General features: G+C 62.5%; 34 protein-coding genes and 1 rRNA gene (1 of these 35 cut by a window edge). 12 read left to right on the forward strand and 23 right to left on the reverse strand.

Going from position 1 to position 42,544, the window contains the following annotated elements; translation table 11 throughout:
- On the forward strand, positions 1 to 432 hold the 3' end of the coding sequence (locus tag BM216_RS24560) for a bifunctional folylpolyglutamate synthase/dihydrofolate synthase (RefSeq protein ID WP_244530304.1). Its footprint begins 921 nt before the window's first position; the window shows 432 of its 1,353 coding nt (coding positions 922–1,353); its start codon lies off the left edge, out of view; the stop codon is at positions 430 to 432.
- Positions 433 to 1,366: 934 nt separating this feature from the next.
- Here BM216_RS24560 and trxA read toward each other — a convergent pair.
- From trxA to BM216_RS24620, 12 genes are all read right to left on the reverse strand, one after another.
- Positions 1,367 to 1,687: a thioredoxin gene (trxA, locus tag BM216_RS24565; RefSeq protein WP_093001855.1), complete on the reverse strand. Its 321-nt coding sequence runs from the start codon at positions 1,685 to 1,687 to the stop codon at positions 1,367 to 1,369.
- Positions 1,688 to 1,759: 72 nt separating this feature from the next.
- Entirely contained in the window at positions 1,760 to 5,335 is a 3,576-nt protein-coding gene (gene addA, locus BM216_RS24570) for a double-strand break repair helicase AddA (protein WP_093001856.1), read from the reverse strand.
- Complete coding sequence (gene addB, locus BM216_RS24575; protein WP_093001857.1) at positions 5,328 to 8,531, reverse strand: double-strand break repair protein AddB; 3,204 nt, start codon at positions 8,529 to 8,531, stop codon at positions 5,328 to 5,330. Before addB ends, addA begins: the two co-directional genes overlap by 8 nt.
- 3 nt (positions 8,532 to 8,534) lie before the next feature.
- A complete protein-coding gene (locus tag BM216_RS24580) occupies positions 8,535 to 9,275 on the reverse strand; it encodes a nucleotidyltransferase family protein (RefSeq protein ID WP_093001858.1) in 741 nt (246 codons plus the stop codon).
- 12 nt (positions 9,276 to 9,287) lie between these two features.
- The gene (gene tsaE / locus BM216_RS24585) at positions 9,288 to 10,799 is read right to left on the reverse strand and encodes a tRNA (adenosine(37)-N6)-threonylcarbamoyltransferase complex ATPase subunit type 1 TsaE (protein WP_093001859.1); all 1,512 of its coding nucleotides are present in this window, start codon (positions 10,797 to 10,799) and stop codon (positions 9,288 to 9,290) included.
- Positions 10,796 to 13,255, reverse strand: a complete 2,460-nt coding sequence (locus BM216_RS24590; RefSeq protein ID WP_244530305.1) for a sensor histidine kinase — start codon at positions 13,253 to 13,255, stop codon at positions 10,796 to 10,798. Before BM216_RS24590 ends, tsaE begins: the two co-directional genes overlap by 4 nt.
- A 311-nt stretch (positions 13,256 to 13,566) precedes the next feature.
- Positions 13,567 to 14,967, reverse strand: a complete 1,401-nt coding sequence (gene ahcY, locus BM216_RS24595; protein ID WP_093001861.1) for an adenosylhomocysteinase — start codon at positions 14,965 to 14,967, stop codon at positions 13,567 to 13,569.
- Between the two features lie 149 nt (positions 14,968 to 15,116).
- Positions 15,117 to 15,392, reverse strand: a complete 276-nt coding sequence (locus tag BM216_RS24600) for an HPr family phosphocarrier protein (protein ID WP_093001862.1) — start codon at positions 15,390 to 15,392, stop codon at positions 15,117 to 15,119.
- Positions 15,393 to 15,405: 13 nt separating this feature from the next.
- Positions 15,406 to 15,807 carry a PTS sugar transporter subunit IIA gene (locus BM216_RS24605; protein ID WP_093001863.1) on the reverse strand — a complete coding sequence of 134 codons (402 nt, stop codon included), beginning with the start codon at positions 15,805 to 15,807 and terminating at the stop codon, positions 15,406 to 15,408.
- A 124-nt stretch (positions 15,808 to 15,931) separates the two neighbouring features.
- Positions 15,932 to 16,399, reverse strand: a complete 468-nt coding sequence (locus BM216_RS24610) for an HPr kinase/phosphorylase (RefSeq protein WP_093001864.1) — start codon at positions 16,397 to 16,399, stop codon at positions 15,932 to 15,934.
- Positions 16,396 to 18,147 (reverse strand): sensor histidine kinase, encoded by a 1,752-nt coding sequence (locus tag BM216_RS24615; protein WP_244530310.1) that lies wholly within the window; start codon positions 18,145 to 18,147, stop codon positions 16,396 to 16,398. Before BM216_RS24615 ends, BM216_RS24610 begins: the two co-directional genes overlap by 4 nt.
- 108 nt (positions 18,148 to 18,255) lie before the next feature.
- Entirely contained in the window at positions 18,256 to 18,975 is a 720-nt protein-coding gene (locus tag BM216_RS24620) for a response regulator transcription factor (RefSeq protein WP_093001900.1), read from the reverse strand.
- Positions 18,976 to 19,325: 350 nt separating this feature from the next.
- Here BM216_RS24620 and BM216_RS24625 point away from each other — a divergent pair, with 350 nt between their 5' ends.
- The 3 genes from BM216_RS24625 (at position 19,326) to BM216_RS24635 (ending at position 22,113) form a co-directional block, all read left to right on the forward strand.
- Complete coding sequence (locus BM216_RS24625) at positions 19,326 to 20,936, forward strand: phosphoenolpyruvate carboxykinase (protein WP_093001865.1); 1,611 nt, start codon at positions 19,326 to 19,328, stop codon at positions 20,934 to 20,936.
- 115 nt (positions 20,937 to 21,051) lie between these two features.
- Complete coding sequence (gene arfB / locus BM216_RS24630) at positions 21,052 to 21,486, forward strand: alternative ribosome rescue aminoacyl-tRNA hydrolase ArfB (RefSeq protein WP_093001901.1); 435 nt, start codon at positions 21,052 to 21,054, stop codon at positions 21,484 to 21,486.
- A 15-nt stretch (positions 21,487 to 21,501) separates the two neighbouring features.
- Positions 21,502 to 22,113 carry an alpha-ketoglutarate-dependent dioxygenase AlkB family protein gene (locus BM216_RS24635; RefSeq protein WP_093001866.1) on the forward strand — a complete coding sequence of 204 codons (612 nt, stop codon included), beginning with the start codon at positions 21,502 to 21,504 and terminating at the stop codon, positions 22,111 to 22,113.
- Positions 22,114 to 22,129: 16 nt separating this feature from the next.
- Here the strand turns inward: BM216_RS24635 and coaA are convergent, their stop codons facing one another.
- From coaA to hisB, 7 genes are read right to left on the reverse strand one after another with little or no spacing between them, the layout of a single operon-like run.
- Positions 22,130 to 23,119 (reverse strand): type I pantothenate kinase, encoded by a 990-nt coding sequence (gene coaA, locus BM216_RS24640; RefSeq protein WP_093001867.1) that lies wholly within the window; start codon positions 23,117 to 23,119, stop codon positions 22,130 to 22,132.
- Positions 23,116 to 23,439 (reverse strand): phosphoribosyl-ATP diphosphatase, encoded by a 324-nt coding sequence (locus BM216_RS24645; RefSeq protein ID WP_093001868.1) that lies wholly within the window; start codon positions 23,437 to 23,439, stop codon positions 23,116 to 23,118. The genes coaA and BM216_RS24645 overlap by 4 nt, the downstream gene beginning before the upstream one ends.
- A 40-nt stretch (positions 23,440 to 23,479) precedes the next feature.
- The gene (hisF, locus tag BM216_RS24650; protein WP_093001869.1) at positions 23,480 to 24,268 is read right to left on the reverse strand and encodes an imidazole glycerol phosphate synthase subunit HisF; all 789 of its coding nucleotides are present in this window, start codon (positions 24,266 to 24,268) and stop codon (positions 23,480 to 23,482) included.
- On the reverse strand, positions 24,265 to 25,008 hold the full coding sequence (gene hisA / locus BM216_RS24655) for a 1-(5-phosphoribosyl)-5-[(5-phosphoribosylamino)methylideneamino]imidazole-4-carboxamide isomerase (protein WP_093001870.1): 744 nt from the start codon (positions 25,006 to 25,008) through the stop codon (positions 24,265 to 24,267). The genes hisF and hisA overlap by 4 nt, the downstream gene beginning before the upstream one ends.
- Before the next feature lie 30 nt (positions 25,009 to 25,038).
- Positions 25,039 to 25,689 carry an imidazole glycerol phosphate synthase subunit HisH gene (hisH, locus tag BM216_RS24660; protein ID WP_093001871.1) on the reverse strand — a complete coding sequence of 217 codons (651 nt, stop codon included), beginning with the start codon at positions 25,687 to 25,689 and terminating at the stop codon, positions 25,039 to 25,041.
- Positions 25,689 to 26,171, reverse strand: a complete 483-nt coding sequence (locus BM216_RS24665; protein WP_177230896.1) for a DUF2628 domain-containing protein — start codon at positions 26,169 to 26,171, stop codon at positions 25,689 to 25,691. Before BM216_RS24665 ends, hisH begins: the two co-directional genes overlap by 1 nt.
- A gap of 19 nt (positions 26,172 to 26,190) precedes the next feature.
- Positions 26,191 to 26,799: an imidazoleglycerol-phosphate dehydratase HisB gene (gene hisB, locus BM216_RS24670; protein WP_093001902.1), complete on the reverse strand. Its 609-nt coding sequence runs from the start codon at positions 26,797 to 26,799 to the stop codon at positions 26,191 to 26,193.
- A gap of 226 nt (positions 26,800 to 27,025) precedes the next feature.
- Here hisB and hslV point away from each other — a divergent pair, with 226 nt between their 5' ends.
- The 6 genes from hslV (at position 27,026) to BM216_RS24700 (ending at position 35,879) form a co-directional block, all read left to right on the forward strand.
- Positions 27,026 to 27,553: an ATP-dependent protease subunit HslV gene (gene hslV, locus BM216_RS24675; RefSeq protein WP_093001873.1), complete on the forward strand. Its 528-nt coding sequence runs from the start codon at positions 27,026 to 27,028 to the stop codon at positions 27,551 to 27,553.
- A gap of 75 nt (positions 27,554 to 27,628) precedes the next feature.
- The gene (gene hslU, locus BM216_RS24680; RefSeq protein WP_093001874.1) at positions 27,629 to 28,936 is read left to right on the forward strand and encodes an ATP-dependent protease ATPase subunit HslU; all 1,308 of its coding nucleotides are present in this window, start codon (positions 27,629 to 27,631) and stop codon (positions 28,934 to 28,936) included.
- Between the two features lie 204 nt (positions 28,937 to 29,140).
- Positions 29,141 to 30,076, forward strand: coding sequence for a DUF1402 family protein (locus BM216_RS24685; protein WP_177230897.1), 936 nt, complete (start codon positions 29,141 to 29,143; stop codon positions 30,074 to 30,076).
- 44 nt (positions 30,077 to 30,120) lie between these two features.
- A complete protein-coding gene (locus BM216_RS24690; protein WP_093001875.1) occupies positions 30,121 to 31,539 on the forward strand; it encodes a cytochrome P450 in 1,419 nt (472 codons plus the stop codon).
- A 53-nt stretch (positions 31,540 to 31,592) separates the two neighbouring features.
- Positions 31,593 to 33,593, forward strand: a complete 2,001-nt coding sequence (locus tag BM216_RS24695; RefSeq protein ID WP_093001904.1) for a hydantoinase/oxoprolinase N-terminal domain-containing protein — start codon at positions 31,593 to 31,595, stop codon at positions 33,591 to 33,593.
- A 108-nt stretch (positions 33,594 to 33,701) separates the two neighbouring features.
- Positions 33,702 to 35,879, forward strand: coding sequence for a malate synthase G (locus BM216_RS24700; protein ID WP_093001876.1), 2,178 nt, complete (start codon positions 33,702 to 33,704; stop codon positions 35,877 to 35,879).
- A 75-nt stretch (positions 35,880 to 35,954) separates the two neighbouring features.
- On the opposite strand, the gene BM216_RS24705 is transcribed toward BM216_RS24700, so the two are convergent.
- Positions 35,955 to 36,626, reverse strand: coding sequence for a L,D-transpeptidase (locus BM216_RS24705; protein ID WP_093001877.1), 672 nt, complete (start codon positions 36,624 to 36,626; stop codon positions 35,955 to 35,957).
- Between the two features lie 172 nt (positions 36,627 to 36,798).
- On the opposite strand from BM216_RS24705, the gene BM216_RS24710 reads away from it, so the two are divergent.
- Positions 36,799 to 37,287 carry an MmcB family DNA repair protein gene (locus tag BM216_RS24710; RefSeq protein WP_093001905.1) on the forward strand — a complete coding sequence of 163 codons (489 nt, stop codon included), beginning with the start codon at positions 36,799 to 36,801 and terminating at the stop codon, positions 37,285 to 37,287.
- A gap of 3 nt (positions 37,288 to 37,290) precedes the next feature.
- On the opposite strand, the gene BM216_RS24715 is transcribed toward BM216_RS24710, so the two are convergent.
- The 3 genes from BM216_RS24715 to hrpB all read right to left on the reverse strand — a co-directional run bounded on the left by BM216_RS24715 (position 37,291) and on the right by hrpB (position 41,748).
- Complete coding sequence (locus BM216_RS24715) at positions 37,291 to 37,866, reverse strand: ActR/PrrA/RegA family redox response regulator transcription factor (protein ID WP_093001878.1); 576 nt, start codon at positions 37,864 to 37,866, stop codon at positions 37,291 to 37,293.
- A gap of 63 nt (positions 37,867 to 37,929) precedes the next feature.
- A complete protein-coding gene (locus tag BM216_RS24720; RefSeq protein WP_093001879.1) occupies positions 37,930 to 39,249 on the reverse strand; it encodes an ActS/PrrB/RegB family redox-sensitive histidine kinase in 1,320 nt (439 codons plus the stop codon).
- A gap of 69 nt (positions 39,250 to 39,318) precedes the next feature.
- Positions 39,319 to 41,748, reverse strand: a complete 2,430-nt coding sequence (gene hrpB, locus BM216_RS24725) for an ATP-dependent helicase HrpB (RefSeq protein ID WP_244530311.1) — start codon at positions 41,746 to 41,748, stop codon at positions 39,319 to 39,321.
- Between the two features lie 674 nt (positions 41,749 to 42,422).
- On the opposite strand from hrpB, the gene BM216_RS24730 reads away from it, so the two are divergent.
- Positions 42,423 to 42,544 (forward strand): 16S ribosomal RNA (locus BM216_RS24730); the annotation flags it as partial.

Genomic DNA, 42,544 nt, shown 5'->3' on the forward strand with positions numbered 1-42,544 from the left:
GGCAATCTCGTCGACATTGCGCCTGCCGGTGCCGAAATCTGGCTCGACGGCGGCCACAATCCGGCCGGCGGAGAAGTGATAGCCGAGGCCATGGCTGCCTTTGAGGAACGCCAGCCGCGGCCGCTCTATCTCATCACCGGCATGATCAACACCAAGGACCCCGTGGGCTATTTCCGCGCCTTTACGGATCTTGCCGAACACGTCTTCACTGTCCGCATCCGCGACAGTGAGGCCGGTCTCGATCCGGTCGTCCTAGCCAACGCCGCCTATGACGCCGGCCTGGTGGCGGAACCGTCGGCCTCGACAGAGGACGCATTGAAGGAAATCGCGGCCCGCCAGGTCCCCGGCGGCCCACCGCCGCGCATCCTCATTGGTGGTTCCCTCTATTTCGCCGGCAACGTGCTGTCCGACAACGGCACCCCGCCGACGTGATTGCTCGGCGGAACACGCACGTCGGATAAGTTCGTTTGGCGTCGAATGCCCCCTCACCAACAAAATCTGAGACTTGGCTTTCAGCTGAAATCTTGATTTTGTAACCTCTCCCTCCAAGGGAGAGGTAGGCCGCCGAGAGCGCGGCACCTGTATCTCTCCCTTGGTGGGGGAGAAAGCGATTTCAACATCTTAGCGTCAGCTAAGTGTTAGAAATTCCAAGTGAGGGGGTCGCCGCCACCGGGGACGGTCCGGCACTCAATTTCAACAAAATCAATCCCTTACAACAAATTTCATCCCCACCCTAAAAACCTCCGCCTACAATCCCCTCGTCCCGTCGCGGATACACCGGAAGGCGTTCCGGCGAGGCGGGGCCGGCATCGGTGGTGAAGGGACGACGTGAACCGTCATCATCGGGGTCCGTTGAGAAAATGGTTGCCCTCCGACGACCGGGAGGCGCGGGATGAAAGTCGGACCGACATCCCGCATCACCTCCCTGATGGAGCGTCGGGCGTGCCTGTGAGGTACAAAGGGTGGCGGGACGGCGCCATGGGGCGTTCGCGGATGTCTTCGGACATTCGGAAACCATGGCGCAGGTGGATGACGTGGCCCAAGGTCGTCATGGCCCGGGTCGGGTTCCGTAAAAGGGCGTGCATGACACTCGATAATGAGACACGCCCCCGTGCCCACCGTCCCGTCCACCGCAGAGCAACCGGAGTTCACGGATAGAAACTGCCGAACGGGGCGCTGAGAGGTGTCACTTTAAACTAACTTTACGAGGCAGCTTTCAGCGCCCCGGCCGACTTGAAAATGCCAGAGATCGCCAAGGGCGCACTCCGTCCTCTGATCAGAGACCCGCAGGCAAAGTTAAACACCGGGCAAACAAAAACCCGGCTGATCGCTCAACCGGGCTTTTGGATTCACGTGAAACAATCAATCAGGCGGCGCTGGAGATCCAGGCCGACAGCGCGGTCTTCGGTGCTGCACCGACCTTGATGTCGGCCACTTCGCCGCCCTTGAACATGGCGAGCGTCGGGATCGAGCGGACGCCGAACTGGGCGGCCAGTTCCGGATTCTCGTCGATGTTGAGCTTGGCGACCTTCACCTTGCCGGCGAGTTCCGTGGCGATTTCCTCGAGGCTCGGAGCGATCATCTTGCAGGGGCCGCACCATTCGGCCCAGAAATCCACGACGACCGGCTCGGCGGAGTTCAGCACTTCGGCCTGGAAATTATTGTTGTCGACTTTCACGGTAGCCATGAGGCTCTCCTTCACGATTCGTGTTGTTGCAAATGTGAGATCGTTGCTCGCGCTTTTCAAGCACCCGTCATGTCACTTTGTCTGGAGCTCTGCAAGCGAACGCGCCATCAGTTCGGGGGATAGCGAAACCACGTTTGCCGTCTCGGTATAGGCAAGCACGCAGTCGATCCGCTTGCCCGGATAAAGCGGTGCCAGGATCTGCCGGTAGATGGCAAGCTGCGCCCGATGCTGCAGCGGAACATCCTCAGCGGCAGCCGGCGGCATGCGGTTGGTCTTGTAGTCGAGGATGATGACGCGGTCCTCCGTTTCGACCAGCCGGTCGATGCGGCCGGAAATCGCATAGTCCCGGCCCTCCAGCGTCAGCGTTCCCATGATCGACACTTCCGACTGGCTGCGGGCGGAAAACACCGGCGCCAGATCCCCATGCGACAAGACCGAGATGACGCTCGCGACCAGCTTCTCCCGCTCCGCATGCGGCCAGAAGCGTGCGGCGCGCTCGGCATAACGGCGGGCCGCAGCCTGACGCTCCGGTTCGGCAAACTCCGTCAGCATCTGCAGCATGCGGTGGACCAGCTTGCCCTTCTGCAGCGCCAGGCTGCCGGAAGCCTTGTTCCCGAACAGCGGCGAGGTGACGATCAGGTCGTCGGCATCGTCGTCGACCATCGTCCCGGCACCGGAGGGGCTCAAGGGCCGCGGCAGCACCTTTTGAGGCGGCAGGGGGCGGGAGAGGGCCGGCGGCAGAGAGGCAGACAGCGGAGCCTTCCCGTTGGGGCTGGCCACTGCGTGAGCCGCCCTCGGCACCGGCTTGCCGGCGGCCTGCGGCAGTCGCCAGGAAAGCCCGTTCCACTCGCCGTCCGGACCATGGAACGTCGCCGGCCTGCAATGAGCCTCGTCGGCTGAAAGCGCCCGCCCGATCATCGCCTGCCAGCTTTCGGGATTGTCGCGGGCACCACGATAACCGCAGATCACCAGCCGGTCGGCGGCCCGCGTCATGCCGACATAGAGCAGCCTGCGATATTCTTCTTCCGCCCCCGTCTTCAGCCGTGCATCGTCGGCTGTCGTCAGCGCATTGGACAGGGCCTTGCCCGGAACCCACACCGGAACATTCTCCGCCCCCACCTGCAGCAGCCGGAATTTCGGCACATGCGAGGAAATGAAGGCTTTCGAATTGCTGTCGACGAGAAACACGACCGGCGCTTCCAGACCCTTGGAGGCATGCACGGTCATGATCCGCACCTCGTTGCGTCCGCCATCCTGCTCGCGCTTCACCTCCGGGCTCTCGATCTCCAGCGTCGAGACGAAGGCCTGCAGGCCGGGCAGGCCGGAGGTCTCGTGATCGAGCGCGAAGGTGAGGAATTCGTCGAGGATATCGCCCGCCTCGCTGCCGAGCCTTCCGAGAAACTTTCGTCGCCCACCATGCTGGCCGAGAATGCGGGCAAAGAGATCATGCGGGCTGAGCAGCCGCGACAGGGCCAGAAGATGCTCCAGCCGGTCGGCGGCGTCGCGGAACCGCAGCGGCTGGTCGTCAGAAAGCCGTTTCAGCTGGCTCCAGGCGCTCTCATTGTCGCCCCGCAGCGCCGCCACCTCGAACATATCCTCTTCCGAGAGATCGAAAAGCGGGCTCTTCAAAAGCGCCGCCAGCGACAGGTCGTCCTGCGGCAACAGCAGGAAACGCCCAAGCGCCAGCAAATCCTGCACGGCGATATGGCTGGTCAGCCTCAACCGGTCGGCACCGGCGACGGGAATGTTGTCGCGGCGCTTCAAGGCTCTGGTCAGCGCGTTGACGAAGGCATCGCGCTTGCGCACCAGAACCAGAATGTCGCCCGGCTCGATGAACCGTTCCTCAGGTCCATTAGGCCCTTTCTCGATCACCGTCTCCCGCCCGATCATCTCACCGATCAGGTTGGCGATGCGCGACGCGAGGATCGCCGAAGGCGCCTTGTCCGGCGTCGCATCGAAGGGGGCGGTCCAATCCTCTTCCTGCACCGCGACATCCGGCGCGACGACATCCCAGAGATCGACTTCGCCGGCATGGCCCATGCGGTTGGAACGGTGCTGGACCGGATCGCCGGTGGCCGACAGGCCCCGGGCATTGTCTTCCAGCGCAAACACCTGGTCGACCGCGGACAGCACGTCGGCCGTGGAGCGGAAGGAGAGGGGCAGGCGGATGGCGTGGAATGGCTGTCCGCTCCCGGCCACCTGTCGCTGCGTCGCCAGCCGCTCTTCGGCAAATCGCTCCGGCCGCGCACCCTGGAAGGAATAGATCGACTGTTTCTCGTCACCGACTGCAAACATCGTGCGGCGCGTCTCCCGAGCACTGGCACCGGAATAGAAATCCTCGGCCAGCGATTTGATCACCGTCCACTGGATCGGGCTCGTATCCTGCGCCTCGTCGACGAGAATGTGGTCGATACCCTGGTCAAGCTTGTAATGCACCCAGGCCCCGACGCCGTCGCGGGTGAGAAGGTCTGCGGTGCGGGCGATCAGATCCTCGAAGTCGAGCAGGCTGCGCTTTTTCTTCAGGTCCTCGTAATCGTCGTTCAGCCGCGCCGCCAGCGTCAGCGCCGCCTTGGTGGCGGCAAACATGCGGATCAGCCGCAACCGGTCGCGAGAGGTCGCAACATGCTCTCGGGCAGCATCGACTGCGCCCGCCAATTCCGGCGCCGGCTTCAGCATCGCCTTGGCGACGAGCGAGGAATCCGCCTTCGGCTTGCCGGTGCCGGTCATGAAGATCTGGTCGAGCAGCTCGGCGCGCTTGAAGACATCGGTCTCCTTCATCGCCAACCGCAGTCCATAGGCGACCTCGGTCACCTTGGCGCCACCGGCTTGGTCGGCAAGCGACAGATAGAGATCAAGCGTGATGCCGGCGAGCCCGGGCAGCGGCCAATAGCTGGCTGCAATGCTCTCTTCGGTATGGGCCGAATCGAGCCCCAGCGCCTTCTTCAGCGCCGGGCCGATGCCGCCATTGCGTTCAGCCTGCGCCGTGAACCGGCGGATCGCCGTGCGGTTGGCGATGATGTCGGACAGCAGCGCTTCGAGACCGAACTCGTCACCGAGATCCAGCACATGCGCAAAAGCCTCGGCGAGATCAGGATCGTCCTCGGCCGAGGTCGCGGTCAGCAGCGAACGGCGCGCTTCGGCGAGCAAGGCGGAGGCGGCGCGATCGTCGAGCACGGAAAAATGTCCGGCGACATTGGCTTCCAGCGGAAATTGGTGCAGCAGCGCCTCGCAAAAGGCATGGATCGTCTGGATCTTCAGTCCGCCCGGCGTTTCCAGCGCCTTGGCGAACAGGCGGCGCGCCTCGGCAAGCTTGAAGGAATCCGGCTCAGCACCCTCGATGCCGGCAATTCTCTTGGACAGCTCCTCGTCGGACAACACCGTCCATTCGGCCAGTCGCTGGAAGACGCGGTTCGACATTTCCGACGCCGCAGCCTTGGTATAGGTAAGGCAGAGAATGGCCGACGGGCGACAACCGGCCAGCAGCAGCCGGATCACCCGCTGGGTCAGCACATGGGTCTTGCCGGAGCCGGCATTGGCCGACACCCAGGCCGAGCTTGCCGGATCGGACGCGCGCGATTGCTGCACCGTCGTCCAGTCGATCCATGTGATCGGGTCGTCGCCCTCGGGCAGGTCGAGATGGTCACTCATCGGCTTCCGCCTCCCCATCGTCATCGGCCGTCGACCATTCGGCGACGCGGGCAAGGTGGTCGTATTCGCCGCCGAAATCGCCCTGGGCGAAAGGCACCAGCCTTGAGGCGAACCCCGCTTCCCCCTTGCGCAGCGTCAGCACGAAACGGGTGAGCTGTTCCAGCGCTTCCTCGGCGAGATCGATCGCCGATTTGGAATCCGGCTTGCCACCCGCCTCGTTGTTGACACGCTCTGATTTGAACCGGTCGCCGGGGCGCAGCCGCACATAGAGAAGATCGTCCGGCTTGCCGCTGATCTCCTTGAACCCGCCATGGATCAACGCCGCCGCTTCCAGCGACAATTGCGGATCGAGCAGAGTGCGTGCCTGTTTTGTAGAGGGCGATAGGCCGGTCTTGTAGTCGACGATATCGATCCGGCCGTTACCCTTGAGATCGATCCGGTCGGCAATGCCGGTCACGCGGATGCCGGCACCGACCACCTCCCAGCCACCCCGCACTTCGGTGAACGTAGACCGGAGATCATGGGCGCGATCCGCCTCCCAGTCGAGAAAGGCGCGGGAGACCTCGACGAAGCGCGGCCGCCAGACCCGGTCGATATGCGGCGGCAATTGTTCCGCGTCGAAAAGCTCTTCCGTGATCTGCCGCATGGTTTCACGGGACGCCGGCGTGCCCGGCTTGAAGCCCTGTTTGATACTCTCTCTCGTGTAGCGGTCGATGATCGCGTGATAGAGCGTGCCCCGCTCTGAAGCGCCGGGATCCTGATTGAACGGATCGAGCGGATCGAGCTTGAGCACCCGTCGGGCATAGACGGAGTAGGGGTCGCGGCGCAGGCGCCCGACCTCGCTGAAGGAATAGCGTGTCGGCTGCAGCTCGGCCGGCGGTTTCGGGGCAGGGCGCTTGGCCGGTTGCTGGTTGTCGCCCTCATCGATCTTCGCCGCCCAATGGCGAAAATTCTCGCCGCGCGCCTTCAGCTCCTCGGCAAAGGCCTTGCCGCCCAGCGCCAGCAGGCGTTGCAGCCAGCGGGAAGCGACCGTCGGCGTCGAGCCCTGCCGCATCGAACGGGTGAGGATGAGATTGCGCGTGCCGCACGCCATCTGGAAATCATGTGCCAGCTGCCCGATCCGCCGTTCCGGCGGTTCCAGCCCCATATCGGTCTTCATCGTGCGGGAAAGAAACGGATTGTTGACCGTCTGGCCCGGCCACGAGCCTTCGTTCAGCCCGCCGAGGATCATCGTATCGACCGTCTGCAGCCGCGCTTCCAGCGTGCCGAAGATGAAGACGCGCGGGTTGGCGAGCGAGCGCGGCTTCACCGCGCCGCCGGTGGTCAGCGCCATGACGATGTCGATCCATTGCGGACCGTCCGCCTCCATCTGGCCCTCGGTCTCGATCACCTCCGCCAGAAGATCGGCCAGCTGTTCGCCGGCCTCGCCGGACCAGAGGGCTGCCAGATCCCCGCGCTCATCGATGCACAGCGCCTCAAGAGCACGGCCGGTTCGTGCTGCCCAGTCCGAAAGCTGCAGGCGGGATGTCAGGCCGCGTCCGTCCAGACGGCGGCGCAGGAAGGCGCCGACCAGGGGTTCGACCGCGGCGGTGATCTTCCCGGCGATAGCGCGCGCCTGCTCGACTGCGCCTTCCGGCAGCGAGGCACGCCAATGCGGCATGTGCGGATCGTCCAGGATTGCCGCAAGCTGCGTCTCCAGAAGCGGTTGGAGCGTGGAAATATCCATTTCGCCGACACCGCCGCGCAGGGCCAGCACTTCCAGCGCATCGACCGCCGCTCGCAGATCCGCAGCCGGCAGGCCGAGGCGCACCAGCGGATGCTTGATCAGCCCGACGATCGCCACCGGATCGCCCGGTCGAAGCGTCGCCTCGAGCAGAAGCTGGGCGAGCGTCCCCTGCGGCGTGCCGGAAAGCGCCGAACCGGCCGAATCGTCAGCCAGGATTCCGAAACGCGCAAGCTCGGCCGTCACGCGCCGGCCGAGCGCGCGGTCCGGAGTGATCAGCGCGGCCACCGCCTCGCCACCATTGCGGCCTGGCTTTTCCAGCGCCAGGCGCAAGGCGATGGCGATTGCCACCGCTTCCTCGCGCTCGTTGCCGGCCTCGATCAGGGTGACGTCCTGGAAAGCATCGATGAGAGCCTGCGGATCGGCCTCGTTGCGCCAGCGGCTCCAGTGGTCGGTCGCCTTGGCCGGCACCAGAGCCTGCGAGATCGCCTCGGCGCGAAACGCCAGGTCAGGCCCGATTTCGCCCAGCGTTTCCACATCCCGGCGTGTGGCGCCGATCTTCTTCAACAGCCGGGAAAGTCCGAATTGCGGATGGCTGCGGCTCGCCGGCTCCGGCCGACCGTCTGCCAGATCCTCGCCGACCATCGCCCATTGGTCTTCCGGCATGGTCATGTCGAGCCCGGGCAAGACGACGGTGCCGTTCGGAAGGCGCGAGATCGCGGCGATCAGCTCGGCCGCTGCCGGCACCGAGCCGGTCGAGCCGGCGACGATCACCGGTCCTTTGTGCTCTCTTTCGCCGATGCGCTGCGCTTCGCCGCGCAGAATGGCGGCGCGATGTTTTGCCGGCGAAGAGCGCTTCAGCTCCTCCAGCCGTGCCGGCCAGAAGGCGCTGGCGATCGACAGGAATTCGGCGGTCAGCTGCCACCACAGCGCATGCTCGCCGGTCTGCAGGTTTTTCAGGTCGCTCCAGTCCCGCTCCTCGGTCTCGATCGCATCGATCAACTCAGCAAGCGCCCGGGCAAGCCAGATCGCATCTGCCGGGCTCGCCGGTGCGACGAGCGGCGATTCCGAATGCAGGTCGAGCACGATCTTCGGCAACTGGTTGCGCCAGGCGAGGATCAGTCGGCCGAGTTCGAGCAGCCGTGCCGTGCCGCCGATCGGTAGCGCAAGGTCCATCTCTTCCGGTGCCACGAGATCGAAGAAGCCGCTGTCGTCGTCGGTTTCACCGAGCGGCCGGACGACCGGCAGGATGGCGGCGCGGCCACCGAGCAGGTCGACAAATTCGGAGCGCAGCACACGGGCGGAACGCCGCGTCGGGACGTAGATCGTCACATCGGCCAGCGAAAGCGGATCGTTGGGGTCATACTGGAACGTCTCGTTCAGCCGGCCGTCACACAGCGCCGTGGCCAGCGTCTTCAGGAAAGGCGCTGCGGGCGGGATGGTGAACAGGCGGCTCGACCGGTCAGCCGGCATGGGTCAGGCCTTTTCGGTGTGGCGGGCGATCACCGCCTCGGCTGCGGGAAGTGCATCGGGCGTACCGACCGTGATCCACTCGCCGTCCATCACCAGCCCGTAGAGCCGGCCTTTTTCGATCGCCTTGTCGAAATAGATATTGAGGTTGAAGGCGTCATCGGGTGCGTCGAGGAGCAGCGAGGACTGCATCACGATCGCGCCGGCATAGACGACGGGATTGTCGCCATCGACATAGCGTGACAGCCGTCCATTGGAATCGAGCTGAAAATCCTTCTTGCCGTTATGCCCGGTGGTGTGCTCCAGCTGCACGCAGAGCAGCGCCATGTCCATTGCCGCGGGATCGAAGAATCCGGCTAAGCGCTGAAGGTTGGTGGATTTTCCCGGCGTCTCGCCGATCCAGAAGAGATCGGCATTCATGACGAAGACGATGCCGGCAGAAAGCAGGGAAAGGCCCTTTTTCAGGCCGCCGCCGGAATTCATCAGCTGATCTCGCTCGTCGGACACGACGATGTCGAGGCGGGGGTAGGCGGCAAGATGAGCCTCCATCCGGTCGGCGAAATGATGAACGTTGACCACGGCGCGGGTTACGCCGGCATCGGCCAGCGCGTCGAGGCCGTAATCAATCATCGGCTTGCCGGCGACGGGCACCAGCGGCTTCGGCATCGTGTCAGTAATGGGCCTGAGACGGGTACCAAGCCCCGCGGCAAGCACCATCGCCTGGGTGATGGGGGCTTTCGTCGTCATGTCAGGCCTAATTTATGATTCGGGGAGTTCTATTCCAGCCCGCCGGCACCAATCGCGCAAGGGGGCGAGCGTTTCATGGGCAAGTGCCGTGGACAGATGCCTCAAAGTGCGGGGCATGTGCTTCATATATTGCGGCTTGCCGTCGCGCTCTTTCAGCCGGACCCACAGGCCGGCCAGCTTGCAATTGCGCTGCGCCGCCATGATCGCCCAGGCTTTCAGGAAGCCGGCTTCGTTGAAGTTCCCCTGGGCATGGCGAAGCGCCAGATAGTCGATCATCATCCGGTCGGCCAGCGGCTTCGGGATGTCGATGCGGGCATCCTGTACCAGTGAGGCGACGTCGTAGGCTGTCGGCCCGATCATTGCATCCTGGAAATCGATCAGGCCGACGCGGCGGACACCGATCTCTTCCGGCTGCCAGATGATGTTCGGCGAGTGCATGTCGCGCAGCAGAAGGTTCTTCTCGGCATCGCCGAGCTGGCCGATCAGCTCGTCCCAGATCGCCAGATAGTCCTGCCGCTCCGCATCGCACGGCTGCTCGCCGCGCTTCCAGGGCAGGTACCAGTCGAGGATCAGCCGTGCTTCCATCTTCATCGCGACCGGATCGAAATCCGGGATGTGGTGCACATGGCCGTCCGCCATGGCGAGATCCTGCCGGGCGGGATGGGCGTGCAGGGCGGCAAGGCAGGCGACGCTTTCCCGGTAGCGATCCTCGATCGGCTGTCCGTCTTCGGAGAGCACGCCATCACTGCCGAGATTTTCGATCAGCAGGATGCCTTGCTCGTAATCAACCGCCAGCACTTCCGGCGCCACGAGCCCGATCTCGCGCAAATAGTCGGAGATCGCCACGAAAGGATAGGCGTCCTCGGCGATATGGGCGACCTTCGGATAGGGTTTTCCGTCCAGAACCGGCGGTCCATCCGGCCGTTTCGGCCAGTCCATCAGGATAATCGTTTCGCCGGCTTCCGTGCTGATGCTCTCATAGGCCCGCATTGAGGCATCGCCCGTCAGAAAGCGGCGACGGGCATTGGAGTGGCCCTGGCTCGCCAGAAATTCACGGATGGCGATGACGCGGCGGATGCGGGCAAGTGCACCGTCTGGCCCCGCGATCGTCGCCTTGCGGCCTTGGCCGTCATGCTCCAGCGTCAGACGGATTCGATCGGCCGGCAGCAGGTTTTCAGCCATTTCCGGCCATTCAACCAGGCAGATGCCGGAGGAAAGCGCCTCGTCGAAGCCTAACTCGTCCAGCTCGGACGCGTCGCCCAGCCGGTAGAGATCGAAATGCGCAACAGGAATGCGGAGGTCATAGGATTGAACCAGCGTGAAGGTCGGGCTCGGGACTTCCAGCTCGTCATCGTCTGCAACTGCCCGCAGAAAGGCGCGGGCCAATGTCGATTTTCCGGCGCCGAGATCGCCGGACAGCGCCAGGCAATCGCCGGGCTTCAAAGCAAGCGCCAGATCCTCGCCGAGGAGTATCGTGTCGCGCTCGCCCGAAAGCGTCAGCGTGACGGCGGCGCCATTGCTCATTCGGCCGCGACCGAATGGGCCGGCGAACGGGCCGGGATGCGGCAGGTGACGGTTGTGCCTTCTCCCGCGCGGCTGTCGATGCTGACATCGCCGTTATGCAGGTGGACGAAGCTCTCGACGATGGAGAGGCCGAGGCCCGCGCCGCTGCGCTTGCCGTCCTTGGCCTGCGCCTTGAACCGGTCGAAGACGGTGCGCAGCATGTCGGGCGGTATGCCCGGGCCGCGGTCGCGCACGGAGAAGAAGACGTTACCCGGATCGCGCCAGCAGTTCAGCGTGATGGTCGAGTTTTCCGGCGCGAAATTCGTCGCATTGGTCAGGAGCTTGAGCAGGATCTGCTTCAGCCGCTGCTGGTCGGCAGTGATCGTGCCCATGCCGGTCGGCGCAACGATCTCCAGCGTCATGTTGTTTTCCTGCAGCCGATCGGCGACCTGCATCGCGACGTCGTCCAGCAGGTCCTCGATCGCCAGTTCCGAATAGTTCAGCTCCATGATCCCGGCATCGAGGGTGGCCAGATCCAGGATGTCGTTGACGATGGTCAAGAGAACCGAGGAGGACGTCGAGATATGGTCGATATACTCGGCCTGACGCTCGCTGAGCGGTCCGACGCCCGGTGTCTTCAGGAGGTCGGTGAAGCCGATTATGTTGGTCAGCGGAGAGCGCAGCTCGTAGGAGACGTGCTGGACGAAGTCGTTCTTCAGCTCGTCGGCCTTGCGCAGCGCCTCGTTCTTTTCCTTCAGCGCCTTTTCCGCCCTGGCACTCGCCGTCATGTCGACGAAGGTCAGCATGGTCTGGGCATTCGGCAGCGGTGTGACGGCGTAGTCGAGGATCAGGCCCGAATAGAGTTCGAACGTGCCGTCCAGCGATTGCCGTTCGTCATCGAAATTGGTGAGCGCCTGGGCGAACCGGCGCCAGCCGTCCGGTTCTTCGTAGGAGGCTGCACAGGCGGCCTCGATCGTCTTGATATGCGTGCCGGGCTGCGCCTGTTCGGCCGTGATGCCCCAGAGCGCGCGGAAGGCGGGGTTGGAGAGGCGGATGCGTCCGTCCGGACCGAACACCGCGACACCTTCGGTCAGGTGATCGATGGTTTCACCCTGAACCTGGACCAGCGTGTTGTAACGGGCCTCGAGGTCTACCTGCTCGGTGAGATTCTCGAACACCCAGGTCGCGCCGCCTTGGGGGTGAGCCGTGGCGATGACGCGTAGCGTCTGCCCGTTCGGCAGGTGCCAGGTATCGGTCTTGGTGTCGAGCGACTGGTAGACGGCAAGCGCCATGTCCTTCCAGTTGCGCCAGTTCAGGGGCTCGGGCAGCTTGCCGTTGGTGCGAAGCCTGTCCAGAAGCTCACTATTGTCGGGCTTCGATTCAAGGAAGGGCAGGTCCAGGCCCCAAAGCTGTATGAAAGCCTGGTTGTAGAACTGCAGCCGCCGCTGGCTGTCGAAGATCGCGACCGGCGTCGCGAGATGGTCGAGCGTCTCGGCATGGCTCTTCAGCGTGCGCTTCAGTTCCTCGCGCACCGTCTCGGCCTCGGATACATCGATCGCCATGCCGGCCGACCCATCGGTCGACACCACGTCGGTGACGTCGAGTACCGCCCGGTTGCCATGGACCACTGTCGAAAGGCGGTCGTGGAACGGAGAAAGCGTAGTTGCCGTCGCCTTGATCATTTCCCGGCTGATCGTGCCGAGCAGCTCGCGCCCTTCGGTCACGGCTTGGGCGGGGCTCGTCGCATCGACGGCGTCGCCATAGGCGTGGTTGACCCAGGCGAGCTTGCCTTGGGTGTCCCGACGCCAGACCGGCTGTTCGATCGTGTCGAGCAGTGACTGGAAAACGGAAATCGAGTTGGTCAGGCGCTCGCGCTCGATCTTGAGCTCGGCGAGTTCCGCCCGAAGATTGTTCAGCGCCAGGAAGCGGACGAAGGCCTTGCCGCCGGAGACGCGGCCCTGGACTTCCAGCACCTCGTCGCGATTGGTCTCGACGACCATGTCGAAGCTGCGGGCCTGGCTGCGAAGCAGGTCGATCGCCTTGTCCAGTTCCGCGGCTGAATTGCTGCGCAGCCAGCGGCCGAAGGCGAGAAAGTCGCGATCCGCCTGCGGTGCGCCGGTTTCAACGGGCAGCTGTCCGAGAAGTTCGGCCTTGGAAGGACCTTCCCAGACAACGATGCGACGGTTCTTGTCGGCGATCAGCGCTTCGTATTTGGAAATCCGCTGCTGCGCGTCGGAAAGCGCGCTGCGCATTTCTTCCGTCTCGGCTTCCATATTGCCGCGCTGGCGAACCAGCCACAGGGCGGAGAGAAGGGCGGCGCCAAGCGCGCCCAGCACGAGCGAGGAAACGACGACTTCGGCGGAGGTGAACAGACGGCTTACGCCGGCCTCCTGCGCGAAGGCAGCCGTCGGAAACGCGATCAGCGCGGTCCCCGAAAGAAGCGAACGGCCAAATCGGGCGAGCCGCATAAGGCTCATGCCGCCGCGTTTGCCTGTTGCAAAGCAGGGTCGGGAGCCAGAGCGCATGCCTGGGCCAGAATCTGGATCGGTCCGCTTAAGCAGACTCGTTTTTTTTACCGCCATAACGGGTCTGTCTCCGTCCAATTGCCGCTCATCGACAAGACATACCACTTCGACCTTGCCCCAAGCCGATGGCTCGGCGGAGTTCGAATCAAGTCCGAAAACAATACTTGCTCAGGCAAAGACCGGGAAGGGACGGGGGCAAAAAAGAAGCCGCAGCCTTTGTCAAGGCTGCGGCCACAAGATGTTGTGGATTAACCGGCTAGCGATTAGTAGCGGTAGTGTTCTGCCTTGAACGGGCCCTGGGCCGACACACCGATATAGGCTGCCTGTTCCGCAGAAAGTTCGGAAAGCTTCACACCGAGCTTGGCCAGATGCAGGCGCGCGACCTTCTCGTCGAGCTGCTTCGGCAGGATGTAGACGTCGTTCTTGTACTCGCCCTGCTTGGTGAAGAGTTCGATCTGGGCCAGCGTCTGGTTGGTGAACGACGCGGACATGACGAAGGACGGGTGGCCGGTGGCGTTGCCGAGGTTCAGGAGGCGGCCTTCCGACAGAAGGATCATGCGGTTGCCCTTCGGGAACTCGATCATGTCGACCTGCGGCTTGACGTTGGTCCACTTGAGGTTCTTCAGCGCTGCGACCTGAATTTCGTTGTCGAAATGGCCGATATTGCCGACGATCGCCATGTCCTTCATCTCGCGCATATGCTCGATGCGGATGACGTCCTTGTTGCCGGTCGTGGTGATGAAGATGTCGGCGGTCGCGACGACGTCTTCGAGCTGCACGACTTCGAAACCGTCCATGGCGGCCTGCAGGGCGCAGATCGGATCGATTTCGGTAACCTTGACGCGGGCGCCGGCGCCGGCGAGCGAAGCAGCGGAACCCTTGCCGACGTCGCCGTAACCGCAGACGACGGCAACCTTGCCGGCCATCATCACATCGGTGCCGCGGCGAATGCCGTCGACCAGCGATTCCTTGCAGCCATACTTGTTGTCGAACTTGGACTTGGTGACCGAGTCGTTGACGTTGATGGCCGGGAAGGGCAGCAGGCCCTTCTTGGACAGATCGTAGAGGCGGTGAACGCCCGTGGTGGTCTCTTCGGTGACGCCCTTGATGGCGTCGCGCTGCTTGGTGAACCAGCCGGGCGTTGCTGCGAGGCGCTTCTTGATCTGCGCGAACAGGATCTCTTCTTCTTCCGAACCCGGGTTCGACAGCACGTCTTCGCCGGCTTCCGCACGGGCGCCGAGCAGGATGTACATGGTGGCGTCGCCGCCATCATCGAGGATCATGTTGGAGAATCCGCCATCGGCCCACTGGAAGATCTGGTCGGTATATTCCCAGTATTCGGTCAGCGATTCACCCTTGACGGCGAAAACCGGGATGCCGGCAACGGCGATTGCGGCCGCAGCATGGTCCTGGGTCGAGAAGATGTTGCAGGATGCCCAGCGGATGTCCGCGCCGAGTTCCTTCAGGGTCTCGATCAGGACCGCGGTCTGGATCGTCATGTGCAGCGAGCCGGAAATGCGTGCGCCCTTCAGCGGCTTGGAAGTGCCGAATTCTTCGCGGCAGGACATCAGGCCCGGCATTTCGGTCTCAGCGATGTCCAGTTCCTTGCGGCCGTAGGCGGCAAGGTTGATGTCCGCGACGACGTAATCTTTTTCGGCGCTCATGAATCTCTCCAGATCTCGTTGCTCGAATAAGCCGCCGGTCGTGCGAAGTCTGGCACCGGCAGCACAAAAACTCGCTGGCGGTTTAGCAGGCTTTCCGGCTTGTTGCAACGGTCATATAAAGAGGTCTTTATATGTTTATGTCTGCTGGATCAGGCTTCCTCGCCGAACTTATTTGCGATCAGGCCCTGGAGTGCGTCGAGCGCTTCCGTCGCCTGCGGGCCTTCCGCGACGACGTCGATGCAACAGCCAGTGCTGGCGGCCAGCATCATCAAGCCCATGATCGAGGTGCCGCCGACGCTCGAGCCGTCCTTGGAGACGGTGATCGTGGCATCGAAGTTTTCCACCATCTGGACAAACTTTGCCGATGCCCGGGCATGCAGCCCGCGCTTGTTGACGATCTGAAACTGGCGGGAGAGGGGGGACATTCTTGTTCTTGTCTCACTTGCCGCTGAGAACGCGGCTGGCCACGTTGATATATTTGCGACCGGCATCGGAGGCCTCGGCCAAGGCTCTTTCCATGTCGTTCTCGCCGCGCACCCCGGCAAGCTTGATCAGCATGGGCAGGTTCATGCCCGCGATTACTTCGGTCGTACCGCTGTCCATCACGGAGATGGACAGGTTGGAGGGCGTTCCGCCGAACATGTCGGTCAGGATGATGACGCCGTTGCCGGCATTCGCCCGCCCCACTGCGTCGAGAATATCCTGCCGTCTCTGATCCATGTCGTCTTCGGGACCAATACACACGGTCTCTATGAATTTCTGAGGTCCAACGACATGCTCCACGGCGTGTCGGAATTCCTCAGCCAGCTTGCCATGAGTGACAAGCACCAGTCCGATCATGAAAATACGCCCCCTGATTTCAAAACTCGCGGCCCTTATCGCAACGCAATAGTGCCGTCCAGCGGCGGGATGCCATCTTCGCCAACTAGAGTTGAAGTTCAAGTCAAAAAATCGGGCGCACAAATCACCAGAACGGCGCTTCGCTTCGCCAGCCGGGCACAAGGGCTCCGATGACGGCCAGCGGATCCATTGCAGTGTTTGCTATCCGCACCAGCGGCAGCGCCCCGATATTCTCCAGTTGGAACTCTTCACTTTCTGGCGGCAGGCGCTCGCAATCGGCGAGCGAAATCACCCGTATGGCAAGGTCGATCGGGGCAGCGGCGATATTGTCGATTGCAACGATCCCGCTGCCGCGCAGCTCCATCATTCCGGCAATGGCCGGTGGGCAGGTTGCAACGATCCTGTCTCCGTCGCGGTTGATGAAGACCTGATCGTCTGCAATCAGAAGCGAGCGGACGTTTTCGCGGCGGGCGACGGCAAGGCACGTGAACGCCATCATCGACTTGCCGATGCCGGGCGGCCCGACAAATAAAAGTCCGCGATTGCCGATGACGATCGCCGTGGCGTGGATATTGCGAGGCGCGGGCGTCACGCCGTGCCGCCGGCCGGAAGCGACAGCGTGAAGCGCGCACCGGTGACTTCCTGCTCCCTGCCGTGCTGGTTTTCGGCCTTCAGCGATCCGCCATGCGCCTCCGCGATCTGACGGCTGATGGAGAGGCCGAGGCCGGAATTCTGGCCAAAGCTCTCGCCGTCGGGCCTGTCGGTGTAGAAACGCTCGAAGATGCGGTCGATGTTCTCCGCCTGGATGCCCGGACCATTGTCGTCGACCGTGATGACGACTTTTTCCCGGATGCGGGAGAGGCGAATGGTCAGCTTTCCACCTTTCTCGGGCACGAAGGACCGGGCGTTTTCGATCAGGTTCGTGATGATCTGGCCGAGACGCAGGTCGTGGCCGTTGACCATATAGGCATGGCGGTCGGCGCCCTTGCCGTCGACAGTGAGGTCGATCTCGACGGGCTTGCGTCCGCTGCGGATCTGCCGGGAGATATCCACAAGGTTGGTCAGCAGCGTTTCCATGTCGATAGGCGCGGAATCGGTGCGGGCAAGCTCGGCGTCGAGGCGCGAGGCATCGGAAATGTCGCTGATCAACCGGTCCAGGCGGCGCACGTCATGGAAGATGATCTCCGTCAGCCGCTGCTTGGATTCTTCAGACTTGGCGAGCGGCAGGGTTTCCACCGCGCTGCGCAGCGAGGTCAGCGGGTTTTTCAGCTCGTGGCTGACATCTGCCGCGAAACTCTCGATCGCATCGATACGGTCGTAAAGCGCATTCGTCATGTCGCGCACCGCGATCGACAGGTTGCCGATCTCGTCCTGGCGATAGGAGAAGTCCGGTATTTCCTCGCGCTGCTTGGCGCCCCTGCGCACCCGGATCGCGGCAGCAGACAGGCGGCGCAGCGGATTGGCGATGGTCGACGACAGAAGCAGCGACAGCACGATATTGACGAGCGTCGCCACGCCGAAGACGCGCATGATGGCCAGGCGCTCCGCATGAACGATCTTGTCGATATCGCCGGCCTGGGTCGAGAGCAGCAGCACGCCAAGCACGGCGCGATAGCGCTGCACCGGCACGGCCACCGAGACGATCAGTTCGCCCCGGTCGGTGATACGCACGAGCGCGCCGCGGACGCCGGTCAGCGCGTTCATCACCTCCGGATAGATCGAGCCGTCGCCGCCCGGCGCTTCCTTGTAGATCGGCAGGTTGCCCGGCTGCAGCAGCCGGTTGAACATGCCGGACATCCATTCGCTCCAGGTCTGCGTCTCGTTTTCGACCGGTGGGAGGTCGTAGCGCAGGACCTGGCCGCGGGAATAGAGATGGCGGCTGTCGAGCAGCAGGTTCGCATCGGCATCGAACAGGCGGGCGCGCGTCCTTGTCGGCGAGATCAGCCGACGCAGGACGGGAGCGACGCGCTCGGGATCGATCGGAAAATCGAGGTCCTCGTCATTCGGAACCGGCGTGATGCTCTGGCCGGCCTGCAGCTCCAGCAGCTTTTCGGGATCGATGGTGATCGAATTGGTATCGACCGAAGCCGATGCCGAGACCGCGGCCGAAATGATTTCGCCCTGGGTCAGCAGGCTTTCGACACGCGCGTCGATCAGCCCTTCGCGGAACTGGTTGAGGTAGAGAATGCCGGCGACGAGGACGACAGTGGCCGCGATGTTGAAGAACAGGATGCGGCGTGTCAGGCTGGAAAACACCGCATGCCCGAACAGCCGTCGGATCAGCGTGAACGACCGCGGCCACAGCCGACGGCCGCTGCGCCTCGCCGGTGCGGTCTCGATCGCAGGATTTTCAAGCAGTCTGTCTGCCACGTTCAGTCCTTCCACCGGGCCAGTCTATCGCTGACCCGGTCGTGGCTTCAAGTTAAGCGGTGGTAATCTTGATCCGCCTCAGGCCGCTTCGCGGAAGCGGTAACCGACGCCGTAGAGGGTTTCGATCATGTCGAAATCCGTGTCAACCATCTTGAACTTCTTGCGAAGGCGCTTGATGTGGCTGTCGATGGTGCGGTCGTCGACATAGACCTGTTCGTCATAGGCCGCGTCCATCAGCGCATCGCGGCTCTTCACGACGCCAGGGCGCTGCGCCAGGGAGTGAAGGATGAGGAATTCCGTGACGGTCAGCGTCACCGGTTCGCCCTTCCAGGTGCAGGTATGACGTTCCTGGTCCATCAGCAGCTGGCCGCGCTCCAGTGTGCGCGCCGCCTGCTGGTCAGGCGTAGGCTTCGCACCCGTTGCCTGCAGCTCGCGATTGCCGGCGCGGCGCAGGATCGCCTTGACCCGCTCCACCAGAAGGCGCTGCGAGAACGGCTTGGTGATGAAGTCGTCCGCGCCCATCTTGAGACCGAACAATTCGTCGATCTCCTCATCCTTGGACGTCAGGAAGATGACCGGCAGGTCCGATTTCTGGCGCAGACGGCGTAGCAGTTCCATGCCGTCCATGCGGGGCATCTTGATGTCGAAGATGGCGAGCTGCGGCGGGCGGGCAACGAGACCGTCCAGAGCCGAAGCGCCGTCCGTATAAGTCTCGACCTTGTAACCCTCCGCCTCGAGCGCGATCGACACCGAGGTCAAAATATTCCGGTCGTCGTCTACGAGCGCGATAGTCTGCATGCCGTCCGTCTCCATTGCCATTTTCTGCGCATCTCCTGGAATGACTGTTAGACAGTTCCCAGCCCTCGCCATGCGCTTCATGAGTAGAAAGGTGGAACAAATTGTGGCAAAGTCAAAGTGCTTGCAATCCGGATGGTTGTGGCTCCCTGTCGTTTTCCGCCTCAATCACGACGTTTTTGCAGCGCACTAAAACGCTCAATAAAACGATTTAAAACGAAATAAATTTCTTTAAATCGATTAATTTATTGATTTCGTTGAGTTATTCAGAAATCCCGGCTTGCCGTTTTAAAAAACAGCAACTAGTTTCCTCGCCACGGCCAATCGTAAAACGTAGACGGAGGTAGGCGCGTATGCAGCAGCTTGGACAATTTAACCCGGCAAATGGTGTGGCGGCGATCGGCCTCGAGAAGGTCTCGCGCGTCAGCTACAATTTGTCCGAGGTCGAGCTTTATGAAGAAGCCCTGCGCAAGGGCGAGGCTGATCTGACCATCGACGGCGCACTGCGCGCCGTGACTGGTCAGCACACGGGTCGCTCCCCGAAGGACAAGTTCGTGGTGCGCGACGCGACCACCGAAGACAAGATCTGGTGGGACAACAACAAGCCGATGTCTCCCGAGCATTTCGCCGTGCTGAAGGCCGACATGCTGGCCCATGCCGCCGGCCGGGAACTCTATGTGCAGGATCTGGTTGGTGGCGCCGACCAGGATAATGCCCTGCCGACCCGCGTTGTCACTGAGCTTGCTTGGCATGCCCTGTTCATCCGCAATCTTCTGATCCGTCCCAAGCGCGACACGCTCACGACGTTCGAGCAGAAGCTGACCATCATCAACCTTCCGAGCTTCAAGGCCGATCCCGAGCGTCACGGCTGCCGTTCGGAAACAGTGATTGCCTGCGATCTCGCCAACGGTCTCGTCCTGATCGGCGGCACGTCCTATGCCGGTGAAAACAAGAAGTCCGTCTTTACCGTCCTGAACTATCTCCTGCCGGCCACCGGCGTCATGCCGATGCATTGCTCCGCCAATGTCGGCAAGGATGGCGATACGGCCGTCTTCTTCGGCCTTTCCGGCACCGGCAAGACCACGCTGTCGGCCGACCCGGCCCGCACGCTGATCGGTGACGACGAGCATGGCTGGGGCGAAAACGGCGTCTTCAACTTCGAAGGCGGCTGCTACGCCAAGGCGATCAAGCTTTCCGCCGAAGCCGAGCCGGAAATCTACTCCGCGACCCGCCGTTTTGGCACGGTGCTGGAAAATGTCGTGCTGGACGAGAACCGCGTTCCGGATTTCGACGATAATTCGCTGACGGAAAACACCCGTAGCGCCTATCCGCTGCATTTCATCCCGAACGCCTCGGAGACCGGCCTTGCGCCGCATCCGAAGACGATCATCATGCTGACCGCCGATGCCTTCGGCGTCATGCCACCGATCGCCAAGCTGACGCCTGAACAGGCCATGTACCACTTCCTGTCCGGCTACACCGCCAAGGTTGCCGGAACGGAAAAGGGCGTGACCGAGCCGGAAGCGACCTTCTCGACCTGCTTCGGCGCGCCGTTCATGCCGCGTCACCCGGCGGAATACGGCAACCTGCTCAAGGAACTGATCGCCAAGCACGGCGTCGATTGCTGGCTGGTCAACACCGGCTGGACCGGCGGCGCCTACGGCACCGGCCGCCGCATGCCGATCAAGGCGACCCGCGCGCTTCTGACCTCTGCGCTTAACGGCAGCCTGAAGAATGCCGAGTTCCGCACCGACGCCAATTTCGGCTTCGCCGTGCCGGTCTCGGTCGACGGCGTCGAGAACGCGATCCTCGATCCGCGCTCGACCTGGGCCGATGGGCTTGCCTATGACAACCAGGCGGCCAAGCTTGTCTCGATGTTCATCAAGAACTTCGAGAAGTTCGAGGCCCATGTCGACGCCAAGGTCAAGGATGCAGCACCTGGATTGCTGATCGCAGCCGAGTAATCGCAAGACGTGTGATTCACGTGGAACCGTCGGCCTGGACTTACCTCCGGCCGGCGGTTTTCTTTTGTCCGGCTTTGTGGGAAAGATGCGGGCCAACAGCGACAATCAGACGGTCATGGCCAGCAATCCCCTCGTCATCAACAGCCGAATCACCATCGCAGCATGGGAACTGACGGAACAGTTCGTTCTCGCGGGCGGACCCGGTGGGCAGAACGTCAACAAGGTTTCGACCGCCGTCCAGCTGTTCTTCGACATCGTCAATTCGCCGTCGCTTCCCGAACGCGTCAAGGCGAACGCCTTGAAGCTCGCGGGGAGGCGGGTATCGAAAGACGGCGTGCTGATGATCGAGGCCAGCAAGTCCCGCAGCCAGGAGCGAAATCGCGAAGAGGCGCGCGAGCGGCTGAAGGAACTGGTTCTGGAGGCAGCCAAGCCGCCGCCGCCGGTCCGGAAGGCCACCAAGCCTACCAAAGGTTCGGTCGAACGGCGGCTCAAGGCGAAATCAGGTCGATCGGACGTAAAGAAGATGCGCGGCAAGCCGACCGGGGACTGAGCGGGGAGAGTGGACATGGCGACATTGCCGAACGGAATTCGCCACCTACCGGGCTTTCTCGATCGTGCGGCGCAGGAACATCTGGTGGAAGCCATCCGCCGGATCGTCGCCGAGGCGCCGCTTTACGTTCCCGCCATGCCCGGCACCGGAAAGCCGATGTCGGTCCGGATGACCAATTGCGGTCCTCTCGGCTGGGTGACGGACAAGGAACGGGGCTATCGCTATCAGCCGACCCACCCGGCGACCGGAAAGCCGTGGCCGGCCATGCCGCCGGAACTGGTCGAGATGTGGGAGCAACTGGCAGGCTATCCGAAGCCGCCGGAAGCCTGCCTGGTGAACTTCTATTCCGACAACGCGAAGATGGGCCTGCATCAGGATAGGGACGAGGTGGAATTTTCCGCGCCGGTCCTGTCGATCTCGCTCGGCAATACCTGTCTGTTCCGCGTCGGTGGTCTCGACCGCAAGGATCCGACGGGATCCTTCAAGCTGTCGAGCGGTGACATTGTGCTGCTCGGCGGGGAGGGACGTCTCGCCTTCCATGGGGTCGACCGGATCTATCCCGGCACGTCGACGCTTCTGAAAAACGGCGGTCGCATCAATCTCACCCTGCGTCGGGTCAACCCGTAACGCAGGGATGTGTCGCTCAAAGCTTTCTGAGCGACACCGTCTCGATAAAGTGGTCACGGCCCTTGCGCAGGATGATGTCGGCGCGGGGACGTGTCGGCAGGATGTTCTGGCGCAGGTTCTTCAGGTTGATGTTTTCCCAGAGACCTTCGGCAACGGCCATGGCGGCATCGGTATCGATGGCGGCATATTTCTTGAAGAACGATGTCGGGTCGCGGAAGGCGGTTTCGCGCAGCTTCATGAAGCGCTGCACATACCATTGATGGATCTGTTCCTCCTCCGCGTCGATATAGATCGAGAAGTCGAAGAAGTCGGAAACGATGGGCACGATCTTGCCGTCCGAGGGCAGGGCGCGCGATTGCAGCACGTTGATGCCCTCGAAGATCAGGATGTCCGGGCGGTCGACGAGGGTGAATTCGTCAGGCAGCACGTCATAGGTCAGGTGCGAGTAGCGCGGCGCCTTGACGTTGAGCTCGCCGGCCTTGATGGCGGAGAGAAAGCGCAGGATCTGGCCGATATCGTAGCTTTCCGGAAAGCCCTTGCGCTCCATCAGGTTTTCACGGCTGAGCACCGCGTTCGGATAAAGGAAGCCGTCGGTGGTGATCAGGTCCACTTTCGGGCTCGATGGCCAGCGGGCCAAAAGCTCTTTCAGCACGCGGGCCGTCGTCGACTTGCCCACCGCGACCGAGCCGGCAATGCCGATGATAAAGGGCGTCTTTGAAGCGTCCGGCAGGCTCAGGAACCGGTTGCGCTGACGAAACAGCCGCTGTGATGCCTCGACATGGGTCGAAAGCAGGCGCGACAGCGACAGGTAGATCCGCCGCACCTCGTCGATATTGATCGGGTCGTCCAGCGAACGCAGGCGGGAGATCTCGTCCGCTTTCAGCGTCAGCGGCGTATCGGCGCGGAATTTTGCCCATTCTTCGGCACTGAAGTGATGGTAGGGCGAGTAATATTCCGTGCTCATGCCGCTATCCATGGGTTCGGCAGGCTGGGGAACGATGTTCATGACGCGGGCCGGCTCGCCTTTTCCTGCAGGCCGGACTGACCGGTCCTGCGGTGAAGTTCATCGACCACATCCTGCAACGGGATGCCTGCAATCTTCAATACGACCAACAGATGATAGACGAGGTCGGCGCTTTCCGACACAAGCTCCTTGCGGTCCTGCGCGACGGCCGCAATCACGGTCTCGACCGCTTCCTCGCCAAGCTTTTTGGCGGCCTTGGTCTGGCCGGCAGCCACGAGTTTAGCCGTCCAGGATTCCTCCGGCGATGCTGCGGCACGCTGCGCGACGATCTTTTCCAGATCGCTCAGGGTGAATTCACTCAAAACTGTCTCCTCCAGTCCCGCTCATCATCTCTTAAAAAGATCAGTCGAGCCGCATGGCAATGCCATGATCGGACATATAGCGCTTCGCCTCACCGATCGAATAGGTGCCGAAGTGGAAAATCGATGCGGCCAGGACCGCCGTCGCGTGGCCTTCCTTGACGCCTGCCACGAGGTCGTCGAGGTTGCCGACGCCTCCGGAGGCGATGACCGGAACGCGCACCGAGTCGGCAATCGTCCGCGTCAGTTCCAGATCGTAGCCGATCTTGGTTCCATCGCGGTCCATCGAGGTGACGAGCAACTCGCCGGCACCACGCTCGACCATCTTCTGCGCGAACTCGATCGCATCGATCCCGGTCGCGGTACGGCCGCCATGGGTGTAGATTTCCCATTCCGAGCGATTGTCGCCGCCGACCTTCTGCGTTAGCCGGCGCTTGGCGTCGATCGACACGACGATGCACTGGTTGCCGAACTTGTCGGCTGCCTCGGCGACGAAATCCGGATTGTTCACGGCCGCCGAATTGATCGAGACCTTGTCGGCGCCGGCCAGCAGCAGCTTGCGGATATCGGCCACCTGCCGCACGCCGCCACCGACGGTGAGCGGCATGAAGCAATGCTCGGCAGTGCGCGCCACCACGTCGAAGATCGTCTCGCGGTTGTCGGAAGACGCGGTGATGTCGAGGAAGCAGAGCTCGTCGGCACCGGCGGCATCATAGGCCTTGGCGGCCTCGACCGGATCACCGGCATCGATCAGGTCGACGAAGTTGACGCCCTTGACGACGCGGCCGTCTTTCACGTCGAGGCAGGGGATGACGCGGGCCTTAAGGGTCATGCTGCACGCCCTTTCTCGGCACGGATCAGCGCCAGCGCTTCCGCCGGATCGATGCGGCCGTCATAAAGCGCCCGGCCTGAAATCGCACCTTCGAGGCGGCTGGCGTCGGGCTGCAGCATCCGGCGGATGTCGTCCATCGAGGCAAGCCCGCCCGAGGCGATGACTGGTATCGAAACGGCGTCCGCCAGTTCCAGTGTAGAGGTCCAATTGATGCCGGCCAGAATGCCATCGCGGTCGATGTCGGTGTAGATGATCGCCGAGACGCCTGCGCCCTCGAATTTCTTCGCAAGCTCGATCACGCCGAGTTCGGACGCTTCCGCCCAGCCTTCGACCGCCACCTTGCCGCCCTTGGCGTCGATGCCGACCGCGACCTTGCCCGGAAACTGCTTGCAGGCCTCGATGACCAGCGCCGGATCACGAACCGCGACGGTGCCGAGGATCACGCGCGCCAGTCCGCGGGAAAGCCAGCTCTCGATATGCTCGAGCGTGCGGATGCCACCACCGAGCTGAACCGGGTTCTTCGTCGCCTTCAGGATCGCGTCGACGGCTGCGCCATTGACGCTCCCGCCGGCGAATGCCCCGTTGAGGTCAACGACGTGAAGCCATTCGAAACCCTGGTGCTCGAAGGCCTTGGCCTGGGCGCCGGGGTCGGGATTGTAGACGGTCGCCTGGTCCATGTCGCCGAGCTTGAGGCGCACGCACTGGCCGTCCTTGAGATCGATAGCCGGAAAAAGGATCATTCTGTTCGGTCCTGTAGATGAGCGCGAGCCTTACGGCTTCCAGCGCAGGAAATTGGAAATCAGGGCAAGGCCGAGCGTCTGGCTCTTTTCCGGGTGGAACTGCGAGCCCGCCATGTTGTCGCGTCCGACGAAGGCGGTCATCGCGCCACCATACTCGGTCGTGGCAATCACCTCGGCCGGATTGGCTGCGGCCATATGGTAGGAATGCACGAAATAGGCGTGCAGCCCGTCCGGCCCGGTCGGAATGCCGTCGAAAAGCGGGTGAGGGGTGTTCAGCGTCAGCGTGTTCCAGCCGATCTGCGGGATTTTCAATTCGGCATCGGACGGCGTCATTTCGACGACATCGCCCTTGATCCAGCCAAACCCTTCGGTCGTGGTCTTTTCAAGCCCGCGCGAGGACATGAGCTGCATGCCGACACAGATGCCGAGGAAGGGGCGGGCCTTCTTCTCGACGGTCTCGATCAGCGCTTCATGCATGCCGGAGACGGCACCGAGGCCGGCGCGGCAGTCGGCATAGGCGCCGACGCCCGGCAGCACGACGCGGTCGGCACCGGCGACGGCGTCCGGCTTGTCGGTCAGGTCGATCGTGGCATCGATGCCGGCTTCACGCGCGGCCCGTTCGAAGGCCTTTGTGGCCGAGCGCAGGTTGCCCGAGCCGTAGTCTATGATTGCGACGCGCATCAGCGTCCTCCGTGATCGAAGAGCCCGAGAGCCGGGCCCTGCCAGCCCGAAGCCGGCGGTGTTTTTGCATGTTTTGCCCAGTCCGACGGCGATGGCAGCGGCTGCTGCGCCGGCTTTGGCAGGCTGGAAAAATAGATGTCTTCCGCAGCTCGGAGATCGGGCGCGCTGATCACGCGCTCAAGCACCCAGCCGCGACGGATGAGCGAATTGCCATAGTGATTGCGGCCTTCCAGCGCAACGAGAAGGCTCGTTGCCAAGCCAAGCAAGGCACCCGCTAGGGCGAAGCCCGGAACGGCGAGAAGGGCGATGGCCGCACCCTGGACCAGAAACACAAGGATTCCCACAATCCAGAGCCTATGCCAGATCAGCCAGATCCACGGAAACAGCAGAGCCGCCCACGAGAACCCGTCGGGCAGGATCAGGGTCGAGCGGTGCTCCTTGTCGGGACCACCCGGTGGCGTCAGGACGAGATAGCTTCTCAAGGATCTTCTCCTCAAGCGATCAGGCAAGCGTTCCCTTGGTCGAAGGAACGCGATTGGCCTGCCGCGGATCGATTTCGGTCGCAGTGCGCAGAACGCGCGCCACGGATTTGAAGCAGGTCTCGGCGATATGATGGTTGTTGGCGCCGTAATGGTTCAGGATATGCAGCGTGATGCCGGCATTCTGCGCCAGTGCCTGGAAGAATTCCCGCACCAGTTCCGTGTCGAACGTACCGATCTTCGGCGAACTGAATGCGACGTTCCACACGAGAAACGGCCGGCCCGAAACGTCGATCGCCGCCTTGGTCATCGTCTCGTCCATGGCGAGGTCGAGCGAGGCATAGCGGGTGATCCCGCGGCGGTCGCCGAGCGCCTGGGAAATCGCTTGGCCGATCGCAATGCCCGTATCCTCGACCGTATGATGGTCGTCGACGTAAAGGTCACCCTTCACCTCGATTTCCATGTCGATGAGCGAATGTCGCGAAAGCTGGTCGAGCATATGGTCGAAGAAGCCGACGCCCGTCGAAATCTTCGACGTCCCGGTGCCGTCCAGATTGACGGAAACCGAGACGGAGGTCTCGTTGGTCTTGCGGGAAACGCTTCCCGTGCGTGTGGCTGCTGTCTCGCCCATTCGGGTCTGCTCCATGCTTGTCTGCGGGCTCCTTACCAGCCGTCCGGTGAAATATCCAGCAAAAGCACGGGTGTCCGCGGCGGCATATCGATTGGAGCTGACGAGATTGCATTCGGGCTTGCGCAACATACATAGGTGTCAACGTGATCCCGGCAAAGCCTGAGCGGTTTGGCGGGATTTCTTGAGGTCCAGGAGCCCGCTTTCAAAGGGGCAGACAGGTGTATTGATGACAACGATTATTACAGTGAGGAAGGGCGGCAAGGTCGTCATGGCAGGCGACGGTCAGGTGAGCCTCGGCCAGACCGTGATGAAGGGCAATGCCCGCAAGGTGCGCCGCATCGGCAAAGGCGGCGAAGTCATCGCCGGGTTCGCCGGTGCCACGGCCGACGCCTTCACTCTGCTCGACCGGCTTGAGAAGAAGCTCGAACAATATCCCGGCCAGCTGATGCGCGCAGCCGTCGAGCTCGCCAAGGACTGGCGCACGGACAAGTACCTGCGCAATCTCGAAGCCATGATGCTGGTCGCCGACAAGTCGACGACGCTCGCCATTACCGGCAATGGCGATGTTCTCGAGCCCGAGCATGGCACGATCGCCATCGGTTCCGGCGGCAACTATGCCTTTGCCGCAGCCCGCGCGATGATGGACTCGGAAAAATCCGCCGAAGATGTCGCCCGCCAGGCACTCGATATCGCTGCCGATATCTGCGTCTACACAAACCACAATCTCGTCGTCGAAACGCTCGACGCCGAATAACCGCCTACTTCCGAAAGAGGGTCCTGTGGGCCGGGCCGATCCGGCCGGCCGGAGCAGGAAAGCCAAGAGGATACCATGACAAACTTTTCTCCCCGGGAAATCGTTTCCGAACTAGACCGCCACATCATCGGCCAGCATGACGCCAAGCGCGCCGTCGCGATCGCGCTTCGCAACCGCTGGCGCCGCCATCAGCTCGAAGAGAACCTGCGCGACGAGGTGATGCCGAAGAACATCCTGATGATCGGCCCGACCGGCGTCGGCAAGACGGAAATCTCCCGTCGTCTCGCCAAGCTCGCCGGTGCGCCCTTCATCAAGGTCGAAGCCACCAAGTTCACCGAGGTCGGTTATGTCGGCCGCGACGTTGAACAGATCATCCGCGATCTCGTCGAGATCGGCATCGGCCTGGTGCGCGAAAAGAAGCGCACCGAGGTGCAGGCCAAGGCCCATATGAGCGCAGAAGAACGCGTGCTCGACGCGCTGGTCGGAGCGACCGCGTCGCCCGCGACCCGCGACAGTTTCCGCAAGAAGTTGCGTGCCGGTGAACTGGACGACAAGGAAATCGAGGTCGAGGTGGCCGACAGCGGTTCGGGCATGCCCGGCTTCGACATTCCCGGCATGCCGGGCGCCAATATCGGCGTGCTGAACCTATCGGAAATGTTCGGCAAGGCGATGGGCGGACGGACGAAGAAGGTCAAGACGACCGTCTCCAAGTCCTATGGCGAGCTGATCCGCGACGAATCCGACAAGCTGATCGACAACGAGGTCATACAGCGCGAGGCTGTTCACTCGGTCGAGAATGACGGCATCGTCTTCCTCGACGAGATCGACAAGATCGCCGCCCGTGACGGCGGCATGGGTGCTGGCGTGTCCCGTGAAGGCGTACAGCGCGACCTGCTGCCGCTCGTCGAGGGTACCACGGTGTCGACCAAGTATGGACCGGTGAAGACGGACCACATCCTCTTCATCGCTTCCGGCGCCTTCCACGTGGCAAAACCCTCGGATCTGCTGCCGGAGCTTCAAGGCCGTCTGCCGATCCGCGTCGAGCTTCGTCCGCTGACCAAGGAGGATTTCCGCCGCATCCTGACGGAAACCGAGGCCAGCCTCATCCGCCAGTACAAGGCGCTGATGGGGACTGAAGACCTGACGCTGGAATTCACCCCGGACGCGATCGATGCGCTCGCCGATGTCGCCGTGCACCTGAACTCCTCGGTCGAGAATATCGGTGCCCGCCGCCTGCAGACGGTGATGGAACGCGTGCTGGACGAAATCTCGTTCACGGCGCCGGACCAGGGCGGTACCGCGGTGACGATCGATGCCGATTATGTCCGCAAGCATGTCGGTGATCTGGCCAACGACACCGACCTGTCGCGCTACATCCTGTAACGAGTTCGCGTGGCAGCCGGGCAACGTCCGGCTGCCACCTCGCTTGACGCTGACGCTATTTTGAATGTCTTTCTCTCGACATTGCCACATGTCTTAACGTATGGGTGGCGCGCTCTCGTGAAAGCGCAGTTGCTCCATGATTTGACTTGTCACAGCTTCTGGAGCCGGAACTGGCGCAGATGAAATGCTGGGACACGGAAAATCTTGAAACGCATCCTGATCGCATTGCTGTTCACCGTCGCCTGGGCGGCATCGTTCACCGCGCCTGTCATGGCCATGACCGTGGTGCCCGAAGGCAATCGCAATGCGGTACAGCCCAAGGTGCCTGGCGCTTCGGTGCGCAGGACACGCGCCGGCAAGACGACCTTCGACGATAAATACGAGAAGATCCGTGATCTGCTGGCGACCGACAAGAGCCTGATCGGCAAGATCAAGTCCACGGCTGCTTCCTATGGCATCGATCCGATCCACATCGTCGGCGCGATCGTCGGCGAGCATACCTATAATGTCGACGCCTATGACCGGCTGCAGAGCTATTACGTCAAGGCCGCCGCCTATGCCGGCAACGCCTTCCGCTTCGCTTATGACGGCGAGAGCATCGAGGAATTCCTGAAGCGGCCGCAGCTTGCGACCTGCGAAGCCAAGCGCGATTCCTACAGCCTCTGGACCTGCCGCGAGAACGTCTGGGAAAAAAGCTTCCGCGGCCGCAGGGTCGAGGGCAAGGCGTTCCCGGACAATCGCTTCAGCGCGGTCTTCTTCCAGCCTTTCTATGCCGGCCAGACGTTCGGGCTCGGACAGGTCAACCCGCTGACGGCGCTGATGCTGTCGGACATGGTCGCCCGGACCTCCGGCTATCCCAAGCTCGACGAAAACAAGGCTGCCGACGTCTATGATGCGATCATGGATCCCGACAAGTCGCTCGCCTATATGGCGGCCAACATTCGCCGCTCGATCGACGATTACAAGTCGATCGCGGATGTCGATATTTCCCGCAATCCCGGTATTACTTCCACACTTTATAACACCGGCGGCTCTGCCCAGCGGGCCGCGGCCCTGAAGGCGCGCGGTGGCCTGCCGGAGGAAAATTACTACGGCTGGCTGGTCAACGATAAGATCGCCGAGTTGAAATCGCTGCTCTGAGGCCTGATATCTTTTAGATCAGGAATATGAAGAGGAGGGTGTTGATGGACATGCGCCCCGAGCCTTTCGTGCCGCCGGCCCCGATCCCGCATACACGCCCGCTCTCGCGCTGGGGCGTGATCTCGACGGCGCTGCGCAATCCGCTGGAGCTGTGGGGCGAAATGTCCTTCACGCTGCCCTGGCTCGAGACGAAGTTCTTCAAGGAACGGACGCTGATCGTCAACGATCCGGGCCTCATCCGCCACGTCCTGGTCGATAACGCCGCCAATTACGAAATGTCGGAGGTCCGCCAGCTCATCCTGCGGCCGATCCTGCGCGATGGCCTGCTGACGGCCGAAGGTCCGGTCTGGAAGCGTTCGCGCAAGGCGATGGCCCCCGTCTTCACGCCCCGTCATTCCCGCGGCTTCGCCGGCCAGATGCTTGCGAAATCGCAGGAATATGCGCAGAAATATGAAGCCGGTGCCGCAACCGGCGCGGTCCACGACATTGCCGTCGACATGACCGAACTCACATATGCGCTTCTGTCCGAGACGCTTTTCTCCGGCGAGATCGCCGGCGAGAAGGACAGTGTCGCGGACGATGTCGACAGCCTGCTTCACCGCATGGGCCGCGTCGATCCGATGGACCTGATGCGTGCGCCGCCATGGGTGCCGCGTCTGACACGGATCGGTGGCCGAAAGGTGCTCGACAAGTTCCGCAATATCGTCGCGGAAACGATGGAGATGCGCAAGAAGCGGATGCGCGAGACGCCGGACGACGTACCGCAGGATTTCCTCACGCTGCTGCTTCAGCTCGAAGGCCCGGACGGACTTTCGCTGCAGGAGATCGAGGACAATATCCTCACATTCATCGGCGCCGGCCATGAGACGACGGCCCGGGCTCTGGCCTGGACGCTCTATTGCGTTGCCCAGTCTCCCCATGTCCGCGATGCGATGGAGGCCGAAATCGACCGGGTTCTGGCAACCGCTGCCGAGCCGGTCGAATGGTTGGAACTGATGCCCTGGGTGCGTGCATCCTTCGAAGAGGCGCTGAGGCTCTATCCGCCTGCGCCATCGCTCAACCGCGCGGCAATCGCCGATGACAGGTGGACGAGCCCGAGCGGCAAGACTGTCGAGATCAAGGCCGGCGTCACCATTCTCGTCATGCCCTGGACGCTGCATCGCCACGAACTCTACTGGGACAAGCCGCGTGCTTTCATGCCGGAACGGTTCCTGCCGGAAAACCGAGCCAAGATCGGCCGTTTCCAGTATCTGCCATTCGGCGCAGGGCCGCGAACCTGCATCGGCGCGACATTCGCCATGCAGGAGGCGGTCATCGCGCTCGCGGTGCTGATGAAGCGCTATCGCTTCGACATGCTGCCGGGCACGGAAGTCTGGCCGGTGCAGAAGCTGACGACCCAACCCCGCGATGGCATGCCGATGCGGGTGAGCTTCCGACAGCCGGCGTCTTCATTGAACGATTGATCGATGCCGGCCATGGGGTATTGATTGCTCAATCGGCATTCAGGAATTCCCGCGTGACTTCACCTCTTCTTCTCGGCATCGATACCGGCGGCACCTATACCGACGCCGTCCTTTTCCGCGAGGAAGCGGGGGTGATCGCCAAGGCGAAATCGCTCACCACCCGGCACGATCTTTCCAGGGGCGTTGCCGGTGCAGTCGAGGCGGCGCTTGGAAAAACCAGCATTTCCGCCTCCGAAATCGCCATGGTGTCCTTGTCGACGACGCTTGCTACCAATGCATTGGTGGAGGGGCAGGGTGGTCTGGCCGCGCTTGTCATGATCGGTTTCGGTCCCGACGATATCGCCCGCGGCGGCCTGTCGGAGGCGCTTGGGCCCGATCCGGTCATCTTTCTGGCAGGCGGCCACGATGTGCATGGCAACGAGACGACGCTCGATATGACCTCGTTGGAAGAGGCTCTGCCGGCCCTGGGTTCGACCGTTTCGTCCTTTGCCGTGGCCGGCTATTTCGCCGTGCGGAATCCGGCTCATGAAATCCGGGTGAGGGACCGCATCCGCGAACTCAGCCACAAGCCCGTCACCTGCAGCCACGAGCTGTCGTCGAAACTCGGCGGCCCGCGCCGGGCGCTGACCACGCTGCTCAACGCCCGGCTGGTCTCGATCATCGATCGCTTGATCGGGTCCACGGAAGCCTTTCTGGAAAGGTCCGGCATCGACGCACCGCTGATGGTGGTGCGCGGCGATGGCGCGCTCATGTCGGCGGCGGAAGCGCGGCTGCGGCCGATCGAGACCATTCTCTCCGGTCCCGCGGCAAGCCTGGTCGGCGCGCGCTATCTCACGGGACTGGACGAGGCGGTCGTGTCCGATATCGGCGGCACGACGACCGATGTCGCGGTGCTGCAGGGTGGCCGGCCGCGGCTGGCACCTGATGGCGCCAATGTCGGTGGCCACAACACGATGGTCGAGGCCGTGGCGCTGCGCACCTATGGCCTGGGCGGCGATTCGGAGGTTCATATCGACGAGCGCGGGCTGGAGGCGAAGATAGTGCTCGGACCGCGGCGTCTTCTGCCGCTCAGTCTTCTGGCCGCGACCCATGGTGAAAGCGTTCTCTCGGCCCTGGACATGCAGTGTCGCGCGACCCATGCGGGACGGCATGATGGCCGCTTCGCCGTCCGCATTCATACAGGCGAGCCTGAAACGCTGCAGCCACAGGAACAGGCGCTTCTCGCCCGCATAGGTTCGACGCCCGTTCCCCTGAACACGCTGCTGACGATGAACTCCCAGAAGGCGGTGCTGGACAGGCTGGTCGGACGGGGACTGGTGCACCTGAGCGGCCTCACGCCGTCGGATGCGCTGCATGTTCTTGGCCGGCAAGGCCAATGGAATGCCGAGGCGGCCCGGCTCGGCCTCCAGATCGCGGCGCGCAGGAAAAACGGCTCGGGACGCGAGATCGCGTCGTCGGCGCAAGATCTGGCCGGAAAGATCGTCGATCGACTGACCCGGCAATCCTCCGAGGTCGTGCTTTCGGCCTGCCTTGCGGAAGACGGTGCCGAAGCGATCGATCCGGCCGTATCGCTGGCGGTCGATCGTGCGTTGAAACGGACGCCCGGCATCGCGCGCTTTGCGGTGGCGCTTGACCGGCCGCTCGTGGGTCTCGGCGCTTCGGCACCTGTTTATTACCCGGCCATTGCCGGAATGCTCGGCGCGGAATCCATCATTCCGGCGGATGCCGATGTGGCCAATGCGATCGGCGCCGTCGTCGGCCAGATCCGGAGCGTCGTGGTGGTCACGGTCACGTCGCCGGAGGACGGCCTCTACGTTATCGCCGGCGCCGGTGAGACGGTTTCGATAGCCGGCGAGACCAGGGCCCTCGATCTGGCAAGAGATCGGGCGACCGCCGCTGCACGCGAGAAGGCGGGGCAGGAGGGGGCGGACGATATTATCCTCTTTCTGGAGGAGGAGATCTCGGCGCCGGAAGTGGAAGGCAGCCGGAAACTCGTCGAAGCAAGGATCATAGCCACGGCTACGGGGCGCCCGGGTGTAGCCCGACCGGAATAAGCCGGACCGAAGTCCGGTCCATCCGGCCTTCGGCTTTCGGCGCATTGACACCCGTCATGTCGCGCGCAATGTGACGGCACGGAGAAAAGGCATTTGAGGAGGAATCGCATGGCACGCAAGGATATCGCCGGTCTGCAGGTGGACGAACAGCTTCACCGCTTCCTGGTGGATGAGGCTCTGCCGGGCACGGGGGTCGACCCGGAGCATTTTTTCGAGACATTCTCGGCGATCGTTCATGATCTTGCGCCGAAGAACCGTCAGCTCCTGGCCAAGCGCGATGCGTTTCAGGTGAAGCTCGACAACTGGTACCGGGCGAATGGTGCGCCCAGCGATCTTGCCGTCTACGAAGAGTTCCTGCGCGAGATCGGCTATCTTCTGCCGGAAGGCCCTGATTTCCAGGTCTCGACCGAAAACGTCGATCCGGAAATTGCCGCGATTGCCGGGCCGCAGCTTGTCGTGCCGGTGATGAATGCCCGCTACGCGCTGAATGCCGCCAATGCCCGCTGGGGTTCGCTTTACGACGCTCTCTACGGCACCGATGCAGTTCCCGAATCCGACGGCGCGGAAAAGGGTAAGGGTTATAATCCGGTTCGCGGTGCCAAGGTCATTGCCTGGGTACGCGATTTCCTCGACCACTCTGCGCCGCTCTCCGGCGCCAGCTGGAAGGAAGCGGCATCCTTCAAGGTGGAGCAGGCCGCCCTGTTCGTGACGCTGACAAATGGGCAGGTGACCGGCCTCAGCGATCCATCGCAATTTGCCGGCTATCTAGGGGATGCGGCCGCGCCGACACAGATCCTGCTCAAGAAGAACAACCTGCATGTCGAGATCCTCGTCGATGCGACGACCGCGATCGGCAAGGACGATCCGGCTCATATATCCGATGTCTGGGTCGAATCGGCGATCACCACGATCATGGACTGCGAGGATTCCGTCGCGGCGGTCGATGCCGAGGACAAGGTCGTCATCTATCGCAACTGGCTCGGCCTGATGAAGGGCGACCTGACGGAGGAAGTCTCCAAGGGGGCTAAGACCTTCACGCGAAAACTCAATCCGGATCTCGACTACACGGCGCCGGACGGATCGACTTTCGAGCTGAAATGCCGCTCGCTGATGCTGGTCCGCAATGTCGGCCACCTGATGACCAACCCCGCGATCCTCGACCGCGACGGCAATGAGGTTCCGGAAGGCATCATGGATGCAATGGTCACCGCGCTGATCGCCATCCACGATATTGGCCGATCGGGTGGGCCAGCCGGTCGCAGGAAGAATTCCAGGCTCGGCTCGATGTATGTCGTGAAGCCGAAGATGCACGGGCCGGAGGAAGTCGCTTTCGCCGCCGAGATCTTTTCCCGTGTCGAACAGGCGCTCGGCCTGCCAAGCAACGCCATGAAGATGGGCATCATGGACGAGGAGCGTCGCACGACGGTCAATCTCAAGGAAGCCATCCGCGCGGCGAAAGACCGTGTCGTCTTCATCAATACCGGTTTCCTCGATCGCACCGGTGACGAGATCCATACTTCGATGGAAGCCGGCCCGATGATCCGCAAGGGCGACATGAAGCAGGCTTCATGGATCGCGGCCTATGAGAACTGGAATGTCGATATCGGTCTGGAATGCGGTCTGTCCGGCCATGCGCAGATCGGCAAGGGCATGTGGGCCATGCCGGACCTGATGGCGGCGATGCTGGAGCAGAAGATCGGCCACCCGAAGGCGGGTGCCAATACCGCCTGGGTTCCGTCGCCGACGGCCGCGACCCTGCACGCAACCCATTATCACAAGGTAGATGTGGCGGCGGTTCAGAAGACCCTGAAAAGCCGCGCCCGCGCCAAGCTTTCGGATATCCTGTCTGTGCCGGTCGCGCCGCGTCCCAACTGGACGCCGGAGGAAATCCAGCGCGAGCTAGACAACAATGCCCAAGGGATCCTCGGTTATGTCGTGCGCTGGATCGACCAGGGCGTCGGTTGCTCGAAGGTACCGGACATCAACAATGTCGGGTTGATGGAAGACCGCGCGACGCTGCGCATCTCGGCCCAGCACATGGCCAACTGGCTCCACCACAAGGTCGTCACCGAGGACCAGATCGTCGAGACGATGAAGCGAATGGCAAAGGTCGTCGATGGCCAGAATGCCGGCGACCCGCTCTATACGCCGATGGCCGCCGATTTCGACGGCTCTATCGCCTTCCGGGCGGCGCTCGATCTGGTGCTCAAGGGACGCGAACAGCCGAACGGCTATACCGAGCCTGTCCTGCACCGCCGCCGGCTGGAATTGAAGAAGGCCGGCTAACCTTATTCGTCCGCCAATCAAAAGGCCGCCGAAGGAGATCTTCGGCGGCCTTTTGATTGCTCCGGTCGTCCGGTCTTACTGGATGACGACAACCTTGGTGTTGCGGCCGGGACGGACGCGGCTGTAGAGGTCGATCACATCCTGGTTCATCAGGCGGATGCAGCCCGAAGAGGCCGCAGTTCCGATCGACGCCCATTCCGGCGTGCCGTGCAGACGGAACAGCGTATCCTGGCCCTTTTCGTTGAACAGATACATGGCGCGTGCACCGAGCGGGTTGTTCAAACCCGGGCCCATGCCGTCTTCGACATAGCGGGCGATTTCCGGCCGGCGCGCAGCCATTTCCTTCGGCGGATGCCAGTTCGGCCATTCCTGCTTCCAGGCGACATAGGCAGTGCCCGACCATGCAAAGCCAGCCTTGCCCACGCCGATGCCGTAACGCATCGCGCGACCGCCCGGCATGATGTAGTAAAGGTGACGCTCACGGGTATTGACGATGACGGTTCCCGGCTTTTCAGCAGTGTCGTAATTGACGATCTGACGCACGAACTCCGACTTGACCCGGTTGATCGGGATCGCCGGCAGGGTGTAACCTGCATCCGTCACCGAACCGTAGGAATCGGTGAAGATCTGCGCCGTCTCGATGCGGGCGGGGGCACCGGACTGGGCGGTTTCGGACGTGGTCGAGCAGCCGGCCAGGGCAGCGGTTGCCAGCAGGCCGAGTGCGATCATGCTGTTGCGGAAGCGCATGGATGTCTCTTGATGAACGAATCGATTGAAATGGGCGTCTTCCGCCCGTCGAAATGGTTATTTTCCATTCGATTATTCTTGGCAAGCCGCCTTGATGCACTGCGGGAAGTCGAAGGATGAATTGGGAAAAGCCATTGCCTTTTTGCAACATATGCGGCGGCAGGGAGTGGAAATGACGATACTGAGTGTTGTGAACGATAATCCGCTAATAGACGGCCGTCAGTCGGCCCGCGCCATGATGGTGCGCAAGGGTGCACAGATCCTGCTTCATGACATGCGGCATGCCGTTGTCCCGGAACTCGTGCTGCGAAGTGGGCGGCGCGCCGACCTCGTGACGATTTCGGACAAGGGGGAGATCTGGATCGTCGAGATAAAAACCTCGATCGAGGATTTCCGCGTCGATCGCAAATGGCCCGAATATCGTGCCTTTTGCGATCGCCTCATCTTCGCGACACACAAGGACGTCCCGCTGGATATTTTCCCGGAAGACTGCGGTCTGCTACTGTCTGACGGTTATGGCGCGCATCTGTTGCGTGAAGCGCCCCTGCACAAGCTGGCACCCGCCAGCCGCAAGACGCTCATGCTGGATTTCGCGCGCGCGGCCGCCCATCGCCTGATGATGGCGGAATGGTCGACCGGCCGGAACTTCGACGACGTCTAGAGCTTACTTCGGCGCCCGCTTGGCCAGGATCCGCTGCAAGGTGCGACGATGCATGTTGAGCCGCCGCGCGGTTTCCGAAACATTGCGCTCGCACATTTCATAGACGCGCTGGATATGCTCCCATCGCACGCGATCCGCCGACATCGGGTTTTCCGGCAGATCCGCCTTTTCGCCGGCCCTCTGGGTCAGTGCGTTGAAAACGTCGTCGGCATCGGCGGGCTTGGACAGGTAATCCACGGCCCCGAGCTTTACCGCGGTGACCGCCGTCGCGATATTTCCGTAACCTGTCAGCACGATAACGCGCGTATCCGTGCGGCTTTCCCGGATTGCCTCGATCACGTCCAGCCCGTTGCCATCACCGAGACGCAGGTCGAGAACGGCATATTTCGGCGCTTTCTGCCGGGCCTTGATGATGCCTTCGGCCACGGTCTCGGCGATCTCAACCACGAAGCCGCGCATTTCCATGGCTCTTGCCAGCCTGCGCAGGAAGGGGCCGTCGTCGTCGACGATCAGCAGCGAAGGGTCTGGACCGATGAAATCCTCGGTCGGTTGGCTGGACTGCGGCAATGTTGTTTCCATCTGTCTTCTCCGGGGTCGAAGGACCCGCATAGCATTATCGAACAGCTCCAAACCGGAGCCAAATCAAATTGGCCGATCCATGATCGACCTCGGCCACTCGATTCGAATGCGAGCGCCGGGTTCGCCGTTCTCGCGATTGCCGAAACGAATGGCGGCACCCGAGCGCTCGAGCAGCGTCTTGGCGATAAACAGGCCAAGACCCAGCCCACCGGCCCGCTCCTGGTCCTCGCGCGTGCGCGCCGTCATATAGGGCTCGCCGATCCTGGACAGGATATCGGGCGCATAACCCGGACCGTCGTCCTCGATCGCGATCGTAACCCGCTGGGCATCGAATTCTACCGAAATGGTCACCCGGCTCTTTGCATAATCGACCGCGTTCTCGATCAGGTTGCCGAGGCCATAGAGAATGCCGGCATTTCTGTTGCCCACCGGTTCCTGGCCGCCATCGTTTTTCTCGATGAGCCTGATATCGATGCCGAATTGCCGATGGGGTGCGATCACTTCCTCCATCATCGAGGAAAGCGGAAGGCGGCGCAGGTGCTCGTCGCCCTCGGCGGACATGGATGTCAGTCGGCGCAGGATGTCGCGGCAGCGTTCGCTCTGGCTGCGCAGCAGCTGGACGTCTTCCCTGAAGCGCTCGTCTCCGGCGAGCTCCCGCTCCATCTCCTTTGCCACCACGCTGATCGTCGCAAGCGGCGTGCCGAGCTCATGGGCGGCGGCCGCGGCAAGACCGTCGAGCTGCGAGAGATGTTTTTCCCTTTCGAGCACGAGCTCGGTGGCGGCCAGCGCATCGGCAAGCTGGCTCGCCTCATGGGACACCCGGTAAACATAGAAAGCGGCAAAGGCCATCATCGATGCGATCGCGCACCATATACCGAGCTGCAGCACCGGCTGGATGCGCAGGTGTTCTCCCGCATACCAGGGCACGTCATAGGGCGAGAAGGGAAGCACGGTCGTGCAGATGAGCGCAAGTGCGATCAGGAAGAGCGAGTGGCGTAGAGGCTGCGATGCAAACGCGATGATCACCGGAACACAGATCAGTGGTGCGAACGGATTGCCGAGCCCGCCGGTGATGAAAAGCAGCGCCGCCATCTGAAGAAGGTCGAAGGAGAGCAGCGCCAGCGCCGATTTCGGTCCCAGCCGATGGGTAGCGGGAAACCATGCGGACAGGATGAGGTTGGCGATAGCAAGCGCTCCGATCAGGATCGCGGCCTCGGCGATCGGTATCGGGAAACCGAAGATTGCCCACACGGAAAGCACCGTCACCGTCTGGCCGGCAACCGCCAGCCAGCGCAACCAGACCAGCGTCTGCAGTCTTATGCGGCGGCTGGAATGACCGAATTGTACTTCCCGGATCGAAGATGCTTCTTCGGCATGGGCCATGGGCTTTGCTTTCAATTTTTGTCCAAAACCTCATAAACCATGAGGAGCAATGGAAGACGTGGCATTCTGTCACGTTCCGCGCGGTTTTGCGCGGTGCGTCGGCAATGCGTCGGCCGGATTTTCCGGCCAGGGATGTTTCGGATAACGCCCGCGCATCTCGGCGCGGACATCCTTCCACGAGCCGGACCAGAAGCCGGGCAGGTCGCGTGTCGTCTGGATCGGCCGATGCGCCGGCGAGGTCAGCTCCAGAAGAAGCGGCAGCCTGCCGCCGGCGATCGAAGGATGGGTCTTCAGACCGAAGAGTTCCTGCACCCGGATCGTCAGCATCGGCTCCTCGCCGTCATATTGAATGGGGTGACGCTGGCCCGTCGGCGCATCGAAATGCGTCGGCGCAAGCCGGTTCAGATCCAGCAGCAATTCGTAGGGCACCAGCGACCGCAATCCATCCGACAGGCTGCCGGACGAGATCTGGTCAAGACCCTGGGCCTGCCCCTGGAACGGTATGAACCAATCGTCGAGGCGCTCGAGCAATGCCTCGTCGCTCACATCCGGCCATGGGGCACCGATGGACCGGTGGAGAAAGCCCAATCGTTCCTTGAGCTGCAGCGTTTCCTTCGAGAAGGGCAGGCTCTGCAGCCCGAATTGCCTCACGCCGCCGGCAAGCGCTCGGGCCGCCTTTTCGCCGGTCGGCCTTGGCAAGGGATTTTCGGCAAGAATGATCGCGCCGAGCCGCGTTACCTGGCGAGCGCGCACCTGGCGGCTCGCCGGATCGAAAACGCATTCCTCCGCGGTCTGGATCGCGCCGCGAAGTTCCGCCTCGACATCGGCCCGGTCCACCTCGGCGGCTGCGAGAATGCGTGCCCGTGCCGCCCGTCCGGTCAGATCCGCGATTACCAGCATCGAGGCTGCGGACAGTCTTTCGGTCTCCGGCAATTCGGCGCCGCGTCCATTGGCCATGACGAAACGCCCGCGCCCGCCCCGCTGCAGCGCAATCCTGTCGGGATAGGCATGCATGAGAAGCCGCCCTGCAGATGCGCTTTCATGCGTGTCTCTTCTATTGGGCAATCCCGCCGCGATCCTGTCCGCCAGGCGTCGGCTGGATTGGGCTCTTTCACTACGATCCGTGCGAAAGCGCCGCAGCCGGTCGTCGAGATCGATATCGTTTCCGCCGAGACCCTGTTCGGTAAGCAATATGGCAAGCTGGCTTGCCGCGCGGCCATGTCCAATCTCGTCTGCCTGGATCACCATGGCCGCAAGCCTCGGCGGAAGCGCCAGCTCGCGCATCAGCCGACCCTGCGCCGTCAGACTGCCGCCGGCGTCGAGCGCGCCGAGCTGCCTAAGCAGGTCTCTTGCTTCGGTAAAGGCGGGGCCGGGCGGCTGGTCGAGAAAGGCAAGCGTGCCGGGATCGGTGACGCCCCAATGGGCAAGGTCGAGTACGAGGCCGGAAAGATCGCTTGCGAGGATCTGCGGCGGCGTGAAAGCCGGAAGGGCGGCCGACTGTCCCGCATGCCACAGCCTGATCGCGATCCCCGGCGCGGTTCGCCCGGCGCGCCCCGCACGCTGATCGGCGGAGGCCTGGGAAGCGCGGACGGTCTCGAGCCGGGTGATGCCGGTGGCGGGCTCGAACACCGGCAGACGCTGCAAACCGCTGTCGATGACGATGCGGACCCCGTCTATGGTGATCGAGGTCTCGGCGATCGACGTCGCGAGAACGATCTTCCGCATGCCGGGCGGGCTGGGCTTGATTGCTCTGTCCTGCTCTTGCTGCGACAGGTTGCCGAACAGTGGCGCGATGATCGTGTCGGGGCCGAAGCGCGTCGCAAGGCGCTCCGCGGTTCTCTGGATTTCCGCCTGTCCGGGCAGGAAGGCCAGAATGGAGCCTTCCTCGGTCCGGTAGGCGTCATCGATGGCGCGCGTCATCACATCCTCTATGCGCTCCTGCGTGTTCCGCTCGCGGTAACGGATCTCGACAGGGAAGCTGCGCCCTTCGCTCTTGATGACGGGTGGCTGGTCGAGGAGCCTGGCGATGCGATCCGTATCCAGAGTGGCCGACATGACGAGGATGCGCAGATCCTCGCGCAGCGCCGACTGGGCGTCGAGGCCAAGTGCCAGGCCGAAGTCGGCATCGAGAGAACGCTCGTGGAACTCGTCGAAGATCACCACGGAGACTCCGGAAAGCTCGGGATCCTCCAGGATCATGCGCGAGAAGACGCCTTCGGTGACGACCTCTATCCGGGTTGCCGCGGATACTTTGGTGTCGAGCCGCATGCGATAACCGACGGTCCGGCCCACGACCTCGTCGAGCAATGTGGCCATGCGCGATGCGGCAGCGCGCGCCGCAAGCCGGCGAGGCTCGAGCAGGATGATCTTTCCCGTGCACCAATCCTCGTCGATCAATGCGAGCGGCACCATGGTCGTCTTGCCCGCGCCAGGCGGTGCGGACAGGACAGCCCGGTTGTTCCGCCGCAGCGCTGAGGCCAGCTCGTCGATCACCTCCATGATCGGAAGCGCCTGCGACTTCCCCGTCTTGCGCGCCGCGCTGGGGGCTGCGTCTCTGTCCGTCGATGCCATGTCCTGCCTTCAGCCGCCGGGGGCGATATGTACCGGCGTCCTATATATATATGAGAGGATCTTCCCTGCCTGCTCGAATGCCACAATCGGCCCCGTTCCTCCAGTGCCCGGCGCGATCGGAAGTTGCCGAAAATATAATCCTGCCCGCGAATTAGGCTGAAATCTTCGTCTTTCACGACCTGGAAGAAAAATGACATTTTTTTAAAGACGGCTGTTGACTCCGTCCGGCTCCCGGCCTTATAAGCCCACTCACTGAACGAGGGCGGCGGCGCTGCTAGCGACGAAGACTTTCGTTCTGAAGAAATCAAAGAGAAGTTGGCGCATGCTGATGGGGCCGGGTTTCCGGTTTGGCTCTTGGGTTTTTGACGTTCGGCCTGATGTTTTGGGTTTTTCGTCTGTTTTTTGACAATTGAATATGGAAGAAAGAGAAACGTGGTCGGCGGGTTTTCGCGGACGAGGTCTAGGCCTTGTCTAGTTAGAAGACAAAATGACGGTCACGTTTTGAATGAGAACGATGGAAACGAGCGCTGCGAAGCGTTTGGTGTACATATAAAAATGTTCTCGTCGATTCAGAACATAGTGATCAGTCATGATTGAATTCTCAACTTGAGAGTTTGATCCTGGCTCAGAACGAACGCTGGCGGCAGGCTTAACACATGCAAGTCGAGCGCCCCGCAAGGGGAGCGGCAGACGGGTGAGTAACACGTGGGAATCTACCCATCCC

The organism is Rhizobium sp. NFR07, from assembly GCF_900111905.1.
In the GTDB taxonomy this organism is placed as follows: Bacteria; Pseudomonadota; Alphaproteobacteria; order Rhizobiales; family Rhizobiaceae; genus Neorhizobium.

Excerpts from the sequence above, each read along its gene's own strand:
- trxA (WP_093001855.1), bottom strand. The coding sequence starts at position 1,687 with ATGGCTACCGTGAAAGTCGACAACAATAATTTCCAGGCCGAAGTGCTG.
- addA (WP_093001856.1), bottom strand. The coding sequence starts at position 5,335 with ATGAGTGACCATCTCGACCTGCCCGAGGGCGACGACCCGATCACATGG.
- addB (WP_093001857.1), bottom strand. The coding sequence starts at position 8,531 with ATGCCGGCTGACCGGTCGAGCCGCCTGTTCACCATCCCGCCCGCAGCG.
- BM216_RS24580 (WP_093001858.1), bottom strand. The coding sequence starts at position 9,275 with ATGACGACGAAAGCCCCCATCACCCAGGCGATGGTGCTTGCCGCGGGG.
- tsaE (WP_093001859.1), bottom strand. The coding sequence starts at position 10,799 with ATGAGCAATGGCGCCGCCGTCACGCTGACGCTTTCGGGCGAGCGCGAC.
- BM216_RS24590 (WP_244530305.1), bottom strand. The coding sequence starts at position 13,255 with ATGAGCCTTATGCGGCTCGCCCGATTTGGCCGTTCGCTTCTTTCGGGG.
- ahcY (WP_093001861.1), bottom strand. The coding sequence starts at position 14,967 with ATGAGCGCCGAAAAAGATTACGTCGTCGCGGACATCAACCTTGCCGCC.
- BM216_RS24600 (WP_093001862.1), bottom strand. The coding sequence starts at position 15,392 with ATGTCCCCCCTCTCCCGCCAGTTTCAGATCGTCAACAAGCGCGGGCTG.
- BM216_RS24605 (WP_093001863.1), bottom strand. The coding sequence starts at position 15,807 with ATGATCGGACTGGTGCTTGTCACTCATGGCAAGCTGGCTGAGGAATTC.
- BM216_RS24620 (WP_093001900.1), bottom strand. The coding sequence starts at position 18,975 with ATGCAGACTATCGCGCTCGTAGACGACGACCGGAATATTTTGACCTCG.
- BM216_RS24625 (WP_093001865.1), top strand. The coding sequence starts at position 19,326 with ATGCAGCAGCTTGGACAATTTAACCCGGCAAATGGTGTGGCGGCGATC.
- arfB (WP_093001901.1), top strand. The coding sequence starts at position 21,052 with ATGGCCAGCAATCCCCTCGTCATCAACAGCCGAATCACCATCGCAGCA.
- BM216_RS24635 (WP_093001866.1), top strand. The coding sequence starts at position 21,502 with ATGGCGACATTGCCGAACGGAATTCGCCACCTACCGGGCTTTCTCGAT.
- coaA (WP_093001867.1), bottom strand. The coding sequence starts at position 23,119 with ATGAACATCGTTCCCCAGCCTGCCGAACCCATGGATAGCGGCATGAGC.
- hisF (WP_093001869.1), bottom strand. The coding sequence starts at position 24,268 with ATGACCCTTAAGGCCCGCGTCATCCCCTGCCTCGACGTGAAAGACGGC.
- hisA (WP_093001870.1), bottom strand. The coding sequence starts at position 25,008 with ATGATCCTTTTTCCGGCTATCGATCTCAAGGACGGCCAGTGCGTGCGC.
- hisH (WP_093001871.1), bottom strand. The coding sequence starts at position 25,689 with ATGCGCGTCGCAATCATAGACTACGGCTCGGGCAACCTGCGCTCGGCC.
- hisB (WP_093001902.1), bottom strand. The coding sequence starts at position 26,799 with ATGGGCGAGACAGCAGCCACACGCACGGGAAGCGTTTCCCGCAAGACC.
- hslV (WP_093001873.1), top strand. The coding sequence starts at position 27,026 with ATGACAACGATTATTACAGTGAGGAAGGGCGGCAAGGTCGTCATGGCA.
- hslU (WP_093001874.1), top strand. The coding sequence starts at position 27,629 with ATGACAAACTTTTCTCCCCGGGAAATCGTTTCCGAACTAGACCGCCAC.
- BM216_RS24690 (WP_093001875.1), top strand. The coding sequence starts at position 30,121 with ATGGACATGCGCCCCGAGCCTTTCGTGCCGCCGGCCCCGATCCCGCAT.
- BM216_RS24700 (WP_093001876.1), top strand. The coding sequence starts at position 33,702 with ATGGCACGCAAGGATATCGCCGGTCTGCAGGTGGACGAACAGCTTCAC.
- BM216_RS24705 (WP_093001877.1), bottom strand. The coding sequence starts at position 36,626 with ATGCGCTTCCGCAACAGCATGATCGCACTCGGCCTGCTGGCAACCGCT.
- BM216_RS24710 (WP_093001905.1), top strand. The coding sequence starts at position 36,799 with ATGACGATACTGAGTGTTGTGAACGATAATCCGCTAATAGACGGCCGT.
- BM216_RS24715 (WP_093001878.1), bottom strand. The coding sequence starts at position 37,866 with ATGGAAACAACATTGCCGCAGTCCAGCCAACCGACCGAGGATTTCATC.
- BM216_RS24720 (WP_093001879.1), bottom strand. The coding sequence starts at position 39,249 with ATGGCCCATGCCGAAGAAGCATCTTCGATCCGGGAAGTACAATTCGGT.
- hrpB (WP_244530311.1), bottom strand. The coding sequence starts at position 41,748 with ATGGAGGTGATCGACGAGCTGGCCTCAGCGCTGCGGCGGAACAACCGG.